This window comes from Limimaricola soesokkakensis (genome assembly GCF_900172345.1).
Classification (GTDB): Bacteria; Pseudomonadota; Alphaproteobacteria; order Rhodobacterales; family Rhodobacteraceae; genus Limimaricola; species Limimaricola soesokkakensis.
The window spans coordinates 222,333-278,779 of record NZ_FWFY01000004.1 but is presented as its reverse complement, the minus strand read 5'-3'; the positions used below and the strand labels follow the sequence as shown (position 1 = coordinate 278,779).

At 68.7% G+C, this 56,447-nt stretch carries 48 protein-coding genes (2 of these 48 cut by a window edge); 27 read left to right on the top strand and 21 right to left on the bottom strand.

Annotated features, from left to right (window positions below):
* Both LOS8367_RS08975 and LOS8367_RS08970 read left to right on the top strand, forming a co-directional pair.
* Window positions 1-1,131: the 3' portion of a biopolymer transporter ExbB gene (locus LOS8367_RS08975; protein ID WP_085896150.1), read on the top strand. 57 nt of this gene lie to the left of the window's left edge; the window shows 1,131 of its 1,188 coding nt (coding positions 58-1,188); the start codon falls outside the window, past its left edge; the stop codon is at window positions 1,129-1,131.
* Between the two features lie 3 nt (window positions 1,132-1,134).
* Window positions 1,135-3,270: a peptidoglycan -binding protein gene (locus tag LOS8367_RS08970; RefSeq protein ID WP_085896149.1), complete on the top strand. Its 2,136-nt coding sequence runs from the start codon at window positions 1,135-1,137 to the stop codon at window positions 3,268-3,270.
* A 3-nt stretch (window positions 3,271-3,273) separates the two neighbouring features.
* Here the strand turns inward: LOS8367_RS08970 and LOS8367_RS08965 are convergent, their stop codons facing one another.
* From LOS8367_RS08965 to gloB, 3 genes are all read right to left on the bottom strand, one after another.
* Window positions 3,274-4,257 (bottom strand): M23 family metallopeptidase, encoded by a 984-nt coding sequence (locus LOS8367_RS08965; protein ID WP_085896148.1) that lies wholly within the window; start codon window positions 4,255-4,257, stop codon window positions 3,274-3,276.
* A gap of 143 nt (window positions 4,258-4,400) precedes the next feature.
* The gene (gene clpA, locus LOS8367_RS08960) at window positions 4,401-6,731 is read right to left on the bottom strand and encodes an ATP-dependent Clp protease ATP-binding subunit ClpA (RefSeq protein ID WP_085896147.1); all 2,331 of its coding nucleotides are present in this window, start codon (window positions 6,729-6,731) and stop codon (window positions 4,401-4,403) included.
* 201 nt (window positions 6,732-6,932) lie between these two features.
* Window positions 6,933-7,694 carry a hydroxyacylglutathione hydrolase gene (gene gloB, locus LOS8367_RS08955; RefSeq protein ID WP_085896146.1) on the bottom strand — a complete coding sequence of 254 codons (762 nt, stop codon included), beginning with the start codon at window positions 7,692-7,694 and terminating at the stop codon, window positions 6,933-6,935.
* 96 nt (window positions 7,695-7,790) lie between these two features.
* Here gloB and LOS8367_RS08950 point away from each other — a divergent pair, with 96 nt between their 5' ends.
* The 7 genes from LOS8367_RS08950 (at window position 7,791) to LOS8367_RS08920 (ending at window position 14,115) form a co-directional block, all read left to right on the top strand.
* On the top strand, window positions 7,791-8,552 hold the full coding sequence (locus LOS8367_RS08950) for a methyltransferase domain-containing protein (RefSeq protein WP_085896145.1): 762 nt from the start codon (window positions 7,791-7,793) through the stop codon (window positions 8,550-8,552).
* A gap of 241 nt (window positions 8,553-8,793) precedes the next feature.
* Window positions 8,794-9,360: a F0F1 ATP synthase subunit delta gene (locus LOS8367_RS08945; protein WP_085896144.1), complete on the top strand. Its 567-nt coding sequence runs from the start codon at window positions 8,794-8,796 to the stop codon at window positions 9,358-9,360.
* Entirely contained in the window at window positions 9,360-10,898 is a 1,539-nt protein-coding gene (gene atpA / locus LOS8367_RS08940) for a F0F1 ATP synthase subunit alpha (RefSeq protein WP_085896143.1), read from the top strand. The genes LOS8367_RS08945 and atpA overlap by 1 nt, the downstream gene beginning before the upstream one ends.
* A gap of 30 nt (window positions 10,899-10,928) precedes the next feature.
* On the top strand, window positions 10,929-11,801 hold the full coding sequence (locus LOS8367_RS08935; RefSeq protein ID WP_085896142.1) for a F0F1 ATP synthase subunit gamma: 873 nt from the start codon (window positions 10,929-10,931) through the stop codon (window positions 11,799-11,801).
* A gap of 20 nt (window positions 11,802-11,821) precedes the next feature.
* Complete coding sequence (gene atpD, locus LOS8367_RS08930; RefSeq protein WP_085896141.1) at window positions 11,822-13,246, top strand: F0F1 ATP synthase subunit beta; 1,425 nt, start codon at window positions 11,822-11,824, stop codon at window positions 13,244-13,246.
* A 12-nt stretch (window positions 13,247-13,258) separates the two neighbouring features.
* Entirely contained in the window at window positions 13,259-13,696 is a 438-nt protein-coding gene (locus LOS8367_RS08925; protein ID WP_085896140.1) for a F0F1 ATP synthase subunit epsilon, read from the top strand.
* A gap of 68 nt (window positions 13,697-13,764) precedes the next feature.
* Window positions 13,765-14,115 (top strand): H-type lectin domain-containing protein, encoded by a 351-nt coding sequence (locus LOS8367_RS08920; protein ID WP_085896139.1) that lies wholly within the window; start codon window positions 13,765-13,767, stop codon window positions 14,113-14,115.
* 82 nt (window positions 14,116-14,197) lie between these two features.
* Here the strand turns inward: LOS8367_RS08920 and LOS8367_RS08915 are convergent, their stop codons facing one another.
* Together LOS8367_RS08915 and ettA are read right to left on the bottom strand one after the other, a co-directional pair.
* A complete protein-coding gene (locus LOS8367_RS08915) occupies window positions 14,198-14,401 on the bottom strand; it encodes a hypothetical protein (RefSeq protein ID WP_085896138.1) in 204 nt (67 codons plus the stop codon).
* Window positions 14,402-14,846: 445 nt separating this feature from the next.
* Window positions 14,847-16,502 (bottom strand): energy-dependent translational throttle protein EttA, encoded by a 1,656-nt coding sequence (gene ettA / locus LOS8367_RS08910; RefSeq protein ID WP_085896137.1) that lies wholly within the window; start codon window positions 16,500-16,502, stop codon window positions 14,847-14,849.
* A 126-nt stretch (window positions 16,503-16,628) separates the two neighbouring features.
* Between ettA and LOS8367_RS08905 the strand changes: the two genes are divergently transcribed.
* From LOS8367_RS08905 to LOS8367_RS08885, 5 genes are all read left to right on the top strand, one after another.
* Window positions 16,629-17,849: an AI-2E family transporter gene (locus LOS8367_RS08905; RefSeq protein ID WP_242665542.1), complete on the top strand. Its 1,221-nt coding sequence runs from the start codon at window positions 16,629-16,631 to the stop codon at window positions 17,847-17,849.
* Between the two features lie 99 nt (window positions 17,850-17,948).
* The gene (gene mgrA, locus LOS8367_RS08900) at window positions 17,949-18,983 is read left to right on the top strand and encodes an L-glyceraldehyde 3-phosphate reductase (protein WP_085896136.1); all 1,035 of its coding nucleotides are present in this window, start codon (window positions 17,949-17,951) and stop codon (window positions 18,981-18,983) included.
* 124 nt (window positions 18,984-19,107) lie between these two features.
* Window positions 19,108-19,563 (top strand): A24 family peptidase, encoded by a 456-nt coding sequence (locus LOS8367_RS08895; protein WP_165761424.1) that lies wholly within the window; start codon window positions 19,108-19,110, stop codon window positions 19,561-19,563.
* Window positions 19,564-19,680: 117 nt separating this feature from the next.
* Entirely contained in the window at window positions 19,681-20,259 is a 579-nt protein-coding gene (locus tag LOS8367_RS08890; RefSeq protein WP_085896134.1) for a nitroreductase family protein, read from the top strand.
* Window positions 20,256-20,960, top strand: a complete 705-nt coding sequence (locus LOS8367_RS08885; protein WP_085896288.1) for an EI24 domain-containing protein — start codon at window positions 20,256-20,258, stop codon at window positions 20,958-20,960. The genes LOS8367_RS08890 and LOS8367_RS08885 overlap by 4 nt, the downstream gene beginning before the upstream one ends.
* Here the strand turns inward: LOS8367_RS08885 and LOS8367_RS08880 are convergent.
* On the bottom strand, window positions 20,950-21,243 hold the full coding sequence (locus tag LOS8367_RS08880) for a DUF1467 family protein (protein ID WP_085896133.1): 294 nt from the start codon (window positions 21,241-21,243) through the stop codon (window positions 20,950-20,952). The two genes, LOS8367_RS08885 and LOS8367_RS08880, sit on opposite strands and share 11 nt — an antisense overlap.
* Window positions 21,244-21,316: 73 nt before the next feature.
* On the bottom strand, window positions 21,317-21,721 hold the full coding sequence (mce, locus tag LOS8367_RS08875; RefSeq protein ID WP_085896132.1) for a methylmalonyl-CoA epimerase: 405 nt from the start codon (window positions 21,719-21,721) through the stop codon (window positions 21,317-21,319).
* Window positions 21,722-21,873: 152 nt separating this feature from the next.
* Here mce and LOS8367_RS08870 point away from each other — a divergent pair, with 152 nt between their 5' ends.
* Window positions 21,874-22,593, top strand: a complete 720-nt coding sequence (locus tag LOS8367_RS08870; RefSeq protein ID WP_085896131.1) for a response regulator — start codon at window positions 21,874-21,876, stop codon at window positions 22,591-22,593.
* A 13-nt stretch (window positions 22,594-22,606) separates the two neighbouring features.
* Here LOS8367_RS08870 and LOS8367_RS08865 read toward each other — a convergent pair whose 3' ends face one another.
* From LOS8367_RS08865 to truA, 5 genes are all read right to left on the bottom strand, one after another.
* The gene (locus LOS8367_RS08865; protein WP_085896130.1) at window positions 22,607-23,803 is read right to left on the bottom strand and encodes a DUF1501 domain-containing protein; all 1,197 of its coding nucleotides are present in this window, start codon (window positions 23,801-23,803) and stop codon (window positions 22,607-22,609) included.
* Between the two features lie 4 nt (window positions 23,804-23,807).
* A complete protein-coding gene (locus LOS8367_RS08860; RefSeq protein WP_085896129.1) occupies window positions 23,808-25,184 on the bottom strand; it encodes a DUF1800 domain-containing protein in 1,377 nt (458 codons plus the stop codon).
* 89 nt (window positions 25,185-25,273) lie between these two features.
* The gene (locus tag LOS8367_RS08855; protein ID WP_085896128.1) at window positions 25,274-30,850 is read right to left on the bottom strand and encodes a translocation/assembly module TamB domain-containing protein; all 5,577 of its coding nucleotides are present in this window, start codon (window positions 30,848-30,850) and stop codon (window positions 25,274-25,276) included.
* A complete protein-coding gene (locus tag LOS8367_RS08850; protein ID WP_085896127.1) occupies window positions 30,847-32,676 on the bottom strand; it encodes an autotransporter assembly complex protein TamA in 1,830 nt (609 codons plus the stop codon). The genes LOS8367_RS08855 and LOS8367_RS08850 overlap by 4 nt, the downstream gene beginning before the upstream one ends.
* 114 nt (window positions 32,677-32,790) lie before the next feature.
* Window positions 32,791-33,564 carry a tRNA pseudouridine(38-40) synthase TruA gene (gene truA / locus LOS8367_RS08845; protein ID WP_085896126.1) on the bottom strand — a complete coding sequence of 258 codons (774 nt, stop codon included), beginning with the start codon at window positions 33,562-33,564 and terminating at the stop codon, window positions 32,791-32,793.
* Window positions 33,565-33,725: 161 nt separating this feature from the next.
* Here truA and LOS8367_RS08840 point away from each other — a divergent pair, with 161 nt between their 5' ends.
* Both LOS8367_RS08840 and LOS8367_RS08835 read left to right on the top strand, forming a co-directional pair.
* Window positions 33,726-35,144 carry a YcjX family GTP-binding protein gene (locus LOS8367_RS08840; RefSeq protein ID WP_085896125.1) on the top strand — a complete coding sequence of 473 codons (1,419 nt, stop codon included), beginning with the start codon at window positions 33,726-33,728 and terminating at the stop codon, window positions 35,142-35,144.
* Window positions 35,145-35,154: 10 nt separating this feature from the next.
* Window positions 35,155-36,165, top strand: a complete 1,011-nt coding sequence (locus LOS8367_RS08835; protein WP_085896124.1) for a YcjF family protein — start codon at window positions 35,155-35,157, stop codon at window positions 36,163-36,165.
* A gap of 155 nt (window positions 36,166-36,320) precedes the next feature.
* Here LOS8367_RS08835 and LOS8367_RS08830 read toward each other — a convergent pair whose 3' ends face one another.
* The gene (locus tag LOS8367_RS08830) at window positions 36,321-36,722 is read right to left on the bottom strand and encodes a group III truncated hemoglobin (protein WP_085896123.1); all 402 of its coding nucleotides are present in this window, start codon (window positions 36,720-36,722) and stop codon (window positions 36,321-36,323) included.
* A gap of 244 nt (window positions 36,723-36,966) precedes the next feature.
* Between LOS8367_RS08830 and ileS the strand changes: the two genes are divergently transcribed.
* A complete protein-coding gene (ileS, locus tag LOS8367_RS08825) occupies window positions 36,967-39,891 on the top strand; it encodes an isoleucine--tRNA ligase (RefSeq protein WP_085896122.1) in 2,925 nt (974 codons plus the stop codon).
* A 118-nt stretch (window positions 39,892-40,009) separates the two neighbouring features.
* Complete coding sequence (locus tag LOS8367_RS08820; RefSeq protein WP_085896121.1) at window positions 40,010-40,846, top strand: EamA family transporter; 837 nt, start codon at window positions 40,010-40,012, stop codon at window positions 40,844-40,846.
* A 12-nt stretch (window positions 40,847-40,858) separates the two neighbouring features.
* Here LOS8367_RS08820 and LOS8367_RS08815 read toward each other — a convergent pair whose 3' ends face one another.
* The 4 genes from LOS8367_RS08815 to fsa all read right to left on the bottom strand — a co-directional run bounded on the left by LOS8367_RS08815 (window position 40,859) and on the right by fsa (window position 43,990).
* A complete protein-coding gene (locus LOS8367_RS08815) occupies window positions 40,859-41,554 on the bottom strand; it encodes a CDP-alcohol phosphatidyltransferase family protein (protein ID WP_085896120.1) in 696 nt (231 codons plus the stop codon).
* A 42-nt stretch (window positions 41,555-41,596) separates the two neighbouring features.
* Window positions 41,597-42,511 (bottom strand): tyrosine recombinase XerC, encoded by a 915-nt coding sequence (locus LOS8367_RS08810; protein WP_085896119.1) that lies wholly within the window; start codon window positions 42,509-42,511, stop codon window positions 41,597-41,599.
* Window positions 42,508-43,215: a DUF484 family protein gene (locus tag LOS8367_RS08805; RefSeq protein ID WP_085896118.1), complete on the bottom strand. Its 708-nt coding sequence runs from the start codon at window positions 43,213-43,215 to the stop codon at window positions 42,508-42,510. Before LOS8367_RS08805 ends, LOS8367_RS08810 begins: the two co-directional genes overlap by 4 nt.
* Window positions 43,216-43,336: 121 nt before the next feature.
* On the bottom strand, window positions 43,337-43,990 hold the full coding sequence (gene fsa / locus LOS8367_RS08800; RefSeq protein ID WP_085896117.1) for a fructose-6-phosphate aldolase: 654 nt from the start codon (window positions 43,988-43,990) through the stop codon (window positions 43,337-43,339).
* A gap of 235 nt (window positions 43,991-44,225) precedes the next feature.
* On the opposite strand from fsa, the gene LOS8367_RS08795 reads away from it, so the two are divergent.
* The 5 genes from LOS8367_RS08795 (at window position 44,226) to msrA (ending at window position 49,606) form a co-directional block, all read left to right on the top strand.
* Entirely contained in the window at window positions 44,226-46,418 is a 2,193-nt protein-coding gene (locus LOS8367_RS08795; protein ID WP_085896116.1) for a primosomal protein N', read from the top strand.
* 67 nt (window positions 46,419-46,485) lie between these two features.
* Window positions 46,486-47,070: a YdeI/OmpD-associated family protein gene (locus LOS8367_RS08790; RefSeq protein WP_085896115.1), complete on the top strand. Its 585-nt coding sequence runs from the start codon at window positions 46,486-46,488 to the stop codon at window positions 47,068-47,070.
* A 120-nt stretch (window positions 47,071-47,190) separates the two neighbouring features.
* Complete coding sequence (locus tag LOS8367_RS08785; RefSeq protein WP_085896114.1) at window positions 47,191-47,616, top strand: cupin domain-containing protein; 426 nt, start codon at window positions 47,191-47,193, stop codon at window positions 47,614-47,616.
* 44 nt (window positions 47,617-47,660) lie between these two features.
* Window positions 47,661-48,899, top strand: coding sequence for an MFS transporter (locus tag LOS8367_RS08780; RefSeq protein WP_085896113.1), 1,239 nt, complete (start codon window positions 47,661-47,663; stop codon window positions 48,897-48,899).
* Between the two features lie 56 nt (window positions 48,900-48,955).
* Entirely contained in the window at window positions 48,956-49,606 is a 651-nt protein-coding gene (gene msrA, locus LOS8367_RS08775; RefSeq protein WP_085896112.1) for a peptide-methionine (S)-S-oxide reductase MsrA, read from the top strand.
* Window positions 49,607-49,634: 28 nt separating this feature from the next.
* On the opposite strand, the gene LOS8367_RS08770 is transcribed toward msrA, so the two are convergent.
* On the bottom strand, window positions 49,635-51,143 hold the full coding sequence (locus tag LOS8367_RS08770; protein ID WP_085896111.1) for a sensor histidine kinase: 1,509 nt from the start codon (window positions 51,141-51,143) through the stop codon (window positions 49,635-49,637).
* A 185-nt stretch (window positions 51,144-51,328) separates the two neighbouring features.
* Here LOS8367_RS08770 and LOS8367_RS08765 point away from each other — a divergent pair, with 185 nt between their 5' ends.
* Together LOS8367_RS08765 and LOS8367_RS08760 are read left to right on the top strand one after the other, a co-directional pair.
* Window positions 51,329-52,201, top strand: coding sequence for a 50S ribosomal protein L11 methyltransferase (locus LOS8367_RS08765; RefSeq protein WP_085896110.1), 873 nt, complete (start codon window positions 51,329-51,331; stop codon window positions 52,199-52,201).
* Between the two features lie 132 nt (window positions 52,202-52,333).
* Window positions 52,334-52,684 carry a hypothetical protein gene (locus tag LOS8367_RS08760; protein WP_085896109.1) on the top strand — a complete coding sequence of 117 codons (351 nt, stop codon included), beginning with the start codon at window positions 52,334-52,336 and terminating at the stop codon, window positions 52,682-52,684.
* A 19-nt stretch (window positions 52,685-52,703) separates the two neighbouring features.
* On the opposite strand, the gene LOS8367_RS08755 is transcribed toward LOS8367_RS08760, so the two are convergent.
* Entirely contained in the window at window positions 52,704-53,723 is a 1,020-nt protein-coding gene (locus LOS8367_RS08755; RefSeq protein ID WP_085896108.1) for a ribose-phosphate pyrophosphokinase, read from the bottom strand.
* Window positions 53,724-53,849: 126 nt separating this feature from the next.
* On the opposite strand from LOS8367_RS08755, the gene LOS8367_RS08750 reads away from it, so the two are divergent.
* On the top strand, window positions 53,850-54,449 hold the full coding sequence (locus tag LOS8367_RS08750; protein ID WP_085896107.1) for a 2-hydroxychromene-2-carboxylate isomerase: 600 nt from the start codon (window positions 53,850-53,852) through the stop codon (window positions 54,447-54,449).
* A gap of 264 nt (window positions 54,450-54,713) precedes the next feature.
* Here the strand turns inward: LOS8367_RS08750 and LOS8367_RS08745 are convergent, their stop codons facing one another.
* On the bottom strand, window positions 54,714-55,103 hold the full coding sequence (locus tag LOS8367_RS08745) for a nuclear transport factor 2 family protein (protein ID WP_085896106.1): 390 nt from the start codon (window positions 55,101-55,103) through the stop codon (window positions 54,714-54,716).
* A gap of 605 nt (window positions 55,104-55,708) precedes the next feature.
* Window positions 55,709-56,447 carry the 3' portion of a threonine aldolase family protein gene (locus tag LOS8367_RS08735; RefSeq protein ID WP_085896104.1) on the bottom strand. Its footprint extends 308 nt past the window's final position, so only the last 739 of its 1,047 coding nucleotides appear in the window; the start codon falls outside the window, past its right edge; its stop codon occupies window positions 55,709-55,711.

Below are 56,447 nucleotides of genomic sequence, written 5' to 3'. Positions count from 1 at the left end.
ATGCTGGTGGCGTTGGGGCTGGTCGCGGCCGGGCTGGTGCTGGGGCGCGAGGTGCTGCGCGGCATCTTCCTGACCAACCCCTGGCTCAACAGCGCCATCAGCGCTTTCTTCGTGCTCGGCGTGCTGACCTGCTTCTGGCAGGTGATCGCGCTGATCCGCTCGGTGGGCTGGATCGAATCCTTCGTGCGCACGCCCAAGACCACCGGACCGGCGCCGGGGCTGTTGTTGCCGCTGGCGACGCTGCTGCGGTCGCGCGGGGCGCGCATGCACATCTCGCCCGACAGCGCCCGCTCGATCCTCGAATCGGTGGGACAGCGCATCGACGAGGAACGCGAGATCACCCGCTACCTCTCGAACACGCTGATCTTTCTCGGCCTGCTCGGCACCTTCTACGGTCTCGCCACCACCGTGCCGGCGCTGGTCGACACGATCCGCTCGCTCGATCCGTCCGAGGGCGAAAGCGGCACCGCGATCTTCGAGCGGCTGCAACAGGGGCTCGAGGCGCAACTCGGCGGCATGGGCACGGCCTTTTCCTCGTCGCTCCTGGGTCTTGCCGGTTCGCTGGTGGTCGGGCTGCTGGAGCTGTTCGCCTCCCATGGGCAGAACCGCTTCTACCGCGAGCTCGAAGAATGGCTCTCGACCATCACCCGACTCGGCTACGCCTCGGGCGAGGAGCAGCAGCCGGCCTCGAACGGCGATGGCGGGTTGCTGGCGCAGATGGTCGAGCATCTGGGCGAGCGGATGGAGGGGCTGAGTCTCGCCGTCGGTGCCGCGGGCGAGGCGCGGCGCGAGAGCGAGGCGCGGATCGCGGCGCTGACAGAGACGCTGGCCCGGATCGCCGAGCGGATGGACCCCGCCGCCGAGCGCGCGGCGCTGGAGCGGGTTGCCGAGGGGCAGGAGCGGGTTCATGCCGCGCTCGAGCGCGCCGCCGAGGGCGGCAATGACAGCGAAACCCGGATGCGGCTGCGCAACATGGACGTTCAGCTGCTGCGCATCCTCGAGGAGATCGCGGCGGGGCGGCAGGAGATGCTGGCCGAACTGCGCACCGATCTCGCCGGGCTGAGCCGGGTGCTGCGCGAGACCGGACATCCGGGCGGGCTCCGCGCCACGCGCGGCCACCCGGACCACTGATCCATGGGGCTCAAGCGCCGCCACGCCAACCGCTTCCAGGCCTCGATCTGGCCCGGCTTCGTCGATGCGATGACCGGTCTGCTACTGGTGCTGATGTTCGTGCTTACGATCTTCACGGTGGTGCAGTTCGTGCTGCGCGACACGATCACCGGGCAGGCGAGCGAGCTCGACACGCTGGGCGCCGAGGTCGAACGGCTGAGCAGCGCGCTGGGGCTGGAGCGGAGCCGCGGCGCCGAGCTCGAAAGCGAGATCGGCAGCCTCGGCGAGCAGCTGGCGCAGGCGCGCGCCCGGGCCGAGGCGCAATCCGACCGGATCGCGCGCCTGACCACCGAACGGGCCGAGGCACGCGACCGCATCGCCGGGCTGGAGCAGGATCTCGAGGCCGAGCGCGACCGCTCGGGCGAGGCCGAAACGGCGCTTGCCACCGCGCGCGAGGAGATCGACGCGCAGGCCGAGGCGGCACGGCTGGCCGCGGCCCGGCGCGAGGCGCTCGAGGCGCTCGTCGCCGATCTGGAAACGGAGGCGGCGCAGGACGCGGAAACCATCTCTGGGCTTGAGGACGAACGCGCTGCGGGCGCGGAGCGGATCTCCGAACTGGAGGCCGAGCGCCTCGCCGACGCCGCCGCCGCCGAACGGCTGCGCGCGCGGCTGCAGAACGCGGATGCCGAGCTGTCGGTGATGACGCTGGCGCTGGAGGAGAAACGACGCGAGGCCGAGGAGACGTTGACGCTTCTCGCCGCCGCCGAGGCCGCGCGTGACGATCTCGACCGGGCCCTGGCCGAGGCGGTCCTGGCGCGGCAGGAAAGCCAGAACGCCCTGACCCGGGCGTTGCGCGAGGGCGAGGGGCTCGACGCGCGCCTGGCCGCCGCGCTGGATATCGCCGAGGAAACCGAGGCCGATCTGGAGGCGGCCCGCGCGGCGTTGGTGCAGGCGCAGGCCGAGAGCGAGGACCTGTCCAGTCGCCTCGCCGCGGCGCTGGCCGCGCGAGAGGCCGGCGAGGCCGACCTCGAAGCGGTGCGCGCCGAGCTTGCGGCGGCGCTCGAGGCGGGCGAGACCACCGAGGCCGAGCTCTCGGCGCGGCTGGCGGCGGCGGTCCTCGACCGCGACGCCGCGCGGGCCGAGGCCGAGGCGGCGCGCGCGGCAGGGGCCGAGGCCGAGCGCGGCCGGGCCGATCTCGCCGACCGTCTGGCCGAGGCGCTGGCGGCGCGCGAAGCCGCCGAGGCCCGGGCCGAGACTCTGTCGCAGGATCGCAGCGAAACCGAGCAGGAGCGGGCCGAGCTCGAATCCCGGCTGGCTCGCGCGCTGGCCGATCTGGAGACCACGCAGGAACGGGCCCAGGCTGAGGCCAGCGAGGCGGAGCGTCGCGCAGCGCTTCTGGCCACGGCCCGCGCGGCGCTGGCCGACGAGGAAAGCGCCACCGCCGAGGCGCAGCGGCGCATGGCGGCGCTGAACGCGCAGGTCGCGGCGCTGCGCGACGACGTGGCCGAGCTGCGGTCGCTGCTGGGGCAGGCCGAGACGACCAGCGCCGTGGCCGAGGCCGAGATCGAGGATCTGGGCCGGCAGCTCAACACCGCGCTGGCCCGCGCCGCCGCCGAGGAGCGGCGCCGTCGCGAGCTGGAAGAGGAAGAGCGCCAGCGGCTCGAGGAGGAGGCGGCGCGTCTCGCCGCCGAGGCCGAGGACCTCGAACGCTACCGCTCGGATTTCTTCGGCGAACTGCGCGGCATGCTCGAGGGCGAGGAGGGCGTGCGGATCGAGGGCGACCGCTTCGTCTTCTCTTCCGAGGTGCTGTTCGGGCGGGGCGAGGCGACCCTGTCGGAAGAAGGCGAGCAGGAGATCGCCAAGGTCGCGGCGCTGCTTCGCCGGATCGCCGCAGAAATTCCCGAAGGCATCGATTGGGTGATCCGCGTCGACGGTCATACCGACGACATCCCGATCCGGGGCGGCCGCTACGCCGATAACTGGGAGCTGAGCCAGGCCCGCGCGCTGTCGGTCGTGCGCTACATGAGCGAGGAGGAAGGCATTCCGCCGCAACGCCTCGCCGCCAACGGCTTCGGCGAATACCAACCGCTTGATCCGCGCGACACGCCCGAGGCCCGGGCCCGCAATCGGCGGATCGAGCTGAAGCTGACCGAACGCTGAGGCTCAGCCGCCAAGCTCGATCGGCACCACCCGTTCGCCAAGGACCCGGTCGCCGCGCAGCAGGGTGACCCGGCCCTCATAGCGGCCATCGGGCCAGCCCCCCTCGGGTGCGCGCAGCCCGGCGGCCCGGAATAGCTGTGCCTGGGTCCGGTCGAGCGGCATCTCCTCGTCGATCACCTCGCCCTGCGGTCCCTCGATCGCGAGCCGCAGCCGGTCGCCCTCTCGCGCGCCGAAGACGAAGCCCCAGAGCACCAGCGGCCTGTCGGGACCGATCTCCCCGTTCGCGGTGCCCGACTGCACCGCCTCCCATTCCGGAACGCCCGGCGCCGTACCGGCATCGAGCAGCCCGCCCGGCACGTAGTCCAGCGGTTCGGCCCAGAGGGTCTGCGTCGGCGCGGCGCCGCATTCGGCGCGGCCTTCGGGGTCGAAGGGATCGACCACCTCGCCGTTGCGTCGGACCGAGATGTGCAGATGCGGGAACTGGCTCTGGCCCGACAGGCCGACCAGCCCCAGCCGGTCGCCCGTCTCGACCCGGTCGCCCGGTGATACCGTGACCGAACCTTTGGCCATGTGGCAATACTGGGTCTCCCAGCCATCGCCGTGATCGATGACGAGACCGTTGCCGCAGTCGCGCCCGCCAAGATCGGGTGCGCCCTCCCAGCCCTGCAGGATGTCGAGCATGTTGTTGCGGGTTCCCTGCACCACGCCGGGTGCCGCGGCGAGCACGTCGACGCCCTCGCCCTGCCGGGCGATGGTGGCGAGGCGGAAATCCGTGCCCTTGTGGCCGTCATAGCTCAGCGGTCCGCAGCTGAAATCCGCCACGCCCGGCCCCGGATCGGAATCGACATAGTTCTGCACCACGCAGTCTTCGCCGGGAGTGCAGTCGATCGGCAGGGCGAGGCGGAAGCCCTCCTCCTGCGCCGCAGCCGTGAGGGGCGGAATGGCCAGTAGGAGAGAGATGGCCGGGACGGAAACGAAACGGGACATGGAACACTCCTGCGGCGGCGGCCTGCAACCGGCCCGAGAGTGCGGCAGGTCGCGCGGCGAATCCAGAGCGGAGTGGGGGAGGGCGAATACGCAACGCGCGGCCCCGAAGGGCCGCGCGGCGTGGTGTCATGTTACGTGCCGGCTCAGTCGGCGGTGAGCAGCGGCGGGCGGTTCCCGGAAAGCCGCTTGGTGCCGGGCTGCTCGAACAGCAACTCGATCTTGTCGTCCTTGACGCCGACCCGGACGATGCCGCCCTTGGTCAGCTGGCCGAACAGCAACTCTTCGGCGAGCGGCTTCTTGATGTGCTCCTGAATCACCCGGCCCAGCGGACGGGCACCCATCTTGGCGTCGTAACCCTTCTCGGCCAGCCATTCGCCGGCCTCGCGGGTCAGCTCGATATGGACGTTGCGGTCCATCAGCTGCGCCTCGAGTTGCAGCACGAACTTCTCGACCACCGACAGGATCGTCTCCGGCGCCAGCGGTGCGAAGGAGATCACCGCGTCGAGACGGTTGCGGAACTCGGGCGTGAAGGTCCGCTCGATCGCGGCCGTGTCCTCGCCCTCGCGCCGCGCCCGGCCGAAGCCGATCGCCTCCTTGGCCTGCTCGGCCGCGCCCGCGTTCGAGGTCATGATCAGGATCACGTTCCGGAAATCCACCGCCCGGCCGTTGTGGTCAGTCAGCTTGCCGTGGTCCATCACCTGCAACAGGATGTTGAACACGTCCGGATGCGCCTTTTCGATCTCGTCGAGCAGCAGCACGCAATGCGGGTGCTGGTCGACCCCGTCGGTCAGCAGGCCGCCCTGGTCGAAGCCGACATAGCCCGGAGGCGCGCCGATCAGACGGCTCACCGCGTGCTTCTCCATGTACTCGGACATGTCGAAGCGCAGCATCTCGACGCCCAGCGTCGAGGCGAGCTGCTTGGCCACCTCGGTCTTGCCGACGCCGGTGGGGCCGGCGAAGAGGTAGTTGCCGATCGGCTTCTCGGGCTCGCGCAGACCGGCCCGGGCCAGTTTGATCGCCGAGCTGAGCGCGGTGATCGCGTCGTCCTGACCGAACACCACCCGCTTGAGCGTCGGCTCCAGATCCTTGAGTACCTCGGCGTCGTCCTTGGAGACGTTCTTGGGCGGGATCCGGGCGATCTTGGCGATCACCGCCTCGATCTCCTTGGCGCCGATGGTCTTGCGCCGCTTGCTCTCGGTCACGAGATGCTGCGCCGCGCCGGCCTCGTCGATCACGTCGATCGCCTTGTCGGGCAGCTTGCGGTCGTTGATGTAGCGCGCCGACAGCTCCACCGCGGTCTTGATCGCCTCGGCGGTGTATTTGATCTGGTGGTGATCCTCGAAATAGGGCTTCAGCCCCTTGAGGATCTTCACCGCATCCTCGACCGAGGGCTCGTTCACGTCGATCTTCTGGAACCGGCGCGACAGCGCGCGGTCCTTCTCGAAGTGCTGGCGGAACTCCTTGTAGGTGGTCGAGCCCATGCAGCGCAGCTTGCCGCCCTGCAGCGCGGGCTTGAGCAGGTTGGAGGCGTCCATCGCGCCGCCAGAGGTGGCACCGGCGCCGATCACGGTGTGGATCTCGTCGATGAACAGCACCGCGTCGGGGTGGTTCTCCATCTCGGTCATCACCGCCTTCAGCCGCTCCTCGAAATCGCCGCGGTAGCGGGTGCCGGCGAGCAGCGCGCCCATGTCGAGCGAGTAGATCGTGGCATGGCTGAGCACCTCGGGCACCGCGCCCTCGACGATCTTCCAGGCGAGACCCTCGGCGATGGCGGTCTTGCCGACGCCCGGATCGCCCACCAGCAGCGGGTTGTTCTTGCGGCGGCGGCAGAGCACCTGGATGCAGCGCTCGACCTCGTGCTCGCGACCGATCAGCGGATCGACATCGCCCTTGCGCGACTTGGCGTTGAGATCGACGCAGTACTTGGCAAGCGCCGAATCCTTCTCCTCGCCCGCGGCGCCGGTCGAAGAGGAGGCGGTCTCCTCATCCTTCTCGGCGGCGCCGGTCACCGGCCGGCTCTCGCCGAAGGCGGGGTCCTTGGCCTGACCATGCGCGATGAAGTTGACCGCGTCGTAGCGGGTCATGTCCTGCTCCTGCAGGAAGTATGCGGCGTTGCTCTCGCGCTCGGCGAAGATCGCGACGAGCACGTTGGCGCCGGTGACCTCGGTGCGGCCCGAGGACTGGACATGGATCGCGGCGCGCTGGATCACGCGCTGGAACGCGGCGGTCGGCACGGCCTCGGAGCCGTCGACATCGGTGACGAGGGTGGACAGATCATCCTCGATGAAATCCTCGAGCGACTTGCGCAGCTCGTCCAGATCGACGGCGCAGGCCCGCATCACACGGGCGGCGTCGGGTTCCTCGATCAGGGCCAGCAGGAGGTGCTCGAGGGTCGCGAGTTCATGGCGGCGGGCATTGGCCAGAGCCAGCGCCGCGTGGATGGACTGCTCGAGAGTGGTCGAAAAAGACGGCACGGTGATGTGCTCCTCTGATCGGGGGTCCGGGCGGAGATGGCCCCGCCCTGACCGTGGCCTCTGTAGTTAAAGATCGGGTTTATCGGCCGCGCTTCAAGTTAAAACTCGCAAAAACCCCCGTCCTGACCATACGACGTAACGCAGCTGTGTTCTTTGCATGCCAAAGGCCCGCGTTCCGTTGCACAACAGCCTCGGAAGGATTCAAAAGCGGTCCTTCCTGCTTCTGATCTCCGCAAACACCTGCACCGCGCTGTGGCCTTCGAGCCCGGCGGCGCGCTGCAGCTCGGGCATGTCGGCGCGCAGGAACGGGTTGGTCGCGCGTTCCTCGGAGAGATGCGAGGGCACGGTGGGGCGGCCCTCGGCGCGGGCGCGGGCGATCGCCGCGGCGCGGTCGCGCAGGGCCTGGTTGTCGGGCTCGATCGTCAGGGCGAAGCGGGCGTTGGTCTCGGTGTACTCGTGGCCCGAGCAGATCAGTGTCTGTCCCGGCAGGTCGCGCAGCTTGCGCAGGGAATCCCACATCTGATCGGCCGTGCCCTCGAACAGCCGGCCGCAGCCCAGCGCCATCAGGCTATCGGCGGTGAAGGCCATGTGGTCCTGCGGGAAGTGAAAGGCGACATGGCCCAGCGTGTGGCCCGGCACGTCGATCACCTCGACCTTCACGCCCAGCACCTCGAGCGGATCGCCCGGCGCGACCTCGAGATCGAGCGGCGGCAGGCGATGCGCATCGGCCCGGGCTCCGATGACCCGCGCGCCGTCGCGCAGATCGGCCACCCCGGCTACGTGATCGTCATGGTGATGCGTGAGAAGGATGTCCGAGAGCCTCCAGCCATGCGCGTCGAGAGCGCGTCGGATCGGCGCGGCCTCCGGGGCGTCGACCAGCGCGGTACGGCCGGTCCCGGCATCGTGCAGCAGGAAGGCATAGTTGTCGGAGAGGCACGGAACGGTGAGAAGTTCGAGAGGCATGGCGGCACCCGTGATTTGCTTGCTATGGTGGTCCCGGACCTAGACCGGCCTCCGCCACCGGCTCGCAAATTCTGGACCAAGGACCGCCGGCCCGCAATGCATCTGGACGTTCTCGACCTGCGCAACTTCTACTATCGCAGCGCGCTTGGCCGCGCGGCGCAGAAGGTGATCCGCGACCAGCTCGTCGAGTGGTGGCCGGCCTCCCACGTGCAGGGGCAGACCGTGGTGGGCTACGGTTTCGCGGTGCCCCTGCTGCGCCCCTACCTGCCGGATGCGCGGCGGGTGATCGGGCTGATGCCGGGGCCGCAGGGCGTGATGCCGTGGCCCGCGGGCCAGCCCAACGTCTCGGTGCTGTGCGAAGAGACGCTCTGGCCGCTGCGCACCGGACAGGTGGACCGGCTGGTGCTGATGCACGGGCTCGAGACCTCCGAGCATGCCAGCGCGCTTTTGGAGGAATGCTGGCGCACCCTCGGGCCGGGGGGCAGGGCGGTGTTCATTGTGCCGAACCGTGCCGGGCTCTGGTCGCGCTCAGATGCGACCCCCTTCGGCTATGGTCGGCCCTATTCGCTGGGCCAGCTCGAGGCGCAGCTCAAGGCGCACCGCTTCGAGACCGAGAAGGCGATCTCGGCGCTCTACCGCCCGCCGAGCCTGCGCCGCGGCTGGCGCCGTTCGGCGGCCCTCCTCGAAAAGGCTGGGCGCTACATGCCGGTGTTCAACACCGGCGGCGTATTGATGGTCGAGGCCTCCAAGCAGGTCGCGGCGCCGACGCGGCCGGGGCTGACCTCGGCGGTCAAGCGGCCGCTGCGGGTGCTCGAAGGGATCGGCGCCCCTGTGCCCGAGCCGTCGCGTCGCAACTAGCCCGACAACCGGACCGACCAAGGCGCATTTGCCGGACGGGCAAATGGTCGCACCCCCGGACCTCCTGTGACCATGGGGCACAGCGGCGTCCGAGGGGGCTTCAAGGCGGTTGCGACACCCCGGGCGCTCTGCTACATCGCCCCTGATTTTGACGGCCTTCGCCCGCGCGGGGGCCATGCAAGCTGCCCGACCGTCGCCATTTTTTTCGGCGCGGGATCGCCGGGCCCAAGACTGCGGAAGGGTGGACGTGTCCGAACCAGCATCGATCTCAACCGGCATCGCGCAACGCTATGCCACGGCCGTGTTCGACCTGGCGCGGGAGGGCGACGACCTCACCGCCCTGACGTCGGATGTCGACGCGCTGCGGGCCGCGCTGGCCGAGAGCGCGGAGTTCCGCGACCTGATCTCCTCGCCGATCTATTCGCGCGACGACCAGGGCCGGGCCATTGCCGCGATCGCCGCGAAGATGGGGCTGACCCAGACCACCACCAACGTGCTGGGGCTGATGGCCTCCAAGCGCCGTCTCTTCGTGCTGCCGCAGATGCTGCGCGCGCTCGACGAGAAGCTCGCGGAAGCGCGCGGCGAGATCACCGCCGACGTCACCACCGCCAAGGCGCTTTCCGACAAGCAGAAGACCGCGCTGGCCGCCGCTCTCAAGGAGAGCGCGGGCCGCGAGGTGAAGATCAATCAGATCGTGGATGAAAGCCTCATCGGCGGTCTCGTCGTCAAGCTGGGCTCGAAGAGGATCGATACCTCGATCCGTTCGAAGCTCCAGGCACTCCAGAACACCATGAAAGAGGTCGGATAATGGCGATCCAAGCTGCGGAAATCTCCGCGATCCTGAAGGACCAGATCAAGAATTTCGGCCAGGAGGCCGAGGTCGCCGAGGTTGGTCGCGTGCTCTCCGTCGGTGACGGCATTGCCCGCGTCCACGGCCTCGACAACGTCCAGGCCGGCGAGATGGTCGAGTTTCCGGGCGGCATCCAGGGCATGGCGCTGAACCTCGAGACCGACAACGTCGGCTGCGTGATCTTCGGCTCGGACCGCGACATCAAGGAAGGTGACGTCGTCAAGCGCACCAACTCGATCGTGGATGTCCCCGCCGGCATGGGCCTTTTGGGCCGCGTCGTGGACGGCCTCGGCAACCCGCTCGACGGCAAGGGCCCGATCCAGGGCTCCGAGCGCCGCGTCGCCGACGTCAAGGCGCCGGGCATCATCCCGCGTAAATCGGTGCACGAGCCGATGGCGACCGGCTTGAAATCGGTCGACGCGATGATCCCGATCGGCCGGGGCCAGCGCGAGCTGATCATCGGCGACCGTCAGACCGGCAAGACCGCCGTGGCGCTCGACACCGTGCTGAACCAGAAGAGCTACAACGACGCCGCCGGCGACGACGAGAGCAAGAAGCTCTACTGCATCTATGTCGCGATCGGCCAGAAGCGCTCGACCGTGGCTCAGCTGGTGAAGAAGCTCGAGGAGACCGGCGCGATCGAGTACTCGATCGTCGTCGCCGCCACCGCCTCCGACCCGGCCCCGATGCAGTTCCTGGCGCCCTACGCCGCGACCGCCATGGCCGAGTATTTCCGCGACAACGGCAAGCACGCGCTCATCATCTATGATGACCTGTCGAAGCAGGCCGTGTCCTATCGCCAGATGTCGCTGCTGCTGCGCCGCCCGCCGGGCCGCGAAGCCTACCCGGGCGACGTGTTCTACCTCCACTCGCGCCTGCTGGAGCGTTCGGCCAAGCTCAACGAAGAGCACGGCGCCGGTTCGCTGACCGCGCTGCCAATCATCGAGACCCAAGGCGGCGACGTCTCGGCCTTCATCCCGACCAACGTGATCTCGATCACCGACGGCCAGATCTTCCTCGAGACCGAACTGTTCTACCAGGGCATCCGCCCGGCCGTGAACACCGGCCTCTCGGTGTCGCGCGTGGGCTCCTCGGCCCAGACCAACGCGATGAAGTCGGTCGCCGGCCCGGTTAAGCTCGAGCTCGCGCAGTATCGCGAGATGGCCGCCTTCGCGCAGTTCGGCTCCGACCTCGACGCCTCGACCCAGCAGCTGCTGAACCGTGGCGCCCGTCTGACCGAGCTGATGAAGCAGCCGCAGTACTCGCCGCTGACCAACGCCGAGATCGTCTGCGTGATCTTCGCCGGCACCCAGGGCTACCTCGACAAGATCGCCGTCAAGGATGTGGGTCGCTTCGAGCAGGGCCTGCTCAAGCACCTGCGTACCAACGAGCGCGAGCTGCTGGACTGGATCACCATCGAGGACCCGAAGATCAAGGGCGATGCGGAAGCCCGCATCCGCAAGGCGCTCGACGCCTTCGCCAAGGACTTCGCCTGAAACCAGCCACGGAACTAGGGAGGCTGGCCGATGCCTAGTCTGAAGGACCTCAAGAACCGGATCGCGTCGGTCAAATCGACCCGCAAGATCACCAAGGCGATGCAGATGGTCGCGGCGGCAAAGCTCCGTCGCGCCCAGGACGCCGCCGAAGCGGCGCGCCCCTATGCCGAGCGGTTCAACGCCGTGATGGCGGGGCTCGCCTCCTCCGTGGGCGGCTCCGACGGCGCGCCGCGCCTGCTTGCCGGCACCGGCAAGGAGGACGTGCATCTGCTCGTCGTCATGACCGCCGAGCGCGGCCTGTGTGGCGGCTTCAACGGCTCGATCGTGCGCAAGGCGCGGATCCGGGCCAGCGAGCTGCTGGCACAGGGCAAGACGGTGAAGATCCTCACCGTCGGCAAGAAGGGCCGCGAGATGCTGCGCCGTGACTACGGCAAGTATTTCGTGGGCCACATCGACCTCACCGACGTCAAGCGCGTGGGCTATGCCAACGCGCAAGACATCGCCCGCGACGTGCTCGGCCGCTTCGACGCGGACGAGTTCGACGTGGCGACGATCTACTATGCCCGGTTCCAGAACGTGATCACTCAGATCCCGACCGAGCAGCAGATCATCCCGGCCCATTTCGAGGGCGGGGAAGAGGCCGATACGGCGCTTTACGATTACGAGCCCGGCGAGGAGGAGATCCTCGCGGATCTGCTGCCGCGCGGCGTGGCGACGCAGATCTTCGCGGCGCTGCTCGAGAACGCGGCCTCCGAACAGGGCGCCCGGATGAGCGCGATGGACAACGCGACCCGCAACGCGGGCGAGATGATCGACAAGCTGACGATCGAGTACAACCGCTCGCGTCAGGCGGTCATCACCAACGAGCTGATCGAAATCATTTCGGGCGCTGAGGCGCTCTAAAGAGAACCGGAGTACAACACATGGCAGCAGCACAAGGCAAAGTGACCCAGGTCATCGGCGCCGTCGTGGACGTGCAGTTCGGGGATCACCTGCCGGAGATCCTCAACGCCCTGACCACCGAAAACAACGGCAAGAAGCTGGTTCTCGAAGTGGCCCAGCACCTCGGCGAGAACACGGTCCGCACCATCGCGATGGACGCGACCGAGGGCCTCGTCCGCGGCGCGGCCGTCACCGACACCGGCAAGCCGATCTCGGTGCCCGTCGGCAACGCGACGCTGGGGCGCATCCTCAACGTCATCGGCGAGCCGATCGACGAGAAGGGCCCGGTCGATGCGACCGAGACCCGTCCGATCCACGCCGACGCGCCGAGCTTCGCCGAGCAGTCGACCTCCTCGGAGATCCTGGTCACCGGCATCAAGGTGATCGACCTGCTCGCTCCCTACGCCAAGGGCGGCAAGATCGGCCTGTTCGGCGGCGCCGGGGTGGGCAAGACCGTGCTCATCATGGAGTTGATCAACAACATCGCGAAGGTGCACTCGGGCTACTCCGTGTTCGCCGGCGTGGGCGAGCGGACCCGTGAGGGCAACGACCTCTATCACGAGATGATCGAATCCAACGTCATCAAGCCGGACGCTCTGGGTGAATCCCAGGTGGCCCTGGTCTACGGCCAGATGAACGAGCCGCCGGGTGCCCGTGCCCGCGTCGCGCTGACCGGCCTGACGCTGGCCGAGCAGTTCCGCGACCAGTCCGGCACCGACGTGCTGTTCTTCGTCGACAACATCTTCCGCTTCACCCAGGCGGGTTCCGAGGTGTCGGCGCTTCTGGGCCGCATCCCCTCGGCCGTGGGCTACCAGCCGACGCTGGCGACCGACATGGGCGCGCTGCAGGAGCGGATCACCTCGACCAAGAACGGCTCGATCACGTCCGTGCAGGCGATCTACGTGCCCGCCGACGACCTGACCGACCCGGCGCCGGCGACCTCGTTCGCGCACCTCGACGCGACCACGGTTCTCAACCGCGCGATCTCGGAACTCGGCATCTACCCCGCCGTGGACCCGCTCGACTCGACCTCGCGCCTGATGGACCCCGCGGTCGTGGGCGAGGAGCACTACCAGGTGGCGCGCGACGTGCAGGGCATCCTGCAGCGCTACAAGTCGCTCCAGGACATCATCGCCATCCTCGGCATGGACGAGCTGTCGGAAGAGGACAAGCTGACCGTGGCCCGCGCCCGGAAGATCCAGCGCTTCCTGTCGCAGCCCTTCGACGTGGCGAAGGTGTTCACCGGTTCCGACGGCGTTCAGGTGCCGCTCGAGGAGACCATTGCCTCGTTCAAGGCGGTCGTCGCGGGCGAGTACGACCACCTGCCGGAATCGGCCTTCTACATGGTCGGCGGTATCGACGAGGTGAAGGCCAAGGCCGAGAAAATGGCCGCCGCGGCGGCCTGATAGGAGGGCTTCATGGCCGACACGCTGCAATTCGACCTGGTCAGCCCCGAACGGAAACTCGCTTCCGTTCAGGCGACCGAGGTGCGCATTCCGGGCACCGATGGTGACCTGACGGCGATGGCGGGCCACACGCCCACCATCACCACCCTGCGTCCCGGCCTGCTGCAGGTCGTGCATCAGGGCGGGACCGACGATTACGTGGTCTCCGGCGGCTTCGCCGAGATCGGCTTCGATGGCGTCTCCGTGCTGGCCGAACGCGCTCTGCCGCGCGGCGAGGTCACGCAGGAGGTCTATGAAGGCATGGTCGAGGAGTTCGCCGCGGCGCATCGCGACGCGCGGGCGAGGTTCGAGAACGAGCCCGGCCCGGTGGACGACACGGCGAAGCTTCTCGCCGACATGGTCGCCGTCGGGACGCATATCGGGCTCGACCCGAAGCAGCCGAACTTCTGATCGGAACCACCGTTCCGCCATAGGGCCCCGCTTCGGCGGGGCCTTTTCACATTCTGCCGGGGCCGGCCATGACGCATTTCATCCAAGGAAAGATCGCGATCGACCAAGGGGAGCTGATCCCCTTTTCGGATTTCGAGAATGACGGGCCGATGTGGACCGGGGAGGGGCCACGTGAGATTCGCCGCGCCGTCGCCTTCGGGACGCCCTTCGCCACGCCGCCGGTGGTGCAGGTGGGGTTCTCGATGCTGGATATCTCGAACGCGGCCGGGGCCCGCATCGATGTCATGGCAGAGGATATCAGCCGGACCGGCTTCGTGCTGCGGGTGGGCACTTGGGCGGATAGCCGGATCGCGCGCGTCCGGGTCGCGTGGATCGCCTTCGGGTCATGCCTCGACGAGGATCTCTGGGAGATTGGTTAGGACGGGAACAGCCGCCGAAGCCCTTGCAGGGCCTGTCCCCGCGCCAAGGGGCCGAAGCGGAACGGCTTCGGCCGCGGAAAGCTCAGGCGAGATGGCGTCCGGGGGCGCTGCGGTGCAGGGCGCGACCGGCAGGCAGGACCAGCCCGAGATAGAGGAGCGCCGAGAACGGGCCGGACATGATCCAGATCGCCAGCCCGGCAAGAAGGGAAACCTGACCAAAGCCTACCGAGAGGATCGCGACGACGAAACCCAAGAGGCTTCCGGCGAGAATAAAGATCGTGCCCATTAAAACGTCTCCTGCGATATGACCCGACCCTTTCAGGCGAATCCGGCGAGAGTGTGTCTGGTTCGGGGCGAAGCCCTGCTGCTGTCGGAAATGCCCCGAGAAGGCATGTAGAAATCTTCACCAATCGGTGAATTGAGATCAAGATAACACTCAGGGAAGAAACTGTCTTCTAACTGTCACGTTGGCTCCTTTCCCTGCGTCGATTGCCCGGGGAGTTTGCGATCCAACCGATTGATCCGGTTTTCTTTATGAGATGGCCAAAACCCGCCTATCGGTCGGAGCGGAACGCAGACCGGCGATGGGCTTTCCCGATCTCCGGGGAGGCGCCTAATCCAAACGGCGTATTGCTGTAGAATCATTCTCAAGGCGAACAAAAAAGGGCGGGGTCTGACCCCGCCCATTCGAAATTCCGGAGATCGCGGCGGCCGTGGCCCGCCGCATCGCCTCAGCGGGTGAACTTCTTGAACTTCACCCGCTTCGGCTCGAGCGCGTCGGCCCCGAGGCGACGCTTCTTGTCCTCTTCGTAATCCTCGAAGTTGCCCTGGAACCACTCGACATGCGCCTCGCCCTCGAAGGCGAGGATATGGGTGCAGATCCGGTCGAGGAAGAAGCGGTCGTGCGAGATCACCACGGCGCAGCCCGCAAAATCCACCAGCGCATCTTCGAGCGCACGCAGCGTCTCCACGTCGAGATCGTTGGTCGGCTCGTCGAGCAGCAGCACGTTGCCGCCATCCTTCAAGAGCCGTGCCATGTGCACGCGGTTGCGTTCGCCGCCCGAGAGCAGGCTCACTTTCTTCTGCTGATCGCCGCCCTTGAAGTTGAACGCGCCGCAATAGGCGCGGGAGTTCATCGAGGCATCGCCCAGCTCGATCACCTCGGCGCCGCCGGAGATCGCCTCCCAGACCGTCTCGTCGGGCTTCAAATCGTCGCGGCTCTGATCCACATAGGACAGCTTCACCGTGTCGCCGAACTCGATCTTGCCCTCGTCGGGCTGCTCCTGGCCGGTGAGCATCTTGAACAGGGTCGATTTTCCGGCGCCGTTCGGGCCGATCACGCCGACGATGCCGCCCGGCGGCAGCGAGAAGTCGAGATCCTCGATCAGGAGCTTGTCGCCCATCGCCTTCTTCAGCCCCTCGACCTCGATCACCTTGCCGCCGAGGCGTGGGCCGTTGGGAATGACGATCTGCGCCTTGCCGACACGCTCGCGCTCGGACTGGCTCGCCAGTTCCTCGTAGGCCGCGATCCGGGCCTTCGACTTGGCCTGGCGCGCCTTCTGGCCCTGCCGCATCCATTCCAGCTCGCGCTGCAGCGTGTTCTGCTTGGACTTGTCCTCGCGCGCCTCCTGCTCGAGCCGCTTGGCCTTCTGCTCCAGCCAAGAGGAGTAGTTGCCCTCGTAGGGGATGCCCCGGCCGCGGTCGAGTTCGAGAATCCAGCCGGTGATGTCGTCGAGGAAGTAGCGGTCGTGGGTGACGACGAGGATCGTGCCCTTGTACTCGATCAGGTGGTTCTGCAGCCAGGCGATGGTCTCGGCGTCGAGATGGTTGGTCGGTTCGTCCAAGAGCAGCATGTCGGGCGCTTCGAGCAGCAGCTTGCACAGCGCCACGCGGCGCTTCTCGCCGCCCGACAGGGTGCTGACATCGGCGTCGTCCGGCGGGCAGCGCAGCGCCTCCATCGCGACGTCGATCTGCGCGTCGAGATCCCACAGGTTCTGCGCGTCGATGTCGTCCTGCAGCTTGGCCATCTCCTCGGCGGTCTCGTCCGAGTAGTTCATGGCAAGCTCGTTGTAGCGGTCGAGCACGGCCTTCTTGGCAGCGACGCCCTCCATCACGTTCTCGCGAACGTTCTTGGTCTCGTCGAGCTGCGGCTCCTGCGGCAGGTAGCCGACCTTGGCACCCTCGGCGGCCCAGGCTTCGCCCTGAAAATCCTTGTCGATCCCGGCCATGATCTTGAGCAGGGTGGACTTACCGGCGCCGTTGACGCCGACCACGCCGATCTTCACGCCGGGCAGGAAGTTCAGCCGGATGTTCTCGAAGGTCTTCTTGCCGCCGGGATAGGTCTTGGAGACGCCGTCCATGTGATAGACGTACTGGTAGCTGGCCATCGGGGAACTCCTGTCTGCGATCGGCCCCCCTCATACGCCCGCCCGCCCGGCGTAGCAATCGGGCCCGCGCGGAACCGCCCACCTGCAAGGGACGTTGGGCGGCATCGCGCAGGGGAGTGGCAAAAGGTGGCAACGAGCGAGACGGGCGACAGGCTCCCCGACACCGCGACCGAGGCGGACCTGCCGGACCCAGCGCTGGAACTGGCAGAGAACAGGCTGTCGGAGCTGCGCAAGATCCGCCGGCTGATGCTGTGTTCCTTTCTGCTGGCGGCCTTCACGGCGACCTATTTTGCGCGCGACGTGCTGCTGCCAATTGTGCTGGCGATTCTCCTGACACTGACGCTGCGCCCGCTGGTGCGGGGGCTGCAGCGGATCGGCATCCCGCCGGGCTTCAGCGCGGTGCTGCTGATGCTCGCCATCGGGCTGGGCTTCGCCATCGCGGGCTACTTTCTCTCCGGCCCAATCGGCGAGATGGCGGCGCGGGCGCCGCAGATCGGATCCGAGGTGCAAAGCAAGCTCGCCGGGCTGATGGACCGCTTCGCCTCGATCCAGGAGGTCGGCAAGCAGGTCACCGAGATGGCCGATGCCGCCGGTGCCACCGATGGCGAGGAGAAGGTCGAGGTGGTCGTCGACCAATCCGGCCTGATCCCCGAAGCAGTAGGCAGCGTCGCCTCGATCACCTCGTCACTGGTGGCGGCGATGATCCTGACGCTGTTCCTTCTGGCCTCGGGCGATTTCTACCATCGCCGCATCGTCGAAGCCTCGCCGAAGCTGCACGACAAGAAGCGCGCGCTGACCATTGTGCGCGACGTGGAAAAGCAGATCTCGCGCTATCTGGCCGCGATCACAATGATCAACGCAGGGCTCGGTCTTGCGATTGGCGTCGCGCTGTGGATCCTCGGCCTGCCGATGCCGCATGTCTGGGGCACGCTGGCCTTCCTTCTGAACTTCATGCCCTTCATCGGCGCGATCATCGGTACCGCCGCGGTGGGCGCCTTCGCGCTGGTGTCGTTCGACAGCGTGCCCTACGCGCTGCTGGCGCCGCTGTCCTACTTCGCCCTGACCACCATCGAGGGTAACTTCGTCACGCCCATGCTGGTCGGCCGCAGGCTCGAGCTGAACATCGTCTCGGTCTTCGTCACGGTGGCGTTCTGGATCTGGCTCTGGGGCGTGCCGGGCGCGGTGCTGGCGGTACCGTTCCTCGTGGTGGTGAAGGCGATCTGCGACAACGTGCCCTCGCTCAAGGCATTCGGCAGCTTCCTGTCGGGCGATCCGGCAATGCGAACCGACGATCAAGCGGCCGAGAATGGCCACCGGCCCGAGAAGCGGTCCACGCGCCCTGCCTGATGCGGCCTGACCCGGTTTGACACCCGCCGAAACCGCGGCCTAGGCTCTGGCGCGACGCCGGGGCCGGGAGATGGCGCCGGTCCAGAGGAGATCCACGAGATGAGCTATACCCCGAGCCCCGACCGCTACGAGCGGATGGTCTATCGCCGCTGCGGCCGGTCCGGCCTCAAGCTGCCCGCCGTCAGCCTCGGGCTGTGGCACAATTTCGGCGACGACACCCCGCACCAGACCAAGCGCGAGATCTGCCGCACGGCCTTCGACCACGGCATCACGCATTTCGACCTCGCCAACAATTACGGCCCCGAGCCGGGCGCCGCCGAGAGCGCCTTCGGAGAGATCCTGAAGACCGATTTCGCCGGTTATCGCGACGAGATGATCATCTCGTCGAAAGCCGGTTATCACATGTGGGACGGCCCCTATGGCGAGTGGGGCAGCCGCAAGTACCTGATCGCGTCCTGCGACCAGTCGCTCAAGCGGATGGGGCTCGATTACGTCGACATCTTCTATTCCCACCGCTTCGATCCCGAGACTCCGCTCGAGGAGACGATGGGCGCGCTCGATCACATCGTGCGCTCGGGCCGCGCGCTCTATGTCGGGATCTCGAGCTACAACTCCGAGCGCACCCGCGAGGCGGCGGCGATCCTGAAGGATCTCGGCACGCCCTGCGTGATCCACCAGCCGAGCTACAATATGCTCAATCGCTGGGTCGAGCATGACGGGCTCAAGGACACACTGACCGAACTCGGCATCGGCTCCATCGCCTTCACGCCGCTGGCGCAGGGCATGCTGACCAAGAAGTATCTCGGCGGCATCCCCGAGGACAGCCGCGCCGCGCAGGACAAGTCGCTGTTCCCGTCGATGCTCACCGAGAAGGCGATCGGCAACATCCGCAAGCTCAACGAGATCGCCGAGGCGCGTGGCCAGACGCTGGCGCAGATGGCGATCGCATGGGTGCTGCGCGAGGGCGGCATCACCACGGCGCTGATCGGCGCCTCGAAGCCGAGCCAGGTGATCGACTGCGCCGGCGCGGTCGGCAATCTCGACTTCACCGCCGACGAGTTGGCGAAGATCGACGAATATGCCGACGAGGAGCAGATCAACCTCTGGGCCCGCTCCGCCGAGATCGAGGGCTGAGGCGACACCGGCGGGGCGCGTTGCCACGAACGCGCCCCGCTTTGGCCCACGAATCCCCTCTCCGGCCGGGCAGAGTGGCTTTCGGGGCCGCGCATCGGGCGCGGACCGAGCCGGAGACGAGCCGATGCAGGACCTGCCGCTGATACTTGCCGCGCCGCTGATGGCCGCGATGATCTGGACCGACCTGCGACACATGCGGATCCCCAACATGCTGGTGGGCGCGGTGGCGCTGCTCGGGATCGGCTGCGCGATCTTCGGGCTGATGCCGGATCTCGGGATGCGGCTGATCGCCGGAGGCGCGGTCTTCGTCGCGGGGCTCGGGCTCTTTGCCATCGGCACAATGGGCGGCGGCGACGTGAAGATGCTGGCGGTGCTGGTGCCCCTGATCCCGCCCGAGGCGTTGTCCAGCTTCGCGGTGCTTCTCTCGGCCACGATGCTGGCCGGTGTGCTGCTGCTGACCGGGGCGCGCCGTGTCGCGGGCGGGCCGGAATCGGCATGGGTCAGCCTGCGCGCCACGGGCCGCTACCCGCTCGGCCTCTCGATCGCCACGGCGGCGATGATCCTGCCGCTGGCGATCTGACCCGGGCACGCGGTCCCGCCTGAGCGGGTCGCGGCTTCGCTTGGCATCTCGGGCGGTACCTTTTCCCCGGCGGCGATCTGCGGCAGGAAGGGCGCGACCAAGCCTTCCGGAGACGACATGCCCGATCCCAACCCGCAGGCGCTCGATTTCCTGCTGACACGCCGCTCCCGCCCCGCCAAGACGCTGACCGCGCCCGTGCCCTCGCGCGAGGAGCTGCTGCCGCTGCTCACCGCCGCGCTGCGGGTCCCGGATCACGGCAAGCTCGAACCGTGGCGGCTCATCGTGCTGGAAAAGCCGGCGCTCGCGCGGCTGGCGGCGCGCGTGCCCGCCCGCGCCGAGGCGCTGGGTATCGATGAGGGCAAGCGTGACAAGGCGGTGGCGCAGTTCCGCGACGCCGATCTCGCCGTTGCGGTGATCTCTGCCCCGAAGCAGAGCGACAAGGTGCCCCGGATCGAACAGGTTCAATCGGCAGCCTGCGTCTGCCTGTCGCTCCTGAACGCGGCGCTGGCGGCGGGCTGGGGCGCGAACTGGCTCACCGGCTGGCCCAGCCACGACCCGGAATTCTGCCGCGAGGGGCTGGGGCTGGCCGAGGGCGAGAGCGTCGCAGGCCTGATCCATATCGGCACCGAGACCGTGGCGGCGCCGGAACGGCCGCGCCCCGACGTGATGGCGCTGACGGAGTGGCGCTCGGCATGATCCTGACGGATTTCATGCGCGCCTTGGCGCAGATGTTCGACCCGCGATTTCGCCGGGTACTCTGGCTCGGCATCGGGCTGTCGGCGGGCCTCTTGGTGGCGTTCTATGCCGGGCTTCTGGCGCTGGTCGGGCTGTTCGCGCCCGACAGCGTGACGTTGCCTCTGATCGGCGAGGTGGCCTGGATCGACGATGCGCTGGGCTGGGGCTCGCTGTTGCTGATGCTCGGCCTGTCGGTGTTCCTGATGCTGCCCGTGGCCTCGATGATGAGCGGCTTCTTCCTCGAAGAAGTGGCCGGTGCGGTCGAGGCCCGGCACTATCCCGGCCTGCCGCCCGCCCGCACGATCCCGCTGGCGGACCAGATCCGCGACACCTTCGCGTTCCTCGCGGTGCTGGTGCTCGTGAACGTCGCGGCGTTCGCGGTGAGCCTCGCCTTTCCGCCCGCCGCGCCCTTCCTGTTCTACGGGGTCAATGGTTGGCTGCTGGGGCGCGAGTATTTCCAGGTCGCGGCAATGCGGCGCGAGGGCCGGGCGGGGGCGCATGCCATGCGCCGGCGTCATCCGCTGCGGATCTGGGGCGCGGGCTGCCTGATGGCGGTGCCGCTAACGGTGCCGGTGGTCAACCTGCTGGTGCCGGTGCTGGGCGCGGCCACCTTCACGCATCTCTATCACCGGCTGGCGCGGCGACGGCCCGCTACTCGCTGACCAGCGGGCCGTTGGCCGGGGCCATGCGGCCGAACACGTCGATATCGCGCACCGTGACGCCGCTCCACAGGATGAAGGCCGAGAGCGCGGCCCAGATCGGCACCGCCCAGAGCGTGGTGATCTTCGCCTTGCGACCCAGCCGGAAATCGGCCGGGGCCGAGGCATGGGTGCCGGGCACCGTCTCGCCCGCATCGCCCTGGGTGACGAGCCGCAGCGGCAGCACGATGAAGAACACCATGAACCATGTCACGGCGAAGAGCACGAAGGCGGCGGTGATGGTCATGGCATCTCCACGGGGACCGTCCCCCTGTTATATTTCATCTCAGGTCGTGCGGGCCGTCGGCCCCGCCTCTCGGTCAGACCTGTTCGATCTCGATCAGGCAGCCGTCGAAATCCTTGGGGTGCAGGAACAGCACCGGCTTGCCATGGGCGCCGGTCTTGGGGTTGCCGTCGCCCAGCACCCGCGCGCCTTCGGCCACGAGCCGGTCGCGCGCCGCGTGGATGTCCTCCACCTCGTAGCAGATGTGGTGCATGCCGCCCGAGGGGCTCTTTTCAAGAAACCCCGTGATGGGCGAGGCCTCGCCCAGCGGTTCCATCAGCTCGATCTTGCTGTTGGGCAGTTCCACGAAGACCACGCGGACGCCATGCTCCGGCAGCGCCTGCGGCGCGCTGACCTGCGCACCGAGCGACCGGGCATAGCGGTCGCGCGCGGCGGCAAGGTCGGGCACGGCGATGGCGACATGGTTGAGGCGACCGATCATCGGAAAGCTCCTGCTGGCATGGGGGCGATATGGCGGCTCGGACCCGGTGGCGCAACCGCGCGGATCGTCGCGGCTTAAGACGGGATTCACCCTGTCCGGCGAGACTGCCCGAAGCAAGGGTCCTTCGGGCCCGACCCCAAAGGGAGCCCAGCATGCCGGTCAACATCACCTTTCCCGGCGCGCGCGCGCCCACCGCGGACAGGCCGCTGCTCGGGCTGACCGTGCTGCTGGTCGAGGACAGCCGCTTCGCCTGCGAGGCGATGCGCCTTTTGTGTCTGCGATCCGGCGCCCGGATTCGCCGCGCCGACAGCCTGCACAACGCCCGCCGCCACCTGCGGGGCTACCGCCCCGACGCGGTGATCGTCGATCTCGGCCTGCCGGACGGCTCGGGGATCGAGTTGATCCTCGAACTGGCGCAGGCCACCCCGCGGATCGACATGCTGCTGGCCACCTCCGGTGATCCGGATGGCGAAGCGCCGGCGCGCGCGGCCGGGGCGGACGGCTTTCTCGCCAAGCCGATCGGCCGGCTGGGCGAGTTCCAGCAGGCGCTGCTGGCGCATGTGCCGCCGGATCGCCGCCCCGGGGGGCTGGGATGTCTTCCGGTCGGGGAGGAGGTGCACCCCGATCCGGTGGCGTTCCGCGACGATCTGGCGCTGGCGGCCCAGCTGATGCGGCATGGCCGCTCGGACGAGCGGGTCATGGCCTATCTGGCGCAGTTCCTCGCAGGGGTGGCGAAGGCCGCGGGCGATACGAAGCTCTGCGCGGCGGCCGAGGCGCTGTCCGTCGCGCGGCAGGGGGGCGCGGCGGGCCCCGCCTTCGACCGGCTGGCGGCGCTGGTCGAGGGTCGGCTCGCGGCGCCGGCGGCGCTTTGAGCCATGCCGCCGCTCAGGCGAACAGCCCCGGATCGGCGCCAAGTTCGAGCCCCGGGAAAACCGATCCCTCGATCATCGACCGGTCGAGGCCGAACAGGCCGCGCATCACCCAGCCCGCATGGGCGCGCAGATCGCGCGTCGGCATCAGGTCGCGCCGGTCGTAGAGCGCGGCCTCGGACAGGCCGGGCCAGTCGCCCAGCACCCGACTTCCGCGCAGCGCGCCGCCGGCATAGAGCATCGCGCCGCCGGTGCCGTGATCGGTGCCCTTCGTGCCGTTTTCGCGCGCGGTGCGGCCGAACTCGGTCACGCAGAGCACCGCGGTCTTCTCCCATGCGGCGCCCAGCCCCGCCTCCAGCGTCAACAACGTGTCGGTGAGCCGCCCCAGCGCCCGCTCCAGCCCGACCGACTGCCGTTCATGGGTGTCCCATCCGGTGAGCGAGAAGCTGGCGATCCGGCTGTCGCCCCGGAGCCGCGAGGCCGCGAACTCGGCCAGCCGTACGTGGTCGCCGCGCAGCGCCTCGTTCCCGTTGCCGCCCATCGCCGCGGCTTGGCCGGTTTCTTCGGCGGCGAGGCTGTCGACGATGTCCATCGCCTCGGCCACGGCGTCGCGGAACAGCGGATCGTCATGGGTCACCAGTTCCAGCAGCCGGCGCCCCTGCGGGGTCAGTTCCAGCCGCGCCTCGGGCGACCAGCGCGTCGTCGCGGCGCGGCCCGACAGGATCAGCATCTCCTCGCGGCCGATCGCATAGGCGGTCTCGGCAGAGAGGCCGGGAATCGTCTGCAGCATCCGGTTGAGCCAGCCATCGGCCCCCGCCTGGCCCGGCGTCCCGGCTTCGAGCAGGTCCTGCCCGTCGAAATGGCTGCGCTTGTCGCGATAGGGTGTCGAGACGGCGTGCACGGCGCCGAACTCCCCGCGCTTCCACATCGGGGCCAGCTGGTCGAGCGCCGGATGCAGCGCGTAGAACCCTGCATCGATGGCGCCGGGATCGGATTGGACTGCCAGCGTCGGGCGCAGCGCTGCGAGGGCCGGATCGCCCACGGGGCGCACCACGTCGAGCCCGTCCATTGCCCCGCGCAGCACGATCACGACGAGCCGGTTCTCCCACGGCGCGCTGGCGAAGGCCATCGGCGTCAGCAGTGGGCTCGCCGCGGCGGAGCATCCCAGTGCGAGGCCGCCGCGCAGCACGGAGCGTCTGTCGATCCCGGTCATGCCGTCATCTCCTCTGGAAGGCGGGGCTGGACAGCACCACGCCGATCGCCTCGGCGCGGCTTTCGGCGGCGCGGGCTGCGAAGACCAGCGCCTCCGGCGCGTCCGCGCCCACGGCCACCCGCACGAAGGCGCGCGGGTCGGGCAGGTCGTCGAGCAGCGCCGATGGCGTGTTCATCGCCCAGTCGATCCGCGCGGCCATACCATGCGGGGTGACCCAGGCCTCGGCGGCCTCAGACCAGCCATCGGGGCCGGGCGGCCGTTCCCAAGGCTGCCCCATTCGCATCAGGGGCTGGTACAGCTGCCGCCTGAGATCGGGCGTGCCAAGCCCCGCGATCGCCTGCGGGGCCACACCGAGCGCCCGCAGCGCGCTCTGCACGAAACCGTAGGGCTGCTTGATCTTGCGCGGCTCCGGTGCCCAAGCGGCGGGGTGTTCCAGAAGCGTCGCGGTAACCGCAAGAAGGTCACCACGGCTGTCGCGCCAGACCGTTTCGAGCGTAGCCACCAGCGCCTCATCGGGATCGTCGGCCACGAAATGCACCGCGATTTTGCGCGCCATGTGACGGGCGGTGGCGGGATGACGCGCCAGCATCCTGAGCGCCTCGCGGATCGTGTCGAAGCTGGCGCGGTCGGAAAAGGTCGTGCCGAGCACGGTTTCGGCGCCGGGCTCGGCCCGGTCCGGACGGTATTCCAGGCCGCGCGCGGGGCTCCAGCTCAGTCCGGTGAGCAGCTCGGCCAGCTCGCGCACGTCGGTCTGGTCATAGGGACCGTCCACACCCACCGTGTGCAGCTCCAGAAGCTCGCGCGCGAGATTCTCGTTCAGCCCGCCGCCGCGGCGCCCGGCGCGGCTGTTCGGCCCGGTCGATCGCGCCTGATCCAGATATGCGAGCATCGCCGGATGGGTGGTGACGGCGATCAGCAGCTCCTCGAAGGGGGCGGCGACGCGCGGCCGGATCGCCTCCTCGACATAGGGGGTGATCAGGTGACGCCAGGCCTGCACTTGTGCCCGCGTGGTGAAGTGATCGGCCCAGAACCGCACCAGCCGCTCGTGCAGCCCGCCTTCCGGCGCCGCGACGCCGCGGGCAAGACTGGTCGCGAAATTGCGCCAGGCAAGCGCGCGCGCCGCGGCGCTTAGCTTGTTCTGCGCATCGCGCGCGGCCTTCTCCTGCGCGCTGCCGCGGGCCGCGCGCTTGGCACGGCCGGCCTCGTACCATTCGACCAGGGTGGGCCGCGCCTCGCCAAAGGAGGGGATCGGAAATTGTCTGGCGATCTCGTCACGCCCGCTTAGCGGTCGCAGCATCGCCGCGACGCTCTCGGGGGGCGGTTGCACCGGCGACAGGCCGGTGCCGAAGCGGATGGCGGCACGGAGCGGGTCGAAGGGCACGGGCGAATCCTTCTCGGTATCTGCCGATCATATAGGCAGGCGCAGCCCCGGGCGTGAGCCCCGCCGCGCACGCGCGGCGGGAATCCGCCTCAGTAGTCGCGCTCGAAGAAGATCCCGAGCGAGGTCTCGCCATCGCTGCTGACACGGCCCTGCGCCGTGATGTCGTCGGTCACGTCGAGGTTGAGGTTGATCGAGGTCTGGTCGGTGCCGACGGTGACATCGGTATAGACGTTCTCGGAGAGGTACTTGCCGGCGCGCACGGCGGCATTGCCCTCGTCGTCGGTGGTGATGTCGAGATCGTCGAGGCCGGTATCGGCCCGGAAATCATCGATCAGCCCGCCGCCGCCGGTGCCCGCCAGCGTGCCCACGGCCGCCGCGAGCTGCACCGCCTGCAGCGGCGAGAGCGAGGTGATGTCGCGCCCGAAGATGAGCTGGGCCAGCACCTCGTCCTGCGGCAGGTCGGGCGTCGATTCGAACCGCACCTCGGGCTCGCTCGCCGGGCCTTCGATGATGATCCGCACCTGCGTGCCGGTCGCGGCCTCGGTGGTGGCCACCAGCCGGATGAAGGGGCTGAAATCGCCTTGCAGATAAGCACCGCCCTCGTCGAGCTCGAAGCGCTGCTGCAGGATGTCGAGCCGGCCGCGGATCAGTTCGAACTCGCCCACGGGGATCACCTGGTTGGTGGTGCCGCTTATCTCCAATTCGCCGCCTAGCTCGGCGTCGAGGCCACGGCCGCGGATGAAGATGCGCGACGGCGCGCTGATGGTCACGTCGAGCCCGTAGCCCGGGCCGGAGGGCCCATCGACCTCGGCCGCGCTTTCGCCGATCTCGACCCCGGCGATGCTCAGCCCGGCCCGCGTCAGCGTGCGCTGCACCTCCTGCGGCGCGTTGACGTGACGCACCTCCGGCAGGTCGCCCAGGGCGCCGATGCCGGATGACGGCACCTGGATCTCGGTCTCGCCCAAGGCGACCAGCCCGGAGATCAGCGCCCCGCCCGCCAGCGGGCCGGTGATGCTCAGCCGCCCGTCGGCGGTGGTCTGGTAGAGTTCGGGGTCGCGCAGTTCCAGATCGTCCAGCGTGATGACCAGATCGGCGTCGAAGCCGCCGGCCAGTGCGACGGGACCGGAGACGCCGATCCGGCCGCCCTTTTCCAGAGCCGCGGCGAGCGACAGCTCTGCCCGATCGCCTGAAAGGCGGATGGTGGTGTCGATGTCCTGCACCGTGAGGCCCACGGTCGGTACCGCGAGCTCGGCACCGGCGGTGGAGATGGTGCCGGTGACCGAGGAAAGGGCAGGGGGCCCCTCGACCGAGAGGTCGAAGCGCGCGGTGCCGTCGAGACGGCGCGGCTCGATCAGGTCGTTGACGAGGCCGAGCTGCGCCTCGCCCGTCACGTCGAGATCGAGCGTGCCGTTAGAGAGGTAGCGCCCCGAGACATCCGCCGAGGTGCCGCCCGGCCCGGTGGCCGAGACGTCCAGATCGAGATCGCCTGCCGCGTTGCGCGCGGCCGTGCCCGAGGCCGTGACGGGCCCCGAGAAATCGGGGGTGAAGAGGCCGATATCGTTCAGCCGCGCCTCGAAGCTGGCGCTCTGATTGCTGCCCGATCCGGTGGCATCGGCCTGCACCGAAAAGGCCGGGAAGCTGATGTCGAGATCCTGCACCGCGATCTCGCCCGGGGCGTCGCGGCTCAGTCGGGCATCGATCGAGCCGGTGCCGTCGAGCAGCCGCGCGGCCGCCTCGACGCCGATGTCGAGATTGGCGGCCTGGCCGTCGATGGTGACGTCGAAGGCCGAGAGATCCGGCATCACGCTGCCCGCGGCGTCGAGATCGACGCTGCCGCCCAAGGGGCGTCCCGCGAGCTGCGAGAAGGGGGCGAGCGACGCGACCTCGGTCGCGGCGCTGAAGGTGATCCGGCGGCCCTGCGCCTCCGGCGCGACGCGGCCCGTGGCGGCGATGTCGGTGCCCTGAGCGCGGCCGGTCACGTCGAAATCGATGCCGCCCGCGGCGTCGCCCGATGCATTGGCCGAGAGGGTGGCGGGGCCCGACAGGCCCGGCGCGAAGGGCGCGATCTCGGTCAGCTCGATATCCACATCGCCGGTGGGCAGCCCGTCGGTCACGGTGGCCTCGCCCATGGCGCGGATCTGTGGGTTCACCAGCGTGAAGCGGGGCAGGGCGAAGTCCTGCGGGCCGGAACGGATCACCTGCGCGTCGAGCACCGTCTCGCCTGCGAGCAGCGGGTCGAGCTGATCGATGCCGGTGGTCACGTTCGAGGTCGTGCCGTCGAGCGTCACGTCGAAGCGTGACAGGTCGGCGCTCGCGGTGCCGTTGGCCCTGAGGTCGACCGCGCCCGAGAGGGGGCGGCCCGCCAGAGTGCCGATGGGGGCGAGGTCGTCGATGTCGATGTCGAGATCGAAATCGCCCGTGCCGTTCTCGATCGTGGCAGAGCCCGTGACGTTGAGGCCCTCGGAGGCGACGCGCAGGTCCTCGACCAGCAGGTCCTCGGGGCCGGTGCGCACCGCGTGGCCCGAGAGCGTCAGTTCGCCGCCGAACAGCTCGTCCGCCTCCGCCGTGCCGGTCGAGAGGTTGGTGGCGCGGCCGTCGAGGGTCACGTCGAAGGTCGAGGCGTCAAGCGCGGTGGAGCCTTGCGCGCTGAGCTGTGCTTCGCCTGCAAGCGGACGGTCCACCGCCTCGCCCACGGCGGAGAGATCGCGCGCGTCGAGGTCGAGGTCGAATTCGGCCAGCCCCTCGACCACCTCGGCGCGGCCCGCCGCGGCAAGGACGGGGCCGTCGAGCTTCAGATCCTCGACCGAGAAACTGTCCGGCCCGGTGCGGGTGGCTTGGCCCGAAAGCGCGACGCGGCCTTGAAGCAACGGATCGGCTTGGGCGATGCCGGTGACGAGATCGGTGGTCACGGCGTCGAGCGTGAGGTCGGCGGCGGAGCCGTCGGTCTCGGCCGTGCCGGCCGCATAGAGCCGTGCGGCGCCGGAGATCGGCCGGTCGAGCGCTTCGCCTAAAGGTGCGAGGTCCGAGGCCTCGGCCTCGATATCGAATGTCGCGGTGGTGCCGTCGAGGGCCGCGTCGCCACTGGCCCGGATCCAAGGGGCCGAGAGCACGAGATCCTCGACCGAGAAGGCCATCTCGCCGGTGCGGACCGCGTGGCCGGCGATCTCGACCCGGCCACGCAGCAGCGGGTCGGCCTGCTCGATGCCGGTGACAAGATCGGTGGCGCTGGCGTTGAGCGTGATGTCGGCCTCGGAGAGATCGGTCTGCATCGAGCCCGCCGCCGAGATGTCGATCGCGCCCGAGAGCGGCATCTCAACCGCCTCGCCCACCGGGCCGAGATCGGATGCAGCCGCATCGATGTCGAAGGTCGCGGTGCCGCCGTTCAGCTCGGCGCGCCCTGAGGCCCGGAGGCTCTGCGAGGTCATGTCGAGATTCTCGACGCGGAAACTCTCTGGGCCCGAGCGCAGGGCGCGGCCCGACAGCGTCGCCTGTCCCCGCAGCAGCGGGTCGGCTTGGGCGACGCCGGTGACGAGATCGGTGGTCTCGGCGTCGATCACGAGGTCGAAGGTCGAGGCGTCGGGCGCGAGCGTGCCCTCGGTCGAGAAGACCGCCGCACCGGAGAGATCGCGGCCCGCGATCGAGGAGAAGGGCGCGATGTCGCGCAGGTCGGCGGTCATGTCGAGCGTGACCTGCCCGCCTTCCTCCTCGGGGGCCTGGGTCGCGTCGATCACGGCACGGCCATTGGGCAGTTCGGCCACCACGTCGGCGCGGGTCACGCCGGCCGCATCGCGCGAGGCGGTGCCGGTGAGGGTCGCGGGGCCCTCGACCCCGTCGAGCGCGAGGCCCGCATTCTCGACCGAGATGTCAAAGCGGGCCTCGGAGGCGCCGGAGGTGATGTCGGCCTCGGCGGTGGCGGTCAACTCAGGCGTGGTGATCGCCAGATTCTCGACCCGGGTGCCGGTCTCGTCCCGCGCGGCCCGGAGCGCGATCTCGCCCGCGCCGCCGATATAGGGGTCGAGCGGCTCGAGCCCGAGCGCGAGGTCCTGCGTGGTCCCCGACAGGGTTACGTCGAAGATCCCGTCGAGCGGGCGGATCGTGCTGTCGATGTCGAGATCGGCGGCACCGGCCAAATCGAGACCGGTGAGGCCCGAGAACCGCTCCAGCCGCTCGGCGGCAAGCTCCACGGTCGAGCTGGTTTCGAAGCCGTTCTCGGAGCCGGCGACGGTGCCGGTGGCATTGAGCGCGATGCCCGGCCCGTCGAGCGTGACGCGGTCGATAGTAACCGGGCCTTCGCCGTCGCGTTCGAGCACGATTTCGCCTGCGATCTGCTCGCCCAGCGCCTCGGCGAGATCCTCGTCGTCGAATTGCAGCCCGCGCGCGGTGTAGTCGATATCGGCGGTGAACAGGCTCGGCGCGGCGTCGCTTTCGCGCACGATCACGCCGCCGCCCTGCACTGTGAATTGCGGGATCGTCAGCCCGGGACGCGCGAAATCGCGGGCGGTCAGGTCGATCACCCATTGGTCGCCGGTACTGGCGTCGAATTGCAGCGCCAGGTCCGCGCCGCCGATCCGGGTCTCGCCACCGGCCACGGGCAGGACGACCGGGCCGCCATCCTCGCTGCCGATGCTGCCATTGAGATCGAAGCTCTCGGGCCAGCCATCGGCGCCGATTCGGGCCGAGCCGTCGAGCGTGAGTGCCTGCGCCTCGATCGAAAGCCGCGACAGCGCCAGCGCGCCATCGGCGCCGCGCGATCCGGTTACGGCGAGCCCGACATCGGGGCCGAAGAACTCGGCATAGTCGGGCGCGATCAGCGGCGTCACGTCGCCATCCACGTCGAGCGAGAAGGCCAGCGGCGCGGTGCCACCCTCGGGCGTTTCGCCCCGGTCGAGCGCGAAATCGCCGCTGATCCGCGGCTGCCCGTCGGTGGCCAGCGAGATCGCCGCGTCGAAATCGTCGATCGGCCCCGCGCCCTCGACCCTGAGCGCCACCGAAGGGCGGCCGGGCAGGTCGAGCGCCCTCGCGGCGATGCCGTTCTCGGCCTCTTCCAGCGCCAGCGTCAGGTCCAAGAGGCGGCTGTCATTGGAATAGCTGCCCGAGAGTTCGAAGCGGCCGGTTTTCTCGCCCAGCCGCTCGGCGGTCAGTTGCGCCTCGCCCTCGCCGCCCGCAAGCTGCGCCGAGCCCTGCACTGTGAGCGCGACTTCCTCGTCGAGAAACGCCTCGCCCAGCACCAGCCGGTCGATCGAGAGATCGTCGAGCCGGATCGAGACCGGCAGTTCGGGCAGCGAGAATGGCGAAGCCTCGGCCGCGGGCGCCTCTTCGGCACCGGCCACTGGCGGCCGGGTCAGCTCGATCAGCTCGGCCGAAAGTTCCTCGACCTCGAGCCTGCCGCGCAGCAGCGCCGAGCGATTCCAATCGAGCACGAGGTTCTCGGCCCTGAGCCAGACGCCCTCCTCGTCGGCGATGGTCATCACCTCGATCGAGGCGGCGGAGCTGAGCGCGCCCTGAAAGCCGGTGATGATCACTTCGCGACCGGCGCCCGAGAGGTTGTCCTCGATCAGCCCGGTGAGAAAGCCGCGGTCGCGATCGGCCTGCTCCTCCTGCGCGGGGAGCATGGTCGGCGCGACGGTGGCGATGGTGATGGCGGCGGCGCGGGAGAGCTGTTTCAAAACGACTGTCCTATTCCGATATAGACATGGACGCTCTGATAGGCGTCGTCGCCGGTGACCGGCGTCGCGAGGTCGAGCCGCACCGGCCCGATCGGCGTTGCATAGCGAATGCCCGCCCCGGCACCGGCCTGGAAGTCGCCCTCGCCATCCGGCAGGGCGTCGGCCTCGACATAGCCGATGTCGTAGAATCCCACGGCGCCGATCTTCTCGGTCACGTCGAACCTCGCCTCGAGTTGGGCGCCGGCAAAGCTCTTGCCCCCCGAGCTGACCTCGACCGGGCCGTCGCCGAAATCGCGCGTGTAGGTGACGCCGAGCGACTGGTAGTCATGGCCGCGCACGGTGCCGCCGCCGCCCGAGTAGAACAGGTAATCGGCGGGGCTGTCCTCGAGGCTCGAGAGCAGCACCGAGCCGAGCTGGCCGCGCGCGGCCAGCGTCAGCCGCTCGGTCTCGCCGAAGCTGCGATAGGCGCGCGTGTCGACATAGAGCCGGAGCCCGTCATCGCTGCCGGTCACGCCGAGAAAGGGGGTCACCTCGACATCGACGAAATAGCCGTTCTGGGCATCGAGCGCGGCGTCGCGCCGATCCAGCGTCGCGTCGAGCGGCAGGGTCAGCAGCGTATAGTCGCGAACCCGCGCATCGGTTTCCTCGCGCGCGGTCAGGATGCCGATGGCACCGGAGTAGGTCAGCGTCTCGTTGACATAGCGCGACAGGCCGATCTCGGCGCTGAACTGGTCGAGCAGGTAGTCGATCTCGTCCTCGCGCTTGAGCTCGGCCTCGGCAAAGAGGTCGACATCGGCACGGAACGTGGCGGGACGGTTGAAGCTGGCGCCGAGCCGGTAATCGGCGCCGCCCGAGCCGGTGACGCCGGGCACCTCGCCCTCGATGCCCGAGATCTCGCCCTCGATGCGCAGCCGTTCGGCCCCGCCCAGAAGGTTGCGGTGCATCCAGAAGGCCGAGAGGCCCAGGCCCTCGACAGTGGAGACCTCGGCGCCGAAGCCGATCCGCCGCGGCAGCGCCTCGGTCACCGTCAGCTCGAAGGGCAGGGTGTTGTCCGGGCCGATCTCCTCGCTCTCGATGAAGGCCACCGAATCGAAGGCGCCGGTGCGGCGCAGCCGGGTCGCGGCGAAATCGAGATCCTCGGGATCGTAGACCCGGCCCGTCGGCAGGTCGGCGATGGCGCGGATCCGCTCCTCGCGCACATCCTCGTTGCCGGTCACGGTGAGCGCACCGAAACGCAGCCGCGGCCCCGGCGCCAGGCGCACGGCGGCGTCGAGCCGCTCGGTCACGTGGTCGGCGACGATCTCCTGATCCGCGACCTCCGCCTTGGCGAAGCCCACCGCCTCCCATGCCTCGACCCCGGCGCGCGCGGCGGCCCGCACCGATTCGGCGCGCGCGGTCTCGCCGGTGGCAAAGCTTTCGGGCAGCTCGGTGTCGGGGGCGAGCGGCGCGATCTCGGTGCGACCGAAGGTGAAGCGCGGCCCCTGGCTCACCCGGATCGCGATGTCGTCGATCCGCGCCGGCGCGTCGAGCGGCGCGAGGGCCGCCGCCTCCTCGCCATTGACGAGAATCGAGATCGTGCCGCCGAAATAGCCTTGGGAATAAAGCCCGGTCAGCAGCCGCCGGTAATCGGCCCGGGCGGCGGCGACGTAATCCTGCGGGGTCGGGTTCTCGTCATCCTTGAGCGCCACTAGCAGCGAGGAATTCTCCAGCACGCTTTCGAGTTCGTCATCGGCGACGTCGATCTCGAAACGGACATCTTGGCCCAGCGCGGCGGATGTCGACAGGGCGAGAACCGACAGGCCGGTCAACACGGCGATATGGCGCAACTTCGATGTCCTCCCGGCGAACCGCTCTTTATTCGTGGCGCGGTCTGGGCCGGGCCTTGGCCCTATTGCTATCCTATCGAGACCGGGAGGCAACAGCCCGTTCCCGGCCCATGATCAATTGTGATCGAAGGGATCCGGCTCGTATCCTACGGCGGCGAGGTAGAGCCCGTGTGGCGGACAGACCGGGCCGCAGGCGGCGCGGTCGCGCGCCTCGAGTGCCGCCGTGACGTCATCCGGGCTCCAGGCACCGGCGCCGACCCGCTCCAACGTGCCGACGAAGCTGCGCACCTGATTGTGCAGGAAGGAGCGGGCTTTCACATGAAACCGGATCTCGGGGCCCGAGGGCCCCTCGACCGCCTTGATATCGAGGCGGTCCAGCGTGCGCAGCGCCGAGTTGGCTTGGCAGATCGACGAGCGGAAGGTGGTGAAGTCGTGCCGCCCGACGAGCCGGTCCGCGCCCGCCTGCATGGCTTCCGCGTCCAGCGGGTGCGGCACCTGCCAGGCGAGGCCCTTGTCATGTGTCAGAGGCGCGCGGCGCGTCACGAGGCGGAACAGGTATTGCCGCCACGTGGCCGAGAACCGTGCATGGAAATCCTCCGGCACCACGGCACAGGCGGTGATCGCCACCGGATCGGGCTTGAGGTGAAAGTTCAGCGCCTCGGACAGGCGGAACGGGTCCCAGTCCTTCTCGAGATCGCAATGCGCGACCTGACCCAGCCCATGCACACCGGCATCGGTGCGCCCGGCGGCGGCGATGGTGTGCGGGCGTCGCTCCAGCTTTCCGAGCGCGGCCTCGATCGCACCCTGCACGGAGGGGTGTTCGGACTGGCGCTGCCAGCCGGAAAAGGGCGCGCCGTGATATTCGACCTTGAGGGCATAGCGTGGCATGGCGCTGCGGGTAGCCCCGGCGCCACCGCTTGGCAAGCGCGCGCAGGCCCCTTTCATCTTTCTCCAAATACGCAAATCCGTGGCTGGCGCGGGGTGCGCCCCTGTGCATTCCGAGTGGGTATGCCTATCTTCGCGGCGAATGGCGGGCAGGGAGCGGCACATTGGTCATCGGGGCGATCACGCAAGGATTCACGCGCGGCGTCGAGGGGGTGGCGGACCGGCTGGTCTCGCCATTCACCGATCCGGTGATCCGGCTCGGCGTCACCGGGCTGTCGCGGGCCGGCAAGACGGTGTTTATCACCTCGTTGGTCGCGAACCTGATGGATCGTGGCCGGATGCCGCAATTCGCCGCCGGACCGCGCATTCAGGGCGCGGTGCTGCGCCCGCAGCCCGACGACACTGTGGCGCGGTTCGACTATGAGGGGCACATGGCGCAACTCATGGGCCCCGAGCCCAGCTGGCCCGAGGGCACGCGACGGGTGAGCGAACTGCGGCTCAGCCTGCGGGTCCAGCAGGGCGGGTTGCTGGCAGGGGTGCAGGGGCCACGGACAGTCCATCTCGACATCGTCGATTACCCGGGCGAATGGCTGCTCGATCTCGGGCTTCTCGAAAAGGATTACGCGCAATGGACGCGCGAGGCGCTGGGCCGGGCCGAGCGGCGGGCGGCGGCGATGCCGCAGGCGGCGGCGCTGCTCGCGGCGGTGACCGCAGCAGAGGCCGAGGCGCCGTTCGAGGAGCCGCGCGCCAAGGCGCTGGCTCGGGCCTTTACCGAATATCTCAACGCCGCGCGCGAGGCGGGCTATTCGGATTGCACGCCGGGGCGGTTCCTGCTGCCCGGCGATCTCGAAGGTTCGCCGGTGCTGACCTTCGCGCCACTGCCCGGCACGCCGGGCGGCAAGGGCAGCCTGAAGCGCGAGATGGAGCGGCGATACGAAGCCTACAAGCGCGAGGTGGTGAAGCCGTTCTTCCGCGACCACTTCGCCCGGATCGACAGGCAAGTGGTGCTGGTCGACGTGCTTTCGGCGATCCATGCCGGCCCGCAGGCGGTCGAGGATCTGCGCGCCGCGATGGCCGACATCCTGCGGGCCTTCCGCCCGGGCCGGAACGCGTTTCTGAGCCGCATTTTTCAGGGCCGGCGCATCGACCGCATCCTGTTCGCCGCGACCAAGGCCGATCACCTGCACCATTCCGAGCATGCCAAGCTCGCCGCGATCACCGAGGCGCTGTTGCGCGACGCGCGCGACCGTGCCGATTTCGCCGGAGCCAAGACCCAGGCGATGGCGATCGCCGCGCTGAGGACCACGGTCGAGGACCGGATCAGCCATGGCGGCGAGATGATCGACGTGGTGCGCGGCAAGCTTCTGGAAACCGGGCGGCAGGCGGCCCTGCATGCGGGCGCGCTGCCGGACGATCCGTCCCAGCTACTGGCGCCCGCGCGGGCCGGGGCGGAGCGCTGGCTCGACGGGGATTACTCGGTAATGAACTTTGCGCCCGCGCGGATGGTTCTGAAGCCCGGCGAAGGCCCACCGCATATCCGGCTCGACCGCGCGGCGGAGTTCCTCTTGGGCGACCGGCTGTGAGGAGGCAGGCATGAGCGACCAGAAACGCCGCGGCCCGGTGATGATCGATCTCGAAGAGGACGCGACGCCCGAGGTGACGCCCGCCACCGCGCCGCCGGTGCCCGAACCGGGACTGCCGCAGGGCGCGGCGCTGCAACGTGCGGCGGTGATCGCGGCGCGGCCGCGCTCGGCGCTCGCGCGCTGGTTCTTCGCGGCGCTGGCCACGCTTCTGGGCTTCATTCTCTCGGTCGCGGCTTGGAACTGGGTGGCGGGGCTTTTGGCTGCGAGCCCGATGCTGGGGATGATCGCTAGCCTGCTTCTGGCGCTGGTGCTGGCGCTGCTTCTGGCGATCGCGGCAAAGGAGTTCTGGGCGTTCCGGCGGCTGGCGCGGCTCGACCACATCCAGAGGGATGCCGGCGCGGCGCTGGGCGCGCAGGACCTGTCGCTCGCGCGATCGGTCTCGGCGCAGATGCTGTCGCTCTATGCCGGTCGCGACGAGCTGGCGCCGGGGCTGGCGCGGATCCGGGCGCGCGAGGGAGAGGTCTTCGACGCCGACGGGTTGCTGGCGCTGTCGGAGACCGAGCTTCTGGCGCCGCTCGACGCCATGGCGCTGCGGGAGGTCGAAGCGGCGGCGCGGCAGGTGGCGACGGTGACGGCGGTGGTGCCTCTGGCGCTTGCCGACGTGACCGCGGCGCTCACCGCGAATCTGCGGATGATCCGGCGCGTGGCCGAGATCTATGGCGGCCGCTCCGGCACGCTGGGCGCCTGGCGTCTGACGCGGTCGGTCTTCACCCATCTCGTTGCCACCGGAGCGGTCGCAGTGGGCGACGACCTCGTCAGTTCGGTGGCGGGCGGCGGCGTGCTGAGCCGGGTCTCGCGCCGCTTCGGCGAAGGGGTGGTGAACGGCGCGCTGACGGCGCGGGTGGGCGTCGCCGCGATCGAGGTCTGCCGGCCGCTGCCGTTCCGCGCGGCCAAGCGCCCCTCGGTCTCCGGTCTCGTGGGGCGGGCGCTGACCGGGTTGTTCGGGTCGCGCGAGGGCTGACCGGCCGGGCGCAGCTTGGCTGATGACTGCATCTCGTCGTTTCGGTGATCGAGCGCGCGAGCAGAGAGCCGAGTACGCCTATCCCGGTTTCGGTGGGGCAGTGAGCGCGCCTCGTTTGCCGATGCGGGTTTCCCCGAACCATTGGGGCGTGCCGCCTAGAGCAGCTTCGGAATGCCGCCCGGCAGGGTCTCGCGCTCCGTGACGCCGGCGCGCAGCGTCCGGCCGATGCGATGCGCCAGCGCCGACCACGCGGCGGCGGTCTCGGGCGGAAGCTCCTCGCGCAGCGTCATGTCGAACAGCGCTAGCCATGGCGCGAACATGCCGGGCCGCACGTCGCGGGCCTCGCGATGCACCGTCACCGGGCTGCCGCGATAGCCGGGGCGGCCGAGGATCGCGCTTTCCCAGAAGGTCACGATCCGCGCCTCGTGCTCGGGCCAGTCGGTGACGTGGCGCGCGAAGACCGGGCCGAGACCGGGATGGGCACGCACGCGCTCGTAGAACCGCGCGACGACGCGCGCGATCTGTTCCGGCATGATCTCGATACGCGGCTCCGGCATGGCGGGCTCCTTCCGATCCCTGTCATAGACTCAAGGCCGGGCATGGGAAACCGGGGCGCGCTTTACCCGCCGCGCGGCCGCGCCTATAAGCGGCGCCATGACGGCCCTTCGCGCCCATATCACGCGAATTACCGGCCCGGCGCTCTGAGGATCAGGGCCGCCGGGACAAGGCGCATGAGCTGACGCCGCGCCGCCCTTCACCAGACATTCCGATACGACCGGACTTCGACAGGACCGAACAGCGATGTGCGCCGATACGCCCGATACCCAAGCCACCGATACCCTCGACTACAAGGACACCCTGAACCTGCCGCGCACCGATTTCCCGATGCGCGCGGGGCTGCCCAACCGCGAGCCGGGTTGGCTTGCCCGCTGGGAGCAGATCGGGGTCTATGACCGGCTGCGCGAGAAGGCGGAGGGCCGCAAGCCCTTCACCCTTCATGACGGCCCGCCCTATGCCAACGGCAACCTGCATATCGGCCACGCGCTCAACAAGATCCTCAAGGACATGGTGGTCCGCTCGCAGCAGATGATGGGCCGCGACGCGCGCTACATCCCCGGCTGGGACTGCCACGGCCTGCCGATCGAGTGGAAGATCGAGGAGCAGTACCGCAAGAAGGGCCAGGACAAGGACAAGGTCGACGTGATCGATTTCCGGCAGGAATGCCGGAAGTTCGCCGAAGGCTGGGTCGACGTGCAGCGCGAAGAGTTCAAGCGGCTCGGCGTCACCGGCAAGTGGGAGAAGCCCTATCTGACGATGGACTTCCACGCCGAGCGGGTGATCGCGGAGGAATTCCAGAAATTCTTGATGAACGGCGTGCTCTACCAAGGCTCCAAGCCGGTGATGTGGTCGCCGATCGAGAAGACCGCGCTGGCCGAGGCCGAGGTCGAGTACCACGACAAGGAAAGCTTCACGATCTGGGTGCGCTTCCCGGTGCTGGGCTCCGACGACCCGCTGCTTGAGGGTGCCGACGTGGTGATCTGGACCACCACGCCTTGGACCATTCCCTCGAACAAGGGCGTCGTCTATCACCCCGACATCTCCTACGGCGTCTACGAGATCACCGGCGCGCCCGAGGACAACTGGGTCAAGAAAGGCGATAAGCTGCTGCTCGCCGACAAGCTGGCCGAGGGCTGCTTGGCCAAGGCCCGCGTCGATGGCTGGGAGCGGATCGGCGATGCGCCGTCGCTCGACGGGCTGTCGGTCGCGCATCCCTTTGCCGGGATCGAGGGCGGCGAGGGGGAGTGGGACCAGCCGCGCGACTTCCGCGCCGCGCCCTTCGTCACCGACGAGGACGGCACCGGCTTCGTGCACTGCGCGCCGAGCCACGGCATGGACGAGTTCGAGCTCTACCGCGATGCGGGCATGCTGGCGGAGGTCATCACCTACAACGTGGAGGAGGATGGTTCCTTCCGCGCCGACCTGCCGCTGTTCGGCGGCAAGCGCATCCTCAAGTCGAACGGCAAGGAGGGCGACGCCAACGCGGCCGTCATCGACGCGCTGGCGCAGTCGGGCAAGCTCTTTGCCCGTGGCAAGATCAAGCACTCCTACCCGCATAGCTGGCGCTCCAAGGCGCCGCTGATCTTCCGCAACACGCCGCAATGGTTTGCCGCGATCGACCGCGAGGTCGGCGACGGCCAGGACCAGTACGGCAAGACCATCCGCGAGCGGGCGCTGACCTCGATCGACGAGCTGGTGACCTGGACGCCGAAGACCGGGCGCAACCGGCTACATTCGATGATCGAACAGCGGCCCGACTGGGTGCTGTCGCGCCAGCGCGCCTGGGGCGTGCCGCTGACCTGCTTCGTCAAGAAGGGGGCCCGGCCCACCGATCCCGACTTCCTGCTGCGCGACGAGGGCGTTAACGCCCGCATCCTCGAGGCCTTCGAGGCCGAGGGCGCGGATGCGTGGTACAAGGACGGCGCCAAGGAGCGTTTCCTCGGCGACGCCGTGAACCCCGATGACTACGAGCAGATCTTCGACATCCTCGACGTCTGGTTCGATTCCGGCTCCACCCATGCCTTCGTGCTGCGCGACCGCGAGGACGGCTCCGAGGACGGTCTGGCCGATCTCTACCTCGAAGGCACCGACCAGCATCGCGGCTGGTTCCACTCCTCGATGCTGCAATCCTGTGGCACCAAGGGGCGCGCGCCCTATCGGGGCGTGCTGACGCATGGCTTCACGCTCGACGAGAAGGGCATGAAGATGTCCAAGTCGCTGGGCAATACGGTCAGCCCCGCCGACGTGACCAAGCAGTACGGCGCCGACATCCTGCGGCTATGGGTGGCGCAGTCGGACTACACCGCCGACCTGCGGATCGGGCCGGAGATCCTGAAGGGCACCGCCGACGGCTACCGCCGGCTGCGCAACACCATGCGCTTCCTGCTGGGATCGCTGGCGGACTTCACCGAGGCCGATCGGGTGGACCCGGCCGAGATGCCCGAGCTGGAGCGTTGGGTGCTGCATCGGCTCGCCGAACTCGACCAGACCGTGCGCGAGGGCTACGACGCCTATGACTTCCAGGGCGTGTTCCAGTCGGTCTTCACCTTTGCCACGGTGGAACTGTCGGCCTTCTATTTCGACATCCGCAAGGACGCGCTCTACTGCGACGGCGACACCGCCCGCCGCCGTGCCGCGCGCACCGTGCTCGACCTGCTGTTCCACCGTCTGACGACATGGCTCGCGCCGATCCTCGTCTTCACGATGGAAGAGGTCTGGCTGGAGCGGAACCCGGGCGACGACGCCTCGGTGCATCTGACCGACATCCCCGAGACGCCGCAGGCGTGGCGCGACGAGGCGCTGGCCGAGAAATGGGCGGCGATCCGCAAGGTGCGCCGCGTGGTGACGGCGGCGCTCGAAGTGGCGCGGCGCGACAAGGTGATCGGCGCCTCGCTCGAGGCGGCGCCGGTGGTGCATGTGCGCGACGCCGAGGCGCTGGCCGCGCTCAAGAGCGTGAGCTTCGAGGATCTGTGCATCACCTCGGCGATCTACCTGACCGGCGACCCGTCCCCGGCCGAGGCGTTCCGCCTGCCCGAGGTGGAAGGCGTCGGCGTTGTGTTCGAGGCGGCCGAGGGCGAGAAGTGCCAGCGCTGCTGGAAGATCCTGCCCGATGTCGGCACGCATGCCCGTCCCGGCGTCTGCGCGCGTTGCGACGCGGCGCTGGCGTGACGATCATCCGGCGCCGCCCGAGCCGCGGCGTCGGATTTGCGTATTTGAAGAACAAAGTTGCCAGGCGCGCGCTTGGCGGCTTTGTTCCGCGAATGCGTATTCCTGATGTCCGGTCACGATGAGCCTGCCGATCTTTCTCGCCGTGATGCTCGCGGCCTTCCTGCATGCCAGCTGGAACGCGATGATCAAGCTCGGGGCCTCCAAGGTCGCCGGGATGGTGATTCTGGCACTGGTGCAGGGGGCGCTGGGCCTCGCCGTGGCGCTGACCCGGCCATGGCCAGTGGCCGAGGTCTGGCCCTGGATCGCCGCATCGGCGCTGTGCCACGCGACCTACAATACCTTCCTTGCCTTCGCTTACGAGCATGGCGACCTGAGCCGGGTCTACCCGATCGCGCGCGGAGCCGCGCCAATGGCGGTTCTGGTGGCCAGCGCGCTGTTCCTGTCCGACGCGATCGAGCCGATGTCGGTGGCGGGGGTGCTGGTGCTCGGCCTTGGCATTCTGGGCATGGCGCGCGGCGCGCTGAGTTCGGGCGAGAGCCGGCGGCTTATCCCCTATGCGCTGGGGGCCGCGGCCGGGACCGCCGGCTACACGCTGGTCGACGGTCTGGGGGCGCGGGTGTCGGGCGATCCGGTGACTTATGTCGGCTGGCTTTTCGTGGCGCAGGCGCTGCTGTTTCCGCCCGTCGCCTTCGCGATGCGCGGCCGGGGGCTCCTGCGCGTATCGGCGCGGGTCTGGGGGCAAGGGACATTGGCGGCGCTGGCCTCCTACGGGGCCTATGCGATCGCGGTCTGGGCGATGACGCTGGCGCCGATCGCGCTGGTGAGCGCGCTGCGCGAAACCTCGATCCTCTTCGCGGTGCTGATCGGCTGGGCCGCTTTCGGCGACCGCATGGACCGGGGCAAGGCGATCTCGGCGGGGCTGATCGTCACCGGGGTGGTGCTGACCCGGCTCTAGGCGGGACGGCGCTCAGCCGTCCTTGCCATGCACCAGCTGCTGCGCAGCGCCGGCGCCGAGCAGGTAGACCGAGGTCACGACAAGGCCCCAATGCGCCCAGCTCGCCGGGTCGAAATCGACCCATGCGGCCCAGCCCGCGAAGAAGGTCCAGGCCAGCGCCGTCGGCAGCGACACCGCGCGCCAGCGCTTGGTACGCACCGGGTGGATGAACTTCACCGGCAGGAACATCGTCACCGCGAGCACCACCACCAGCGCCAGGATGATCCAGAAATTGGGCGAGAGGGCGAAGAGCACGAGGATCAGCATGTTCCAGCAGCCGGGGAAGCCCTGGAACGAGTTGTCCTTGGTCTTCATGCGGCTGTCGGCGAAGTAGAGCGCCGAGGCGAAGGTGATGACGATGATCGCCAGCCAGCCGGTCCAGCCCGGCAGCAGATCGGATTCGAACAGCGCGAAGGCCGGGACGAAGACATAGGTGAGATAGTCGATGATCAGGTCGAGCAGCACGCCGTCGAAGATCGGCGCGTTGCGCTTCACATCGTATTTGCGCGCCAGCGGCCCGTCGACCCCGTCCACCGCGAAGGCCACCACCAGCCACAGGAACATCATGCTCCAGTCGTCCTGCACCGCCTCCAGCATGGCGAGCATGGCGAAGACCGCGCCTGTGGCGGTGAAGAGATGGACCCCGAGGGCCTTGCGTGCGTCAGTCATGCCGTCCCTCTTGGCCGAAAGCGGCGGCGGGCGCAACGCGGCTCAGGCGCGAGGATGGGCGCGATCATAGATCTCCATCAGCCGGGCCGCGTCGACCGCCGTGTAGGTCTGCGTCGTCGAAAGCGAGGCGTGGCCCAGAAGTTCCTGAATCGCGCGCAGATCGCCGCCCGCGCTCAGCAGATGCGTGGCGAAGCTGTGACGCATCGCATGCGGCGTCGCGGTGGAGGGGAGGCCAAGCTGGGCGCGTGCCATCTCCATCGCCTTCTGGATCGGACGGGGGCCCAACGCGCCGCCGCGCACGCCACGAAACAGCGGCAGGGCGGCGTCCATCGGGTGCGGGCAGAGTTTTACATAGTCCGAGACGGCCTTCCGCGCGACGGGTAGCACCGGCACCAGCCGCTCCTTGCCGCCCTTGCCGGTGATGCGCAGCGTTTCGGGCAACGGCACCTGCGCACCGGTGAGCGACAGCGCCTCGGAAATACGCAGGCCGCATCCCCACAGCAGCGTCACCACCGCCGTGTCGCGCGCCGCGACCCATGGCTCGCGCGATTGCAGCTCCACCGCCTCGAGCACGCGGGCCGCCGCCTCCTCGTCGAGCGGGCGCGGCAGTCGCGCCTTCATGCGCGGCGCCCGGGTCGAAAGTACGGCGGTGGGCTCGAACCCCTCGCGCGCGGAGAGCCAGCGATAGAAGCTCTTCACCGCCGAAAGCGCGCGGGCGAGGCTGCGCGCCGAAAGGCCACGCGCGCGTTCATGCGCCATCCAGGCGCGCATGTCCGACACCGTGACCCGGGCGATGGGCCCGAGGCCCTGCGCCTCGGCATGGTGGGTCTGCATGAAGGCGAGAAAGCCCAGCACGTCGCCCTGATAGGCGGTGAGCGTGTTCTGCGCGGCGGCGTTCAGGGCCCGCTCATGGTCGAGCCACCGGCCCATCGCGTCGGTGAGGGCGGGCGAGATCATGACAGCCAGCGCCGCATCTGCCGTTCGAACACGCCGGCGAAGAAGCCCATCAGATCCGTCGCCTGCGCCGGCGCGAAACGGTTCGCGTCGGTGGCGCCCAGAAGCAGCATGCCGGGCAGGCGGCCGGGGCCGAAATCGAGCTTGAGACAGGCTTCGGAGAGAATCTCGGGCGCGCGGGCGCCGTAGGGCCCGGCCTCGATCGGCTCGACCGGGCGCAGCGATACCTGGCGCAGCGGCACGTTGCGGCCCTGAGTGACGTAATCGGCGACGAAGCCCGGTTCGGCCACCGACAGCACGTCCGAAAGCCGCGCGATGGCCGGGTCGTCTTCGGGACTCGCGGTCTCCAGAACGAGGCGCACCACGTCGACCCGCAGCATGTCGGCCACCTCGCCCGAGAGATCCTGCAAAAAGGTCTCGAAGCGGGTCGCGTCCATCATCCGCAGCACGGCGCGGTGGATCTGGTTGGTGCCGGCGAGATTCTCGTAGGCCGCGGCGATCACCGAGCGGTGCGTGTCCTCGAGCCGGTCGAGCCGCGCTTGCAAGCGCTGCATGGCGAGGCCGCGCAGATCGACCACGTTCGATCCCTTGGCCTCGGCGTCGGCGGCGACGAGGGCGCGCATGATCTCGGGATCGTCGAGCAGGCGGGCCGGATCGGCGAGGATGCGCTCGCGCAGCCCGTCATCGGGGGGTGTGTCGTCTGTCATCTGGGCGCATCCGGGCTGTCGCAACGGCCCGAACATAACAGTGGCTGCGGGGCGATGCGCCCCGGTGTGGCAAGAATGCGGCGGGGCGCGGCCCGGAAGGCACAGCGCCCCGCCAAGGCGATCACACGATCTTCTGGCCGGTCGAGGCCCAGTCCTTGAGGAAGGCGTCGAGGCCCTTGTCGGTCAGCACGTGGTTGGCCATGGCCTTGATCACGGCGGCCGGCGCGGTGGCGACGTCGGCGCCGATCTTGGCGGCCTCGGACATGTGGTTGGCGTTGCGGATCGAGGCGGCGAGGATCTGCGTCTCGAAGCCGTAATTGTCGTAGATCTGCCGGATGTCGGCGATCAGCTCCATGCCGTCGAGGTTGAGATCGTCGAGCCGGCCGATGAAGGGCGAGATGAAGGTCGCGCCGGCCTTGGCCGCCAGAAGCGCCTGGTTGGCCGAGAAGCACAGCGTGACATTGACCATCCGGCCCTCGTCGGTGAGCGTCTTGCAGGCCTTGAGGCCGTCCCAGGTCAGCGGCACCTTGATCGCGATGTTGTCGGCGATCTTGGCCAGCTCGCGGCCCTCGGCGATCATGCCCTCGGCGTCGAGCGCCACGGTCTCGGCCGAGACCGGGCCGTCGACGATCGAGCAGATCTCCTTGGTCACTTCTTTGATGTCGCGGCCCGACTTCATGATCAGCGACGGGTTGGTGGTGACGCCGTCGATCATGCCCAGGTCGTTGAGTTCGCGGATCTGGTCGATCTCGGCGGTATCGACGAAGAACTTCATGGGGTCTCTCCCTGTCAGATGGTGCGCGCCCACGCGCGCTCCCTTGGTGTCGCACGCCCCCGCGCGGGGCGGCTTCGGCCCCGGTCTAGCAAGTGACGCAGCGGTGGAACAGCGCCTTTCCCATATGGGAAGCGCGCGCCGCGCGCGAAACCCCGCGACATGTCGCTCCCTTGAAGCGGCCGGGCGCGCGGCGCATGTTGGCGGCTCCTTCCCGCCCGAGGATTCCGACCGGCCCATGACATCCCCCCGTTTCGAGGAAGGCGCGCTGATCGGCGTGCTGACGACACAGCCGCTCGACCGGGTGCTCGATTACCGCGCGCCCCGCGGCGGCTGCGCGGCGGGCGACCATGTCGAGGTGCCGTTCGGGCCGCGCAAGGTCACCGGCGTGGTCTGGGGGCAGGGCGCGGGAGATTACGATCCCGCCAAGGTCAAATCCGCGATCCGGGTGCTCGACCTGCCGCCGATGCGCGCGCCGATGCGCGAGTTCCTGGGCCGGGTCGCGGATTACACGCTTACCCCGATGCCGGCGATGCTGCGGCTCGCCACCCGCGCGCCGGGCCTCACCGACCCGCCGGGGATGCGCAAGATCTACCGTCGCGGCCATGGCCAGCCCGCGCGGATGACGCCGGCGCGCGCCCGGGTGCTCGATCTGCTCGAAGAACATGACGGGCTTGGCTTCATGCTGGGCGAGTTGGCCGATCTGGCGGGCGTCGGCTCCTCGGTGGTCAAGGGGCTGGTGGCCTCCGGTGCCGTGGCCGAGGAGGAGGCACCGCGCGACGTGCCCTATCCGCCGCTCGATCCGGACATGGCGGGCAAGGCGCTCACGACCGATCAGGAGCTGGCGGCGGCGCGGCTGCGCGAGGGGATCGCGGCCGGGCGCTACGGCACGACGTTGCTCAAGGGGGTCACCGGTTCGGGCAAGACCGAGGTCTATCTCGAGGCGGTCGCCGCCTGCCTCAAGGCCGGGCGGCAGGCACTGGTGCTGTTGCCGGAAATCGCGCTGACGGCCGAGTTCCTGACCCGGGTCGAGGCGCGGTTCGGCGCGAAGCCCGCCGAATGGCATTCCGGCGTCACCACGACCGAGCGGCGACGTTGCTGGAAGATGGTGGCCGAGAACGGCGCGCAGCTGGTGGTGGGCGCGCGCTCGGCGCTGTTCCTGCCGTTCCACGATCTCGGCCTCATCGTCGTCGACGAGGAGCACGACACTTCCTACAAGCAGGAGGACGGGGTTCTCTACAACGCGCGCGACATGGCGGTGCTGCGCGCCTCGCTGGAGCGTGCGCAGGTGGTGCTGGCCTCGGCCACGCCGAGCCTCGAGAGCTGGGTCAACGTGCAGCAGGGCAAGTATGCCCGGCTCGATCTCGAAAGCCGCTATGGCCCGGCCGTGATGCCCGAGATGCGCGCCATCGACATGCGCACCGAGGAGGTGCCCTCGGGCAGCTGGATCTCGCCCGCTCTCAAGGGCGCGGTGATGCAGCGGCTGGAGCGCGGCGAGCAGTCGCTCTTGTTTCTCAACCGCCGGGGCTATGCGCCGCTGACGCTGTGCCGCGCCTGCGGCCACCAGATCGGCTGCAAGCATTGCGACGCGCGGATGGTTGAGCACCGGTTCCTCAAGCGGCTGATGTGCCACCAATGCGGCGAAACTGCACCGATGCCCGAGACCTGCCCGAACTGCGAGGTGGCGGGTAAGCTCGCCGCCGTGGGGCCGGGGGTGGAACGGATCACCGAGGAGGCGCAGGCGCTGTTTCCCGACGCGCGCGTGACGGTGCTGTCGTCCGATCTGTTCGGCTCGGCCCGGGCGCTCAAGGCGCGCATCCTCGAGATCGCCGAGGGTGCGGCGGACATCGTCGTGGGCACCCAACTGGTTGCCAAGGGTCACAACTTTCCCAAGCTGACGCTGGTCGGCGTGATCGACAGTGATCTCGGGCTGCAAGGCTCGGATTTGCGCGCCGCCGAGCGGACCTTCCAGCTGATGCGGCAGGTCGCGGGCCGGGCCGGGCGCGCCGAGGCGCGGGGCACCGCGCTCTTGCAGAGCTTCCAGCCCGAGCACCCGGTGATCCGCGCGATTCTCTCGGGGGACGAGGAGGGATTCTGGGCCGCCGAGGCCGCTTCGCGGCGGGCGGCGGGCGTGCCGCCCTATGGGCGCATGGCGGGCATCGTGATCTCATCGCCGGACATGCAGCAGGCCTTCGATCTCGGCAACCGACTGGCGCGGCTCGACGCGCCTCTGCGCCGGATCGGCGCCCAGCTTTTCGGGCCTGCGCCTGCGCCGATCGCCCGGGTGCGGGGACGCCACCGGGTCCGGCTTCTGGTCAAGGCCGAGAAGACCGCGCCGTTGCAGTCGGCGCTGGCGGAATGGGCGGCGCAGGTGCGGGTCCCCGCCAATGCGCGGCTCGCCATCGATATCGATCCGCAGAGCTTTCTTTAGGCTCTTGCCCCGCGCGGTGCGGCCCGCGAAGCTGCGGGCGGGGAGGACCGGCAGGGAGGGTTGGGCCATGAGCGATCCGCGCATCGAAGAGTTCTTTGCCCGCGAGGGGCGCTGGCGGGCCGAGCTATCGGCGCTGCGCGGGCTGCTCCTCGAGGCCGAGGGCATCGAGGAGGTCTGGAAGTGGCGTCAGCCCTGCTACTGCTGCGCAGGCGGCAACACGGCCATGGTCGCCGGGCTGGCCGATCGCTGCGTGCTGTCCTTCTTCAAGGGCGTGCTGGTCGAGGACCCGGAGGGGCTGCTGGTGCCGCCGGGACCCAATTCGCGCTCGGCGCGCTACGTGGTGTTCCGCAGGCTCGACGAGATCCGCGCCAGTGAGCCGGCGCTGCGCGAGTTGATCGCCCGTGCGGTCGAGATCGACCGGGCCGGGCGGCGGGTGGCCTTCGCGCAGGACGATGTCGAGCTATGCGCCGAGTTCGAGGAGGCGCTCGCCGCCGATCCGGATCTCTCGGCCGCATTCGAGGCGCTGACGCCGGGGCGGCAGCGCGGCTACGCGATCCATGTCGCGGGCGCCAAGAAGCCCGAGACCCGCTTCGCCCGGATCGCCAAGCACGCGCCGCGCATCCTCGCGGGCAAGGGGATGCACGACCGCTAGGCTGCATTTGGCCCACTCGCCCCAGATCGATCGGAAGCGACGCCGCCATGTCGCGCTTGGACCGGCGCACCGATCCCGATTCGGCGCAGCCTCGCCACAGGAGCCGGTGGGAGATGCGCCATGGAACTGCCCGGGATTGCGGAATGGGAGGGCGCGCCGGTGGCGCGCGGCTTTTCGGTCGAGGCGGCGAGCGTGGCGCTCGAGGGTGGCACCGACCCGGCCTTCGGCACGGTGCGCTGGCGCACGCTGGTCTCGGCCGACCGCACACCGTCCTCCGGCATGACGCTGGGCCTCGCCGAGTTCGGCCCCTTGGGCACGCTGGAGCCGCACCGCCACGGCCCGGCGGAGTTCTATTTCGGGCTCGAAGGGGCGGGCATCGTGACCATCGACGGTGCGGCGCATCCGATCGGGCCGGGAATCGCCGTCTTCATCCCGCCCGAGGCCGAGCACGGCGTGGTGGCGGGCCCGGAAGGGCTGCGCTTCGCCTACGGCTTTCCAACCGCGCGCTTTTCCGAGGTCGATTACAGATTCTCGCCCCGCGGTTGACGGAACGTCTCGCCAAGCGGGGCGGCAGCCCCTAATGCTTGCGCATGACACGCATTCCGATGCCGCTTGCCGAGGCCCGGACCCTGCCGCTGTGGCGCAGGCCGGTGACGCTCCTGTTCCTGATGGCGATGGCCATGCCGGTGGCCTTCGCCACATGGTCGGCACTGCTCAATAACTTCGTCATTGAGGCGGCGGGCTTCGACGGCTCCGACATCGGCTGGCTGCACACGGTGCGCGAGGTACCGGGCTTCTTCGCCATCGGCGTCATCGCGATCCTGCTCTTCGTGCGAGAGCAGAGCCTGGCGCTGGTTTCGCTGGGGCTCCTCGGGGTGGCCACCGCGCTCACCGCCCAGTTCCCCTCAATGGGCGGCATCCTGACGATCACCATGCTGTCCTCGATCGGTTTTCATTACTTCGAGACGGTGAACCAATCGCTACAGCTGCAATGGCTGCCCAAGGAGCGGGCGCCGCAGATGCTGGGCTGGATCGTCTCCGCCGGGGCAGGGGCGACGCTGGTGGCCTATCTGGCGATCGTGCTGACGTGGGAAAGCCTCGGGCTGACCTATGATTTCGTCTACATGGTTTCGGGCGGCTTCACCGCCGCCGTGGGGCTCTATTGCTGGTTCGCCTTTCCGGCGTTCCGCGAGCCGCACCCGCAAAACAAGAGCTTCGTGCTGCGCCGCCGCTACTGGCTCTATTACGCGCTGCAGTTCATGTCGGGCGCGCGGCGGCAGATCTTCGTCGTCTTCGCGGGCTTCATGATGGTCGAGAAGTTCGGCTACGACGTGCACGAGGTGACGGCGCTGTTCCTGATCACGCTGCTGACCAATATCTTCGGTGCGCCGCTGATCGGTCGCGCCGTAGCACGCTGGGGCGAAAAGCGCGGGCTGATGGTCGAGTATGCCGGTCTGACGCTCGTGTTCCTCGCCTATGGCGGGCTCTACTGGTTCGGCTGGGGCGTCGCGGTCGCCGCCGCGCTCTACGTGATCGACAACGTGTTCTTCGCGCTGGCGCTGGCGCTCAAGACCTATTTCCAGAAGATCGCCGATCCGGGCGACATCGCCCCCACCGCCGCCGTGGCCTTCACCATCAACCACATTGCCGCCGTCTTCCTGCCCGCGAGCCTGGGCTACCTGTGGCTGGTCGCGCCCGACGCGGTCTTCGTGCTGGCCGCCGCGATGGCCGGGCTGTCCTTTGCGCTGGCGCTGATGATCCCGCGCCATCCCGCGCCCGGCCACGAGACCGTGTTCGCGGGGCGCGCGCTTCCCTTAGCGGCCGAGTAGAACTCGGGGCGAAGCATGCCTATATGCCGGGCAAGCCACCAGACGAGGAGAACGCGATGTTCGGCCTGAGTTCGACCAAGACCGAGATGGTCACCCCCGAGAACGCGCTGCCGGGCCGTCCGCAGCCGATCCCCACCGCCACCACCCATTCCGTGCTGGGCACGCCGCTCGACCCCGAGGCCCCCGAGGGGATGGAGGTCGCGATGTTCGGCATGGGCTGTTTCTGGGGCGTCGAGCGGATCTTCTGGAAGCTGCCGGGCGTGCATTCGACCATGGTGGGCTATGCGGGCGGCTACACGCCGAACCCGACCTACGAGGAGGTCTGCACCGGGCGCACCGGCCACAACGAGGTGGTGCGGGTGATCTACGATCCCGCCCAGACCAGCTACGAGGAACTGCTGCGCGTGTTCTGGGAGAACCACGACCCGACCCAGGGAATGCGGCAGGGCAACGACCGGGGCACCCAGTACCGCTCGGGCATCTATACCTTCAACGAGCTTCAGTTCCGTGCGGCCGAGGCCTCGCGCGAGGCGTTTTCGCCGCGGCTGACCGGGGCGGGCTACGGCGCCATCACGACCGAGATCGTCGATGCCCCGGCCTTCTACATGGCCGAGGACTACCACCAGCAATATCTCGACAAGAACCCGAACGGCTATTGCGGGATCGGCGGCACCGGCGTGACCTGCCCGATCGGCGTCGGGGTCTGAACCGTCGGGCGGGGGCCGCGCCCCCGCCTCAGCCCGCCTGCCGCTCGATGCGCGCGCGCGGCAGGCGCAGCACGATCCGGCAGCCCTCGGCGCCGACCTCTCGTGAAAACCCCCCGCCCAGCCGTCTCTCGACCATCAGCCTGATCAGCTGGCTTCCGAATCCGGAGCGGTCGTTCTCGGGGAGCGCGTCGAGCGGCGCGGCCCGGCTTTCCTGCCAGTCGATCACCAACTCGTCGGTCTCTGGGCAGATCATGGCCCGGATCGCGAGCCGGCTGCCTTCGCCAAAGCCGCCGTATTTCAGCGCGTTGGTGGCCAGTTCGTGGAACACCAGCGACAGCGGCATCACGCTTTCGCTGTCCACGATCAGGTCCGGCACCTCGATGTCACGCGCGCCGTTCTCGGGCAAAAGACCGATTGATTCTCGGATCAGCGCAGCCAGATCGGCACCGGTTTCGGCCTCCTCGATCGCCATGCGGTTGGCCTGGCCCACGGCGGCGACGCGGCCGAGAAACGCCTCGCTCAACTCTTCGATGCTGGCGGCTTGGCGGGCGCAGCTGCGATAGATCGCCGAAAGGACGGTCAGGCTGTTGCCGACCCGGTGGATCAGTTCGCGGCGCAACGTCTCGCGGCGCTCGGCGCCTTCCTTGCGGCGAATCGCGAGGCCGAGATGGCTGCCCACCGTCTGCAGCATTCGCAGGAAGGCCGGATCGAGCCGGGATTGCGCGGTGCCGTAGAATTCGAGCACGGCGTGGATCTCGCCGCTATGCAGGATCGGCAGGGCGATGCCACGCGTCAGGCCGACTTGCTCGAACACGTCGCGGCGCAGGAAATTCGCGTCATCCGGCAAATGCGGCTCCACCACCAACCGCCCCTCGGCCCAAGCGCGGCCGGGCAGCCCGATGCCGGGCGTGAAGCGCTGGGCTTCGGTGGCCTCGCAGATCGGGGCGTAGCGCGTATCGCGCAGATGCCAGATGCCCGAGGGTGCGAGGTGGCGCGCCGCGCCCGCGCCGCGCGCGACGAAGAGATGCCCGGCCTCGAGCCCGGCGATCTCGCAGACCTCCTGCAGGCAGTACTGGGTGAACTCCTCGAAGGAGATTTCTTCCAGCAGCTTCTGGGCGACCCGCAGCAGGATCTCGGCCTCTTGGGCGCGGGCCTCCTGCTCGTGGCGATGCGCCTCTTCGGCGGCGAGGCTGCGGATGAAGGCATAGAACACCGGCGGCGCATCCGCCTCGGCGACCGGTAGGATCGACAGCTCGACCGGGAATTCGGCGCCTGTGCAGTCGAGCGCCGTGATCCGCACCCGTTGTTCCAGCACCGGCCCCTCGCCGGTGACGAGGTAATGCGCGAGCCCTTTCGCATGGGCGGCGCGGTATTGCTGCGGGACGATGAGATCGTCCATCATCGCGCCCATGGCCTCGGGGCGGCTACGGCCGAACATGGCCTCGGCCGACCCGTTCCAGGCGATGACGCGGCCCTCGTGATCCATCCCGACCACGGCGTCGAGCGCGCGGTCGAATAGCGCCTCAAGGTGCTGCATGGCTTTTGGGTTCCCCTGCTCTCTAACTGCGGTAAGGCCGAAATGCGGCGCTGTCGAGGTGGCGCGGCAGGAAGCACGACAAACCTCGGGTCAGGCCGTGGATGGGGGGGCAGAGGGGCGGCGATTGACCAGGGCCATGGCTTGCGCCTATGCCGCGCCCGAGCCCCTTGCCCGGAGTACAGCCGATGCCCGTCTTCACCGCGATCACCCAGCTCGACGACCAACGCCGTGGCCAGGTGCTGTCGGAGGCGCTCGAAGAGTTCGAGCCCACGCCCTACGGCACCGGCGTGTTCGAGATCGAGGATGGCTCGGGCCTGTTCGAGGTCACCGCCTATTTCGAGGAGGCCCCCGACGGGGTGGCGCTCGACCTGCTGGCGGCAAGCCACGGCGCGAAGCCGTTCCTGGTGTCAGAGGTGCCCGATCAGGATTGGGTCGCCAAGGTGCGCCGCGACCTCGCGCCGGTCGAGGCGGGCCGCTTCTTCGTCTATGGCAGCCACGACGCCGACCGGGTGCCCGAGGGCGCCATCCCACTCTTGATCGAGGCGGCGATGGCCTTCGGCACCGGGCATCACGGCACGACGCTGGGCTGCCTCAAGGCGCTCGACGCGCTGGCCACCGAGGGCGCGACGCCGGCGCGTGTCGCCGATATCGGCTGCGGCACCGCGGTGCTCGCCATGGCGGCGGCGCGGGTCTGGCCCGAGGCGCGGGTGATGGCTTCGGATATCGATGCGGTGGCGGTCGAGGTGGCCGAGGTCAACCTTGCGGCGAACGGCATGGCGGGGCAGGTGGAATGCCTGGAAGCGGCGGGGTTCGAGCACGAGGCGCTCGAGGCGGCGGCGCCTTTCGACCTGGTCTTCGCCAACATCCTAAAGGGGCCGCTGGTGGCGCTCGCCCCGGAGATGGCGCAGAAGGTGGCCCCCGGCGGCCGGGTGATCCTGTCCGGCATCCTCAACGAGCAGGCCGACGCAGTCGAGACGGTCTATGTCGAGAACGGCTTCGCTCGCGCCGGACGCGCGAGCCACGGCGAATGGACCACGCTCGACATGAAGCGCGGCTGAGCCGAACCATGTCGCCGCGGTGGCGTCGCGCCGCATTCCCGCCGGAAAGTGGCGCGGCTGCCATAATCTTGCCATGATCTGGCAATAGTCCTGACAAGGTGGGGTGGGGGCACCTCGCCAGGACTGCTTGCCATGTATCGTGTTTCGCCGAGCTTCGAATCCCGTCTCAACCGGATCGAGTTTTGCAATCGCCGCCTGTCGAAGGGCGTCGAGCATTACGTTCTCGATGACGGTCTCATCGTCGCCATGCCGCGGCGCCGCCCCAGCACGGCCCTCGCTTTCCTGATCGTATTGCTTCTGCCCTTGGTGACCGCTCTCGGCGCCAAGAGCTTCCTGCTCGCCCGCTTCGATGCCGTTGCGTTCGAGGAACTGCTGTCGCGTTTCGAAGCGATGGGCGAGACGGGCAAGGCGCTGCTCTGGCTGATGCAGCCGGAGCCGCTGACCGCGGCGCTGTCGCAAGTGTTGACGGGGCTCCTCGGCTGAGAGCCCCGCCAAGCGGCGCTCAGTCCGCCGCGTACATGCCTTCGTAGATCGGCGTCAGGGTCTCGTGCTCGAACAGCGAAGAGACGCTGGTACCGTTCCAGATGTTGAGGATCGCCTGGGCGAACATCGGCGCGGTCGGCACGATGCGGATGTTCGGGGCGCTGCGTACCGCCTCGGTCGGCTCGATCGAGTCGGTGATCACCAGCGACTTCATCACCGATTTCTCGATCCGGCTCACCGCCGGGCCCGACAGCACGCCGTGGGTGATGTAGCTGTGCACCTCGGTGGCGCCGGCCTCCATCAGCGTCTCGGCCGCCTTGCACAGCGTGCCGGCGGTGTCGCAGATGTCGTCGACGATGATGCAGGCCTTGCCCGAGACGTCGCCGATCACGGTCATCTCGGCCACTTCGCCGGCTTTCTCACGGCGCTTGTCGACGATCGCCAGCGGCGCGCCGATGCGCTTGGCCAGCTCGCGGGCGCGGGCGACGCCGCCGACATCGGGCGAGACCACCATGACCTCGTCGCGCCGGCCCTTGAAGTGATGCGCGACGTCGAGCGCGAAGATCGGCGCGGCGTAGAGGTTGTCGACGGGGATGTCGAAGAAACCCTGGATCTGGGCCGCGTGCAGGTCCATGGTCAGCACCCGCTCGATCCCGGCCTCGGCGATCAGGTTTGCGACGAGCTTGGCCGAAATCGGCGTGCGCGCCTTGGCGCGGCGGTCCTGACGGGCATAGCCGAAATAGGGAATCACGGCGGTGATCCGCGCCGCCGAGGAGCGCCGCAGCGCATCGGCCATGATCAGCAGTTCCATCAGGTTGTCGTTGGCCGGGTTCGAGGTCGGCTGGATGATGAACATGTCCTCGCCGCGGACGTTCTCATAGACCTCGACGAAGATCTCCTGGTCGTTGAACCGCTCGATCCTTGCGTCGACAAGACCGACATTCATGCCCCGGTGCATCGACATGCGGCGTGCGACCGCTTGGGCGAGGGGTTTGTTGGCGTTACCGGCGATCAGCTTCGGCTCGTTCAGGGTGGGCATCAAGCGGCATCCTTGGCAGGCTTGGGCAGCCCCGCAGCGGGGCGGCGGACAGATTGACACCGCCTAGCACAGCCCTAGCATGGCGCAAACCTGCCCGATGGGCGGTAACGCCCGGGGAGGGGCTCGATGGCTAGGATCGACTACTTTTTCGCGACGCTGTCGCCTTACGTCTACATCGCGGGAACCCGGCTCGAGGAAATCGCCGCCAAGCATGGGGCCGAAATCTCCTACAAGCCGATGGACGTGATGGCGCTGTTTCCGCGCTCGGGCGGCCAGCTGCCGAAGGACCGGCATCCGAGCCGGCTCGAATACCGCAAGCAGGAGATGCGGCGTCAGGCCAAGAAGGCGGGACTGCCCCTGGTGATGCGGCCCGCCAACTGGCCGACCAACGCCGCGCCCTCGTCCTACGCGATCATCAACGCGCAGCGGGCCGGCGGCGGCGATATGGGGCGGCTGGTGCACGCGATCACGCGCTCCTGCTGGGCCGAGGAAAAGGACATCGCGCAGGAGGACGTGATCCGCACGGCGCTCGAGGAGGCGGGCTTCGACCCGGATCTGGCCGAGAGCAACCTGATGCTCGCAGCGGACGAATATGCGCAGAATCTCGAAGAGGCGGTGCGGCGCGGCGTCTTCGGCTCGCCCTTTTACATCACCGACACCGACGAGCGGTTCTGGGGCCAGGACCGGCTGTCGGATCTCGAACTGCACCTGTCGGGAAGGCTCTGACGGGGGCGGGGGCCTTCGACAAGCCCCTTACCGGATGTGTGGCACCCAAACGGTGAAGTCCCGGCTTTAATACATTGCCACCATGCGGACACCTTCGCAGAAATCTGCGAGAACGTCCGGGTCTTGAATGTCAGTTGTGCGGACCTTGCCGCCGTTCGCTGCATCTGCACGATTTCCGCCGCGCCTGCGAGGACCTCTCTAGGGAAGGGCAGATAGCGGTCATTCGCCGCGCAAGGCGCGAACGACCGCTTCATTGGCCAGAGCTCAAGTTTGCTTCCGCGATGCTTCGAAATCGGACCTCAGAGGCGCAGTGTCGTAGATGATGGTCATCTTCGTAAAGCGCTGCCGGTCCTCGGCCAGTTCGAAGACGTCGACGCATTCGAACTCGACGACCTTGCCGCTGGCGAGGGTCCACACATAGCGAAAATGCAGCGCGACGGATCGGCCACCGGCGGAGCTGTCGAAGACGTTGAGTAGCGTCGTCTCCGATCGCGCCGTATCTGCGAAGAGCTCGGCATAGAAGTCGTGCGCGGGCCGGACGCCGTAGAGCGGCGAGACGATCTCGGCGCCGGGCACAAACAGGGCGCGGACGCTTTCCAAATCGCCGGTGTTCAGGGCGTCAAGGTAGCGGTGGCAGAGGTCTTCGAGGGTCATCGGAGCTTCCTTCTGGGAACTGGCATGGACGCCTCTGAACCGATCGAGCCGCCCATAGGCGGCGGCTTCTCTGATCGTCACGCATCATCGAGCCGCCGTCAGGAACGGCGGTAATAGCTCAGGGTCTGATGACAGCAGATCATACGGTCTCGATAGAAGGGCCTTCCAGGCCTGTCAAAAGCATTCGCATCTGACACGGCTGGTCAGGGGGCAGTCGAGGTTATTGTGCGTGCTGATGATCTCGCATCGGACAGGGGTATGAGAACTTGTTCGCCGAACCGGTGCTCTTCGCTCTGCCCCCCAAGATCACAATGACATTGGCCCACCAGCGCCTTCACTGGCGGTCCAACTGTTCAGTTGTCGATCAGGGCGTTGGCCTTAGTGCTCAGGCCGCCACCTTCCGTGCACCGCTATGCTCCTGGAAGAAGCCCTCCATCGCATTGACGGCCTTCCTGACGTGTTCGTCCCTCTCGTAGAGATCGACGTGGCACGCACCACTGATCTGCACGAAGGTTTTGGGCTCGAAGCGGCCGTAGGGGCGGCTTCGTCTTAGCCTGACCTGCAACACATCCGGTAAGGGGCTTGGGCCTTCGACGGCCCCCTTTTCAGCCAAGCAGCGACAGGAACCGCGCAACGCGCTCCTCGCCCAAGGACCAGTCGCAGACCATGCGCGCGGTGAGCCGCTCGGCCGGGTCGCCCGTCATCGGATCGCCATCCATCACGTAGAAATCGGCGCCGGCCTCGATCAACCGCCGCAGCGTGGCACGGGGCAGGGAGACGAAGACGAGATTGGCCTCGGCCGGATGCAGGATCTCGGCCTCCGGATGGGCGAGCAGTCCCGCCACCAGCTTCGTGCAGGCGGCGTTGGCCCGGCGCGCCAGATCGCGCCAGAGGTCCCCCGCGAGATAGGCCTCCATCTGTGCCGAGAGAAACCGGTGCTTGGAGAACAGGTGCCCGCCGCGCTTGCGGCGCAGCGCGAAATCCGCGGCGAGCGCCGGGTCGAAGAAAATCGCCGCCTCGACGCCGAGGCAGCCATTCTTGGTGCCGCCGAAACTCAGCGCGTCGACCCCCGCCCTCCAGGTCATGTCCGCCGGAGAACAGCCCAGAGCCGCCACGGCGTTGGCGAATCGCGCGCCGTCCATGTGCAGCCGTTGGCCCCGGGCCCGGGCGAGATCGCCGATGGCGCAGATCTGGTCGAGCGCATAGACGCTGCCGGTCTCGGTCACCTGCGTGATCGAGATCGGGCCGGGCTGCGCGTTGTGGAACGAGCGCGCACCCACCGGGCCGATGACCCGGTCGAGCTCTGCCGCCGTGATGCGTCCATCGGGGGCGGGCACGAGGCTG

What these genes read in the sequence shown, in the direction of transcription:
- LOS8367_RS08970 (WP_085896149.1), top strand. Translation starts at nt 1,135, where the DNA reads ATGGGGCTCAAGCGCCGCCACGCCAACCGCTTCCAGGCCTCGATCTGG.
- LOS8367_RS08965 (WP_085896148.1), bottom strand. Translation starts at nt 4,257, where the DNA reads ATGTCCCGTTTCGTTTCCGTCCCGGCCATCTCTCTCCTACTGGCCATT.
- gloB (WP_085896146.1), bottom strand. Translation starts at nt 7,694, where the DNA reads ATGCCTCTCGAACTTCTCACCGTTCCGTGCCTCTCCGACAACTATGCC.
- LOS8367_RS08950 (WP_085896145.1), top strand. Translation starts at nt 7,791, where the DNA reads ATGCATCTGGACGTTCTCGACCTGCGCAACTTCTACTATCGCAGCGCG.
- atpA (WP_085896143.1), top strand. Translation starts at nt 9,360, where the DNA reads ATGGCGATCCAAGCTGCGGAAATCTCCGCGATCCTGAAGGACCAGATC.
- LOS8367_RS08935 (WP_085896142.1), top strand. Translation starts at nt 10,929, where the DNA reads ATGCCTAGTCTGAAGGACCTCAAGAACCGGATCGCGTCGGTCAAATCG.
- atpD (WP_085896141.1), top strand. Translation starts at nt 11,822, where the DNA reads ATGGCAGCAGCACAAGGCAAAGTGACCCAGGTCATCGGCGCCGTCGTG.
- LOS8367_RS08925 (WP_085896140.1), top strand. Translation starts at nt 13,259, where the DNA reads ATGGCCGACACGCTGCAATTCGACCTGGTCAGCCCCGAACGGAAACTC.
- LOS8367_RS08920 (WP_085896139.1), top strand. Translation starts at nt 13,765, where the DNA reads ATGACGCATTTCATCCAAGGAAAGATCGCGATCGACCAAGGGGAGCTG.
- LOS8367_RS08915 (WP_085896138.1), bottom strand. Translation starts at nt 14,401, where the DNA reads ATGGGCACGATCTTTATTCTCGCCGGAAGCCTCTTGGGTTTCGTCGTC.
- ettA (WP_085896137.1), bottom strand. Translation starts at nt 16,502, where the DNA reads ATGGCCAGCTACCAGTACGTCTATCACATGGACGGCGTCTCCAAGACC.
- mgrA (WP_085896136.1), top strand. Translation starts at nt 17,949, where the DNA reads ATGAGCTATACCCCGAGCCCCGACCGCTACGAGCGGATGGTCTATCGC.
- LOS8367_RS08895 (WP_165761424.1), top strand. Translation starts at nt 19,108, where the DNA reads ATGCAGGACCTGCCGCTGATACTTGCCGCGCCGCTGATGGCCGCGATG.
- LOS8367_RS08890 (WP_085896134.1), top strand. Translation starts at nt 19,681, where the DNA reads ATGCCCGATCCCAACCCGCAGGCGCTCGATTTCCTGCTGACACGCCGC.
- LOS8367_RS08885 (WP_085896288.1), top strand. Translation starts at nt 20,256, where the DNA reads ATGATCCTGACGGATTTCATGCGCGCCTTGGCGCAGATGTTCGACCCG.
- LOS8367_RS08880 (WP_085896133.1), bottom strand. Translation starts at nt 21,243, where the DNA reads ATGACCATCACCGCCGCCTTCGTGCTCTTCGCCGTGACATGGTTCATG.
- mce (WP_085896132.1), bottom strand. Translation starts at nt 21,721, where the DNA reads ATGATCGGTCGCCTCAACCATGTCGCCATCGCCGTGCCCGACCTTGCC.
- LOS8367_RS08870 (WP_085896131.1), top strand. Translation starts at nt 21,874, where the DNA reads ATGCCGGTCAACATCACCTTTCCCGGCGCGCGCGCGCCCACCGCGGAC.
- LOS8367_RS08865 (WP_085896130.1), bottom strand. Translation starts at nt 23,803, where the DNA reads ATGACCGGGATCGACAGACGCTCCGTGCTGCGCGGCGGCCTCGCACTG.
- truA (WP_085896126.1), bottom strand. Translation starts at nt 33,564, where the DNA reads ATGCCACGCTATGCCCTCAAGGTCGAATATCACGGCGCGCCCTTTTCC.
- LOS8367_RS08835 (WP_085896124.1), top strand. Translation starts at nt 35,155, where the DNA reads ATGAGCGACCAGAAACGCCGCGGCCCGGTGATGATCGATCTCGAAGAG.
- LOS8367_RS08830 (WP_085896123.1), bottom strand. Translation starts at nt 36,722, where the DNA reads ATGCCGGAGCCGCGTATCGAGATCATGCCGGAACAGATCGCGCGCGTC.
- ileS (WP_085896122.1), top strand. Translation starts at nt 36,967, where the DNA reads ATGTGCGCCGATACGCCCGATACCCAAGCCACCGATACCCTCGACTAC.
- LOS8367_RS08820 (WP_085896121.1), top strand. Translation starts at nt 40,010, where the DNA reads ATGAGCCTGCCGATCTTTCTCGCCGTGATGCTCGCGGCCTTCCTGCAT.
- LOS8367_RS08815 (WP_085896120.1), bottom strand. Translation starts at nt 41,554, where the DNA reads ATGACTGACGCACGCAAGGCCCTCGGGGTCCATCTCTTCACCGCCACA.
- LOS8367_RS08810 (WP_085896119.1), bottom strand. Translation starts at nt 42,511, where the DNA reads ATGATCTCGCCCGCCCTCACCGACGCGATGGGCCGGTGGCTCGACCAT.
- LOS8367_RS08805 (WP_085896118.1), bottom strand. Translation starts at nt 43,215, where the DNA reads ATGACAGACGACACACCCCCCGATGACGGGCTGCGCGAGCGCATCCTC.
- fsa (WP_085896117.1), bottom strand. Translation starts at nt 43,990, where the DNA reads ATGAAGTTCTTCGTCGATACCGCCGAGATCGACCAGATCCGCGAACTC.
- LOS8367_RS08795 (WP_085896116.1), top strand. Translation starts at nt 44,226, where the DNA reads ATGACATCCCCCCGTTTCGAGGAAGGCGCGCTGATCGGCGTGCTGACG.
- LOS8367_RS08790 (WP_085896115.1), top strand. Translation starts at nt 46,486, where the DNA reads ATGAGCGATCCGCGCATCGAAGAGTTCTTTGCCCGCGAGGGGCGCTGG.
- LOS8367_RS08785 (WP_085896114.1), top strand. Translation starts at nt 47,191, where the DNA reads ATGGAACTGCCCGGGATTGCGGAATGGGAGGGCGCGCCGGTGGCGCGC.
- LOS8367_RS08780 (WP_085896113.1), top strand. Translation starts at nt 47,661, where the DNA reads ATGACACGCATTCCGATGCCGCTTGCCGAGGCCCGGACCCTGCCGCTG.
- msrA (WP_085896112.1), top strand. Translation starts at nt 48,956, where the DNA reads ATGTTCGGCCTGAGTTCGACCAAGACCGAGATGGTCACCCCCGAGAAC.
- LOS8367_RS08770 (WP_085896111.1), bottom strand. Translation starts at nt 51,143, where the DNA reads ATGCAGCACCTTGAGGCGCTATTCGACCGCGCGCTCGACGCCGTGGTC.
- LOS8367_RS08765 (WP_085896110.1), top strand. Translation starts at nt 51,329, where the DNA reads ATGCCCGTCTTCACCGCGATCACCCAGCTCGACGACCAACGCCGTGGC.
- LOS8367_RS08760 (WP_085896109.1), top strand. Translation starts at nt 52,334, where the DNA reads ATGTATCGTGTTTCGCCGAGCTTCGAATCCCGTCTCAACCGGATCGAG.
- LOS8367_RS08755 (WP_085896108.1), bottom strand. Translation starts at nt 53,723, where the DNA reads ATGCCCACCCTGAACGAGCCGAAGCTGATCGCCGGTAACGCCAACAAA.
- LOS8367_RS08750 (WP_085896107.1), top strand. Translation starts at nt 53,850, where the DNA reads ATGGCTAGGATCGACTACTTTTTCGCGACGCTGTCGCCTTACGTCTAC.
- LOS8367_RS08745 (WP_085896106.1), bottom strand. Translation starts at nt 55,103, where the DNA reads ATGACCCTCGAAGACCTCTGCCACCGCTACCTTGACGCCCTGAACACC.